Source organism: Nocardioides sp. L-11A (assembly GCA_029961745.1).
Classification (GTDB): domain Bacteria; phylum Actinomycetota; class Actinomycetes; order Propionibacteriales; family Nocardioidaceae; genus Nocardioides.
In genome coordinates this window covers 3,986,883-4,044,101 of record CP124680.1, presented here as the reverse complement: position 1 = coordinate 4,044,101, position 57,219 = coordinate 3,986,883, and the positions used below count along the sequence as shown (strand labels likewise).

At 70.2% G+C, this 57,219-nt stretch carries 53 protein-coding genes and 1 pseudogene (2 of these 54 running past the window's edge); 36 read left to right on the top strand and 18 right to left on the bottom strand.

All coding sequences use genetic code 11. The features are described 5' to 3' along the window. The 4 genes and pseudogenes from QJ852_19435 to QJ852_19420 form a co-directional block, all read left to right on the top strand. A protein-coding gene (locus QJ852_19435; protein ID WGX95321.1) for a branched-chain amino acid ABC transporter permease crosses the window boundary here: on the top strand, positions 1–211 show its end. The gene continues 680 nt to the left of window position 1, outside the view; the window shows 211 of its 891 coding nt (coding positions 681–891); the start codon falls outside the window, past its left edge; its stop codon occupies positions 209–211. A 20-nt stretch (positions 212–231) separates the two neighbouring features. Then, on the top strand, positions 232–1,971 hold the full coding sequence (locus tag QJ852_19430) for a branched-chain amino acid ABC transporter ATP-binding protein/permease (GenBank protein WGX95320.1): 1,740 nt from the start codon (positions 232–234) through the stop codon (positions 1,969–1,971). A gap of 43 nt (positions 1,972–2,014) precedes the next feature. Continuing rightward, positions 2,015–2,671 (top strand): ABC transporter ATP-binding protein, encoded by a 657-nt coding sequence (locus QJ852_19425; GenBank protein WGX95319.1) that lies wholly within the window; start codon positions 2,015–2,017, stop codon positions 2,669–2,671. Positions 2,672–2,844: 173 nt separating this feature from the next. Beyond that, positions 2,845–3,329: pseudogene (locus tag QJ852_19420) on the top strand (transposase). 95 nt (positions 3,330–3,424) lie between these two features. On the opposite strand, the gene QJ852_19415 reads toward QJ852_19420, so the two are convergent. Genes QJ852_19415 through QJ852_19405 form a run of 3 tightly spaced genes read right to left on the bottom strand, consistent with a single transcriptional unit; the run spans position 3,425 to position 7,225 of the window. Continuing rightward, positions 3,425–4,510: an aldo/keto reductase gene (locus tag QJ852_19415; protein ID WGX95318.1), complete on the bottom strand. Its 1,086-nt coding sequence runs from the start codon at positions 4,508–4,510 to the stop codon at positions 3,425–3,427. Continuing rightward, positions 4,507–5,433: an aldolase/citrate lyase family protein gene (locus tag QJ852_19410; protein WGX95317.1), complete on the bottom strand. Its 927-nt coding sequence runs from the start codon at positions 5,431–5,433 to the stop codon at positions 4,507–4,509. The genes QJ852_19415 and QJ852_19410 overlap by 4 nt, the downstream gene beginning before the upstream one ends. After that, positions 5,390–7,225 (bottom strand): helix-turn-helix domain-containing protein, encoded by a 1,836-nt coding sequence (locus QJ852_19405; GenBank protein ID WGX95316.1) that lies wholly within the window; start codon positions 7,223–7,225, stop codon positions 5,390–5,392. The genes QJ852_19410 and QJ852_19405 overlap by 44 nt, the downstream gene beginning before the upstream one ends. Before the next feature lie 68 nt (positions 7,226–7,293). On the opposite strand from QJ852_19405, the gene QJ852_19400 reads away from it, so the two are divergent. From QJ852_19400 to QJ852_19345, 12 genes are all read left to right on the top strand, one after another. Next, positions 7,294–8,499 (top strand): 2,6-dihydroxypyridine 3-hydroxylase, encoded by a 1,206-nt coding sequence (locus QJ852_19400; protein WGX95315.1) that lies wholly within the window; start codon positions 7,294–7,296, stop codon positions 8,497–8,499. Positions 8,500–8,572: 73 nt separating this feature from the next. Continuing rightward, a complete protein-coding gene (locus QJ852_19395; protein ID WGX95314.1) occupies positions 8,573–9,409 on the top strand; it encodes an SDR family NAD(P)-dependent oxidoreductase in 837 nt (278 codons plus the stop codon). 122 nt (positions 9,410–9,531) lie between these two features. Then, on the top strand, positions 9,532–10,713 hold the full coding sequence (locus QJ852_19390) for an MFS transporter (protein WGX95313.1): 1,182 nt from the start codon (positions 9,532–9,534) through the stop codon (positions 10,711–10,713). A gap of 118 nt (positions 10,714–10,831) precedes the next feature. Next, a complete protein-coding gene (locus QJ852_19385) occupies positions 10,832–12,046 on the top strand; it encodes a cytochrome P450 (protein WGX95312.1) in 1,215 nt (404 codons plus the stop codon). 72 nt (positions 12,047–12,118) lie between these two features. Beyond that, positions 12,119–12,310: a ferredoxin gene (locus tag QJ852_19380; protein ID WGX95311.1), complete on the top strand. Its 192-nt coding sequence runs from the start codon at positions 12,119–12,121 to the stop codon at positions 12,308–12,310. Further along, on the top strand, positions 12,310–13,518 hold the full coding sequence (locus tag QJ852_19375; protein ID WGX95310.1) for an FAD-dependent oxidoreductase: 1,209 nt from the start codon (positions 12,310–12,312) through the stop codon (positions 13,516–13,518). Before QJ852_19380 ends, QJ852_19375 begins: the two co-directional genes overlap by 1 nt. Continuing rightward, positions 13,511–13,666 carry a hypothetical protein gene (locus QJ852_19370; protein WGX95309.1) on the top strand — a complete coding sequence of 52 codons (156 nt, stop codon included), beginning with the start codon at positions 13,511–13,513 and terminating at the stop codon, positions 13,664–13,666. The genes QJ852_19375 and QJ852_19370 overlap by 8 nt, the downstream gene beginning before the upstream one ends. Positions 13,667–14,323: 657 nt before the next feature. Then, positions 14,324–15,457 carry an ABC transporter substrate-binding protein gene (locus QJ852_19365; protein WGX95308.1) on the top strand — a complete coding sequence of 378 codons (1,134 nt, stop codon included), beginning with the start codon at positions 14,324–14,326 and terminating at the stop codon, positions 15,455–15,457. A gap of 154 nt (positions 15,458–15,611) precedes the next feature. Next, positions 15,612–16,826, top strand: a complete 1,215-nt coding sequence (locus QJ852_19360; protein ID WGX95307.1) for a cytochrome P450 — start codon at positions 15,612–15,614, stop codon at positions 16,824–16,826. Positions 16,827–17,308: 482 nt separating this feature from the next. Next, entirely contained in the window at positions 17,309–18,079 is a 771-nt protein-coding gene (locus tag QJ852_19355; protein ID WGX95306.1) for an aldolase/citrate lyase family protein, read from the top strand. After that, positions 18,076–18,861: an aldolase/citrate lyase family protein gene (locus QJ852_19350; GenBank protein ID WGX95305.1), complete on the top strand. Its 786-nt coding sequence runs from the start codon at positions 18,076–18,078 to the stop codon at positions 18,859–18,861. Before QJ852_19355 ends, QJ852_19350 begins: the two co-directional genes overlap by 4 nt. After that, on the top strand, positions 18,858–20,009 hold the full coding sequence (locus QJ852_19345) for a Gfo/Idh/MocA family oxidoreductase (GenBank protein WGX95304.1): 1,152 nt from the start codon (positions 18,858–18,860) through the stop codon (positions 20,007–20,009). Before QJ852_19350 ends, QJ852_19345 begins: the two co-directional genes overlap by 4 nt. Before the next feature lie 310 nt (positions 20,010–20,319). Here QJ852_19345 and QJ852_19340 read toward each other — a convergent pair whose 3' ends face one another. Further along, the gene (locus QJ852_19340; protein WGX95303.1) at positions 20,320–21,534 is read right to left on the bottom strand and encodes an acetyl-CoA C-acetyltransferase; all 1,215 of its coding nucleotides are present in this window, start codon (positions 21,532–21,534) and stop codon (positions 20,320–20,322) included. 56 nt (positions 21,535–21,590) lie between these two features. Here QJ852_19340 and QJ852_19335 point away from each other — a divergent pair, with 56 nt between their 5' ends. Beyond that, positions 21,591–22,487 (top strand): thioesterase family protein, encoded by an 897-nt coding sequence (locus tag QJ852_19335; protein ID WGX95302.1) that lies wholly within the window; start codon positions 21,591–21,593, stop codon positions 22,485–22,487. Between the two features lie 17 nt (positions 22,488–22,504). Here the strand turns inward: QJ852_19335 and QJ852_19330 are convergent, their stop codons facing one another. The 5 genes from QJ852_19330 to QJ852_19310 form a co-directional block, all read right to left on the bottom strand. Further along, a complete protein-coding gene (locus QJ852_19330) occupies positions 22,505–23,290 on the bottom strand; it encodes an enoyl-CoA hydratase-related protein (GenBank protein ID WGX95301.1) in 786 nt (261 codons plus the stop codon). A 21-nt stretch (positions 23,291–23,311) separates the two neighbouring features. Then, entirely contained in the window at positions 23,312–23,884 is a 573-nt protein-coding gene (locus QJ852_19325; protein ID WGX95300.1) for a sigma-70 family RNA polymerase sigma factor, read from the bottom strand. 90 nt (positions 23,885–23,974) lie between these two features. Further along, entirely contained in the window at positions 23,975–24,697 is a 723-nt protein-coding gene (locus QJ852_19320) for a hypothetical protein (GenBank protein ID WGX95299.1), read from the bottom strand. 121 nt (positions 24,698–24,818) lie between these two features. Continuing rightward, positions 24,819–25,202 carry a globin gene (locus tag QJ852_19315; protein ID WGX99481.1) on the bottom strand — a complete coding sequence of 128 codons (384 nt, stop codon included), beginning with the start codon at positions 25,200–25,202 and terminating at the stop codon, positions 24,819–24,821. Positions 25,203–25,221: 19 nt separating this feature from the next. Continuing rightward, complete coding sequence (locus QJ852_19310) at positions 25,222–26,193, bottom strand: mechanosensitive ion channel family protein (protein ID WGX95298.1); 972 nt, start codon at positions 26,191–26,193, stop codon at positions 25,222–25,224. A gap of 83 nt (positions 26,194–26,276) precedes the next feature. Between QJ852_19310 and QJ852_19305 the strand changes: the two genes are divergently transcribed. Both QJ852_19305 and QJ852_19300 read left to right on the top strand, forming a co-directional pair. Continuing rightward, positions 26,277–26,657 carry a hypothetical protein gene (locus QJ852_19305; GenBank protein ID WGX95297.1) on the top strand — a complete coding sequence of 127 codons (381 nt, stop codon included), beginning with the start codon at positions 26,277–26,279 and terminating at the stop codon, positions 26,655–26,657. A gap of 9 nt (positions 26,658–26,666) precedes the next feature. Further along, positions 26,667–27,026, top strand: coding sequence for a DUF5130 family protein (locus tag QJ852_19300; GenBank protein ID WGX95296.1), 360 nt, complete (start codon positions 26,667–26,669; stop codon positions 27,024–27,026). Between the two features lie 125 nt (positions 27,027–27,151). Here QJ852_19300 and pepN read toward each other — a convergent pair whose 3' ends face one another. Continuing rightward, complete coding sequence (pepN, locus tag QJ852_19295; GenBank protein ID WGX95295.1) at positions 27,152–29,725, bottom strand: aminopeptidase N; 2,574 nt, start codon at positions 29,723–29,725, stop codon at positions 27,152–27,154. Positions 29,726–29,887: 162 nt separating this feature from the next. Here pepN and QJ852_19290 point away from each other — a divergent pair, with 162 nt between their 5' ends. The 7 genes from QJ852_19290 to QJ852_19260 all read left to right on the top strand — a co-directional run bounded on the left by QJ852_19290 (position 29,888) and on the right by QJ852_19260 (position 37,639). After that, entirely contained in the window at positions 29,888–31,303 is a 1,416-nt protein-coding gene (locus QJ852_19290; protein ID WGX95294.1) for a CHAP domain-containing protein, read from the top strand. 54 nt (positions 31,304–31,357) lie between these two features. Beyond that, entirely contained in the window at positions 31,358–32,005 is a 648-nt protein-coding gene (locus tag QJ852_19285) for a DsbA family protein (GenBank protein WGX95293.1), read from the top strand. Positions 32,006–32,193: 188 nt separating this feature from the next. Beyond that, positions 32,194–33,390 carry an N-acetylmuramoyl-L-alanine amidase gene (locus QJ852_19280; protein WGX95292.1) on the top strand — a complete coding sequence of 399 codons (1,197 nt, stop codon included), beginning with the start codon at positions 32,194–32,196 and terminating at the stop codon, positions 33,388–33,390. 35 nt (positions 33,391–33,425) lie between these two features. After that, positions 33,426–35,216 (top strand): methionine--tRNA ligase, encoded by a 1,791-nt coding sequence (gene metG / locus QJ852_19275; GenBank protein WGX95291.1) that lies wholly within the window; start codon positions 33,426–33,428, stop codon positions 35,214–35,216. Positions 35,217–35,236: 20 nt separating this feature from the next. Continuing rightward, positions 35,237–36,094, top strand: a complete 858-nt coding sequence (locus QJ852_19270) for a hypothetical protein (GenBank protein WGX95290.1) — start codon at positions 35,237–35,239, stop codon at positions 36,092–36,094. 35 nt (positions 36,095–36,129) lie between these two features. After that, positions 36,130–36,747, top strand: a complete 618-nt coding sequence (locus tag QJ852_19265) for a LysE family translocator (GenBank protein ID WGX95289.1) — start codon at positions 36,130–36,132, stop codon at positions 36,745–36,747. 1 nt (position 36,748) lies between these two features. Continuing rightward, positions 36,749–37,639, top strand: coding sequence for a GNAT family N-acetyltransferase (locus QJ852_19260; protein ID WGX95288.1), 891 nt, complete (start codon positions 36,749–36,751; stop codon positions 37,637–37,639). A 22-nt stretch (positions 37,640–37,661) separates the two neighbouring features. Here the strand turns inward: QJ852_19260 and QJ852_19255 are convergent, their stop codons facing one another. Then, positions 37,662–40,181, bottom strand: a complete 2,520-nt coding sequence (locus QJ852_19255; protein ID WGX95287.1) for a tetratricopeptide repeat protein — start codon at positions 40,179–40,181, stop codon at positions 37,662–37,664. 110 nt (positions 40,182–40,291) lie between these two features. Between QJ852_19255 and QJ852_19250 the strand changes: the two genes are divergently transcribed. Next, on the top strand, positions 40,292–41,644 hold the full coding sequence (locus tag QJ852_19250; GenBank protein WGX95286.1) for a hypothetical protein: 1,353 nt from the start codon (positions 40,292–40,294) through the stop codon (positions 41,642–41,644). Between the two features lie 22 nt (positions 41,645–41,666). On the opposite strand, the gene QJ852_19245 is transcribed toward QJ852_19250, so the two are convergent. Together QJ852_19245 and QJ852_19240 are read right to left on the bottom strand one after the other, a co-directional pair. Further along, complete coding sequence (locus tag QJ852_19245; GenBank protein WGX95285.1) at positions 41,667–42,239, bottom strand: nucleotidyl transferase AbiEii/AbiGii toxin family protein; 573 nt, start codon at positions 42,237–42,239, stop codon at positions 41,667–41,669. After that, positions 42,232–42,576 (bottom strand): helix-turn-helix transcriptional regulator, encoded by a 345-nt coding sequence (locus QJ852_19240; protein WGX95284.1) that lies wholly within the window; start codon positions 42,574–42,576, stop codon positions 42,232–42,234. The genes QJ852_19245 and QJ852_19240 overlap by 8 nt, the downstream gene beginning before the upstream one ends. A gap of 45 nt (positions 42,577–42,621) precedes the next feature. Here QJ852_19240 and QJ852_19235 point away from each other — a divergent pair, with 45 nt between their 5' ends. The 5 genes from QJ852_19235 to QJ852_19215 are packed head-to-tail and all read left to right on the top strand — an operon-like array spanning position 42,622 to position 47,096. Next, positions 42,622–43,524, top strand: coding sequence for an alpha/beta hydrolase (locus QJ852_19235; GenBank protein ID WGX95283.1), 903 nt, complete (start codon positions 42,622–42,624; stop codon positions 43,522–43,524). A gap of 51 nt (positions 43,525–43,575) precedes the next feature. Continuing rightward, on the top strand, positions 43,576–44,601 hold the full coding sequence (locus tag QJ852_19230; protein WGX95282.1) for an iron ABC transporter permease: 1,026 nt from the start codon (positions 43,576–43,578) through the stop codon (positions 44,599–44,601). A gap of 28 nt (positions 44,602–44,629) precedes the next feature. Continuing rightward, positions 44,630–45,607 (top strand): ABC transporter substrate-binding protein, encoded by a 978-nt coding sequence (locus QJ852_19225; protein WGX95281.1) that lies wholly within the window; start codon positions 44,630–44,632, stop codon positions 45,605–45,607. After that, positions 45,604–46,386: an ABC transporter ATP-binding protein gene (locus QJ852_19220; GenBank protein ID WGX95280.1), complete on the top strand. Its 783-nt coding sequence runs from the start codon at positions 45,604–45,606 to the stop codon at positions 46,384–46,386. Before QJ852_19225 ends, QJ852_19220 begins: the two co-directional genes overlap by 4 nt. After that, entirely contained in the window at positions 46,383–47,096 is a 714-nt protein-coding gene (locus QJ852_19215) for a class I SAM-dependent methyltransferase (protein WGX95279.1), read from the top strand. The genes QJ852_19220 and QJ852_19215 overlap by 4 nt, the downstream gene beginning before the upstream one ends. 222 nt (positions 47,097–47,318) lie before the next feature. On the opposite strand, the gene QJ852_19210 is transcribed toward QJ852_19215, so the two are convergent. Further along, positions 47,319–48,509 (bottom strand): glycoside hydrolase family 43 protein, encoded by a 1,191-nt coding sequence (locus QJ852_19210; GenBank protein WGX95278.1) that lies wholly within the window; start codon positions 48,507–48,509, stop codon positions 47,319–47,321. A gap of 42 nt (positions 48,510–48,551) precedes the next feature. Then, positions 48,552–50,258 (bottom strand): carboxypeptidase-like regulatory domain-containing protein, encoded by a 1,707-nt coding sequence (locus tag QJ852_19205; protein WGX95277.1) that lies wholly within the window; start codon positions 50,256–50,258, stop codon positions 48,552–48,554. A 94-nt stretch (positions 50,259–50,352) separates the two neighbouring features. On the opposite strand from QJ852_19205, the gene QJ852_19200 reads away from it, so the two are divergent. Genes QJ852_19200 through secA form a run of 3 tightly spaced genes read left to right on the top strand, consistent with a single transcriptional unit; the run spans position 50,353 to position 55,043 of the window. Then, complete coding sequence (locus QJ852_19200) at positions 50,353–51,705, top strand: folylpolyglutamate synthase/dihydrofolate synthase family protein (GenBank protein WGX95276.1); 1,353 nt, start codon at positions 50,353–50,355, stop codon at positions 51,703–51,705. Further along, positions 51,702–52,127 carry a DUF4233 domain-containing protein gene (locus tag QJ852_19195; GenBank protein WGX95275.1) on the top strand — a complete coding sequence of 142 codons (426 nt, stop codon included), beginning with the start codon at positions 51,702–51,704 and terminating at the stop codon, positions 52,125–52,127. The genes QJ852_19200 and QJ852_19195 overlap by 4 nt, the downstream gene beginning before the upstream one ends. Before the next feature lie 30 nt (positions 52,128–52,157). Continuing rightward, positions 52,158–55,043 carry a preprotein translocase subunit SecA gene (gene secA / locus QJ852_19190; protein ID WGX95274.1) on the top strand — a complete coding sequence of 962 codons (2,886 nt, stop codon included), beginning with the start codon at positions 52,158–52,160 and terminating at the stop codon, positions 55,041–55,043. 109 nt (positions 55,044–55,152) lie between these two features. Here the strand turns inward: secA and QJ852_19185 are convergent, their stop codons facing one another. Further along, positions 55,153–55,674, bottom strand: a complete 522-nt coding sequence (locus tag QJ852_19185) for an Rv3235 family protein (protein WGX95273.1) — start codon at positions 55,672–55,674, stop codon at positions 55,153–55,155. 50 nt (positions 55,675–55,724) lie between these two features. Continuing rightward, positions 55,725–56,354 (bottom strand): LysM peptidoglycan-binding domain-containing protein, encoded by a 630-nt coding sequence (locus QJ852_19180; GenBank protein ID WGX95272.1) that lies wholly within the window; start codon positions 56,352–56,354, stop codon positions 55,725–55,727. Between the two features lie 108 nt (positions 56,355–56,462). On the opposite strand from QJ852_19180, the gene QJ852_19175 reads away from it, so the two are divergent. Further along, on the top strand, positions 56,463–56,999 hold the full coding sequence (locus tag QJ852_19175) for a hypothetical protein (protein WGX95271.1): 537 nt from the start codon (positions 56,463–56,465) through the stop codon (positions 56,997–56,999). Positions 57,000–57,118: 119 nt separating this feature from the next. On the opposite strand, the gene QJ852_19170 is transcribed toward QJ852_19175, so the two are convergent. Then, positions 57,119–57,219 carry the end of a sec-independent translocase gene (locus tag QJ852_19170; GenBank protein WGX95270.1) on the bottom strand. The gene runs 247 nt beyond the window's last position, so the window shows 101 of its 348 coding nt (coding positions 248–348); its start codon lies beyond the right edge, outside the window — the gene reads right to left on this strand; it ends in the stop codon at positions 57,119–57,121.

Genomic DNA, 57,219 nt, shown 5'->3' with positions numbered 1-57,219 from the left:
CATCGCGATGGCGGTGCTCGTGATCGGCGGGATCGGCAGCGTGTCCGGCGGCTTCCTCGGCGGCGTCATGGTCGGCCTGGCGTCGGCCTACACGACCGGGTACCTCTCGTCGTCGTACCGCGACGTCGTGGTGTTCGGACTGTTGATGCTCTTCCTCGTCCTGCGCCCCGACGGGATCGTCAAGTCGGCCAACGTCACTAATCGGGCCTAGCAGATATCTAAGGAAATCCTGTGTACTTTCTGTCCGCCTTTGGCGCATACGACTTCCTGATCAGGGACTCGCTGATCCTCATCCTTGTCGGCGCCAGCATCTACTTGCTGTTCAACGCCGGCTTCTTCGCCGTTCCGCAGATCGGGTTCATGGCCATCGGCGCGTACACGGCGGCGCTCGCGTCACAGAAGTGGGAGCTTCCGCTCGCTCTCACGCTGACCTCGGCACTCGTCGTCGGCGCACTCTTCGGGCTTGTGCTCGGGTTGGCGCTCTTCCGATTGAACGGCGTCTATCTGGCGATCGCCACGGTCGGCTTCAGTGAGATGGTTCGGGTGACGATCCGCAATCTGGAGGTGACGGGCGGTCCGACCGGTCTCGTCGGCATCGACCTGTCGCTCAACGACCTGCACATCCTGCTGATCGTCCTCGTCGTCTTCGTCGGGCTGGCTCTCCTTCGGCGCACGCGCCACGGCAGCGCCATGGTGGCGATCCGCGAGGATCCACTGATGGCTGCGCATCAGGGGATCAGCGTTCGTCGGTACCGGGTGATGCTCTTCATCGGATCCGGTGCGCTGGCCGGGCTCGCTGGCGGGATGAGGGTTCACCTGACCGGCTTCGTCGAGCCCTCGGCCTTCTCCTTCGACCTGCTGAGTGACATCCTCGCCGCGACCGTCGTGGGGGGCATGACGGTTGTTGCGGGCCCCCTCGTCGGCGGTGCGTTGATCTTCGGGCTCGCCGAGGTCCTGCGGGAGTTCCAGGCCTATCGACACATGGTCAACGGAGCGTTGATCGTCCTCATCGTGGCGTTCGCGCCCGCCGGGGCGCTCCTCCTGGTCAAGGACTCGATCGTCAAGGTCCTACGACGGGTCAAGCTGCTTCCACCACCGGCCTCGACGTCGGTGTTCGACCACGACAGGGCGGTCTCGGATGTCGCGGTGGCACCAGTTGCTTCGAGGGAGCCGGCCCGGTATACGAGTCTGCCCATCCTGGCCGTCGAGGACCTGGCGAAGAACTTCGGCGGGGTCAAGGCGGTGCAGAACGTGGATCTGGAGGTGTACGAGGGCGAGGTTCTCGGCATCATCGGTCCGAACGGGTCGGGGAAGACGACGGTCCTCAATCTTCTGTCTGGCGTCTACGTGCCCGACTCAGGTCGCGGGAAGTTGGCCGGAACGGCCGTCGATCATCTATGGGGGCGTCCCGAGAAGCTGATGCGAAGGGGACTCTCCAGGACCTTCCAGAACATCCGGCTGCTGGACGGGTGCTCGGTGGCGGAGAACGTCCGCGTCGGCGCCTACTTGGATTCAGCGCACGATCCGTTGGCGCACCGGCTGGGGCTGACGAGCTGGTCGAGCGAGGGCCGCCATCTCGTCGGGTCCGACGAGGCGGTCAGCCTGGCCATGTCCAGAGTCGGCATCTCGCACATTGCCTCGCTCGACGTGGCGGCCCTCCCCTACGGCCTGAAGCGGAAGGTCGAGATTGCACGGGCGCTCGTCGCCCAGCCCAAGCTGCTGCTGCTCGATGAGCCCACAGCCGGCATGTCGCCCGCCGAGAGGGACGACATCTTCGCTGTCGTGGAGAGCCTGCGCGCGGAGGGAGTCAGCGTGGTCATCGTCGAGCACGATGTCAGCTCGATGGTCCGGCACTGCGATCGAATCGTGGTGCTCAACTTCGGCAAGGTCATCGCCGTCGGCGATCCCGAGGAAGTCACCAGCTCGAAGGAGGTCATCGATGCCTACATCGGCGACGTTGCTCACGCTTGAGAACTTGTCGGTCCGCTACGGGCAGGTATGTGCCGTCGAGGCTGTGAACCTGACCGTCAACCGTGGTGAGGTCGTGGCGATCCTCGGAGCCAACGGTGCCGGGAAGTCGTCGTTGCTGCGAGCGATCAGCGGTGAGGCCGGTCACGTCGAGGGGCAGGTCCGCTTCCGTGACATGGATCTGCGCAAGGGTCCGCGCTATCAAGTGGCCCGGCGGGGTGTCGCGCATGTCATGGAGGGCAGGCGGGTCATTCCGACGCTCTCGGTCCTGGACAACCTCGTGATGGCAGCGAAGGCTTCACATCGAGTCGATCGTGGCAGTACCCAGGGGATGCTCGACGAGATCTACACCTACTTTCCGCGACTTCGTGAGCGGGGCAAGCAGGCGGCCGGCCTGCTGAGCGGGGGCGAACAACAGATGCTTGCCATCGGTCGTGGACTGATGGCCAAGCCCGATCTCCTGCTCCTGGACGAGCCCTCCATGGGGCTCGCGCCGATCATGATCAAGGAGATCTACGACATTCTCCGCGCCCGGGACGGGATTCTCGGCGAGTGTGCCGTCTTGCTGGCCGAACAGAGTGCCGCGCTGGCCCTGTCGGTCTCCGACCGTGCCTATGTGCTGTCTCGCGGCGGGGTGGTGTATCACGGCGCGGCAGCTGAGCTCGACGGGGACAAGGTCGCAGTGGCCTACCTCCAGGGTTGATGTCGAGCAGACGCATGGGACGACCCAGGGATCAACCTGGGCATGCCGGGCTGACCGTGCGTCCCCAACCCCGGTGAGATGAAGAGGCGCCCGCCCAGCCCCGCTGGGACGGGCGCTTCTCACTTTCCCCTGGCCGGGGCAGATGCAGATCCTCCGTCTCGCGTGGTGGCGCCCACCTCGATGCGACCTACCTCCAGGTGCCCAACCAGCCCGGCAAAGGCGGCCAGGTCGTGTCCATGGCCGTCGTGGTCGCGACCGGCGTGACCACCCGCGGAGAACGGGAGATCCTTGGCCTGGCCGGCGTGCAACTGGCCATCAGCGACCAGCACGCCGGCCTGGTGAAGGCCCTGTCCCGGGCATTCCAGGGTGTTGCCCGCCAGAGATGTCGGGCCTACCCACGTTGGTTCGCACGCAGCCTGCTCGCCCACGTGCCCCAAGGGCCAGGCCGAGCTGGTGACGTCGACCTTCCGGATGATCTTCGCCCAGCCCGCTCGAGCGGGTCGACAAGGAGATCAAGCGCCGAGCCCGCATGATCGGGATCTTCCCCGACCCGCAAGCGTGATCGACTGGTAGGGCGGGGTGTTTGATCGACCTGCACGACGAATGGGTCGCCGGCGAGCGCCGCTACCTGACCGAAGGATCCATGGCCGAGCTCTACGTCACTGTGGGGACTGACTCGGTCGACGCCATCGAGAGCAGCGACGTGGAGGCACCGAGGATCACCTCAACGCCCACCGGCCCGCGGGGGCTCTGTCAGGAGCTCCTGCGCTGGGCGGCACGCCCAGGGCTGTCCGCCCCTCGAACGACGCGGCGGTTCTCGCCGACCTGCCTGTCAGCGCTGTGGATGCGGTTGTGCCAATACGGATAAGGGACCGGCGGACTGGTGACTTCGTCGAGTCTCGCTGCCTCGGAGGCGGTCATCTCCCACTGCGCTGCGCCCAGGTTGTCGATCAGCTGCTTCTCGGTGCGAGCGCCCAAAACCACGCTGCTCACGGAGGGGCGGGCGATCAGCCAGTTGATCGCCACCTGCGCTACCGAGCACCCTCGTTCCTCGGCGATGGCGGAAGCGACGTCGAGGACCGCGAAGTTGCGGTCATCGTCCACAGGGACGGTGTCGCCGAAGCCACGGGACCGCCTCGAGTCCTCGGGCACCGCCTTGCCGCGGCCGAACTTGCCGGACAGCAGGCCGCCCGACAACGGACTCCACACCACGTGCCCCACGCCGGCGTCGAGAGCGCTCGGCACCAGCTCGAACTCGATGTCACGGCACAGCAGTGAGTAGTGGACCTGGTTGCACACGAACCGTTCCCATCCGCGGGCGTCCGAGATGCTGGATGCCTTGGTCACCATCCAGGCCGGGAAGTTCGAGACTCCCAGGTAGCGAACCTTGCCGCTTCGCACGAGGTCGTCCAACGCCCTGATGGTCTCCTCCAGAGGGGTCGACAGGTCGATCTGATGCAGGTGGAGCAGGTCGATGTGCTCGACGTCCAACCTCTTCAGGCTTGCCTCGCAGGCACGCATGACGTGATGACGCGAGAGTCCGCCGTCATTGGGGCCGTCGCCCATCGGGTACCTCAGCTTGGTCGAGACGATGGCCTCGTCGCGGCGAGCTCCCAGCGCCTTGCCCAGGATCTCCTCCGACGCGCCTGACGAGTAGAAGTCCGCTGTGTCGAACAGGTTGACCCCGGCGTCGAGGGCAAGGCGAACCAGTCGTGTCGCCTCGTCGACCTGCAGCGTACCGAGCTTTCCGAAGTAGTCATCGGTCCCGCCGAACGTCATGGTCCCGAGGGCCAAGGAGGAGACCTGCAGTCCCGAAGCGCCCAGGTAGTTCATTCTCATGGGTGGCTACTCGTCTCTTGAGGAGTTGTCATGTCGAAGTCGGCCGATGCCGCGCCGGTTGATCCGGCGAGGCGGGCTCGGTGGGAAGCTGTCGCACTCCAGCACTGGGCGAGCTGCTCCGCAGCCGCGTTCTTGAGTGCATGGAAGTCGGTGTTGCAGCAGATGACACGGTGGCCGGACGCGAGGGCAGAACCCACCTCGGCGGCGCCTCCCGTGACGGGGATGACTGGAATCGAGCGCTTCCGGCCGGCGTCCTCGACGACGCGGAGGGCGTCGATGACATCCTGGGGGACCGCGTTGGAGACCGAGGGACCGTAGCTGAGGCGGTGACCCATGGAGCGTGCGAGGTCGATGTGGCCAGGCATGATCGCGTCGATCCCTTCCACGTCGAGGATCGCGTCGATGTTGGTGATCGCGTCGATGTGCTCGATCTGGACCACGCACGCCACATCGTCGTCGGCGCCGTCGGGATAGGCCTCACCGCGCACCAGGATGTTCCGGACCGCTCCCATGCTGCGACGCCCCGTGGGGGGATAGCGGCATGCCGACACCGCCTGCGCAGCCGCCTCCGGCGAGTTCACCAGGGGGACGACCACGCCGTCGACGCCGAGATCGAGAACCCAGCCGATCTGGTCGGGGCGGTCGGGTAGTACCCGAGCCAGGGGGCTGCACGGCGTGTCGACGCAGGCCGCGACAGTCGACTGGATCTGACGAAGGTCGAAGGGCGAGTGCTGGACGTCGAGAACCAGGAACTGGTAGCCCAGGCGCGCGAGCAGCATCGCGCTCATGGAGCTGTCCAGCATCCCGAAGGTTCCGAATCCGGTCTCGCCGGAGTTCAGCAACGACCTGAACGGATTGGCTGCGAGGCGACCAGATGGGTCAGGCAGGCCGCTTCCGGGACGGTCTGTCGATGCTTGTCTCATGCTGGTCCTTCTCGATGTGGGGCGTGGGGTTGGTGGACGCGCAGGTCAGGACCTCTTGGATGAGCAAGGCCAACCGGAGATCCAGGAGGTGGTCGGTGTCGTCCAAGGCCCCGTTGGTCAGCTGCGCGATGCGCTCCAACCTGTTGTTCACGGTGTTGGGGTGGACCTCGAGCACCTTCGCTGCTCGAGAGGTGCTTCGGCCGTTCGCCAGGTAGCAGCGCAAGGTCGGGATCAGTGCGTCGGATGCGCGATGGCCCTGCTCCTGCAGTGGCAGCAGCAAGCGCCGGCTGAACTCGATGGCTTCGTCCGAGACTCCTGGCAGCAGCACCTGCAGGGTCCCCAGATCGCCGAGATAGGCCATGGTTCCGTAGAGTTCCCGCGCTTGCCGGATCCTCAAGGCTGACTTGAGGGTGCGGAAGCTCGACGCCAGCTGTGCAGGGCCTTTGCATACCGGTCCCACCACCGCGGACACCGATGAGCTGCCGAACTTCCGTCTGAGCACCGAGTACAGGGTCTCCGGTAGACCAGCGTGGTCAGGTGACTCCGGGACGAGAACGACCGTGGTGTCGGTCCCGTAGGAAGCGATCATCTGGGGTCGTGCCTCGGGGGCTATGGATCGCGCGATCTGCGCGATCCGTCGAGATGAGGTCGGTGTGGGGTCGTCGGCTCGCAGCACGACCAGGCGGCTGGGGACGTCGAGCCGGTACCCGAATCGAAGCGCCCGATCGGCGAGCCCCTCAAGGTCTGTGACGCGATCGGTCGTGAGGATCTCGTTCAGGAGGTCCGACATGTGCCGGTCGTTCGCTTCCTCGAGGGACTGGGCACGTTGGATCTCCAGGGCGACCACCAGTCCGGCGGACTCGAGCGCCACCCGGGACTCTTCGTCCAAGGGGTGCTCCACATAGAGGGAGGAGACCTGCGTGCCGTCGAGGGGAAGCCTCACGGTGTTCGCGCTCGGCTCGGTCTCCTCGGAGAGGCTGATAGGAAACCCGAGCTCAGCTTGCACGGCCGCAACGATGTCGCTGACCGTCCCGCCCTGCAGCGCGAGCTCGATGAGTGTGGTGTGGAGCTCCTGTCGTCTGCTGAGCATGGCCAAGGTGCGGCTGAGCTCCTCGATGCTCTGTGCCTGGCCGCGACGCAGCTGGAACGACTGCAGTGCCAGGGCGGCGTGGTCGGCGATGAGCTCGCTCAGCTCGCGTTGAGGACTGGTGAGATGACCGACTGCGTCGTTGTAGAAGGCGATGGTGCCCAGCGCTTCGTTGCCTGTCACGAGTGGCACGGCGAACATCGCGTTGAAGCCCTCCGACTCGGCCCACTCTCGCCATGGCGCGAAACTGTTCGACGTCCGCACGTCTGGCAGCGAGATGGCGCGACGCTCGCGGAAGACCCTGCTCGACGGCGCTACGTCGAAACCAGAGTCTTCGGGAAAGATCTGGATCCCCGGGCCACCGTTGACCTGCTCGAGGAAGTCAGGTGACAGCCCCGCGCCGCCGACCGCTCGAAGGGTGTTGCGGTCGTGGTCCGCGACAAGGACCACGGCGCGGTCCACGCCGACCAGTTGTGTGCACGTCCTCGCGATGAGATCGCCCACGTCCCGCTCGCTGCGGTCGTCGTTGACGGCTCGGGTGATGTTCGCCAGTGCCTCGATCCACTGCCGGTAGGACGAACCCCCTGCCAGGTACGGCGAACCCGTCGGCAAACCGGTCGGATCCATGGCCTTCCTCTCTGGACAGACGCGAAACCGCTGATGTGGTTGCTCAGCATCTTCATCCATTGCGTTGCCGACCACCATGTGGGGGCACCCACTAAGAAGCATCGACTTTGTGTGGGCACACATCGGAATGGCGGCTCGACCGCTGGATGCTCCGGTATGTGATCGAGAAATCTCATCGAGACCCAGGCGCTGGCCGACGCGCCGTGGTCGTGGGTGGCTCACTGGCCGGTCTCCATGCCGCAGCCCTGCTGCGCAGCGACGGCTGGGACGTGCATGTGTACGAACGGTCCGCCGAGCTGCTCGACGGCGCGGGGGCGGGGATCATCGCTCACCCGGCGACCCTGCGGTTCCTGACCGATGTCGAGGGTGTCCCCGCGTCGTCGATCTGTTGTCGCGCGACCGCGATCCGCACTTACGGTCCCGACGGTGCGTCGGTCGCCGAACCGTCCCGCGGCTATCTGACGACGAGTTGGACGGCGCTCTACCGCTCACTCCTCGCCTCGGTCGGTCACGACCGATACCACCTTGGTCACGAGCTCGTCGGATTCGACCCCGGACCCGACTCGGTCAGTGTCAGCTTCGCGTCAGGCCACACGACTCGAGCGGACCTCGTCGTGGCCGCCGACGGCATCGCGTCGGCCGCACGGCGCCTCCTGAAGGCGGAGACCACTCGGGAGTACTCGGGATACGTCGGATGGCGAGGGATCGTGGATCCGTCCCTGCTCGACCCGAGGGTGGCCTCGAGGCTCAGCCAAGCGATCTCGTTCGGCAGCAGCAGCGACGGGCACATCGTGGCGTATCCGATTCCCAAGAGTGGCGACGCGCGTCAGGTGATGCTCAACTTCGTCTGGTACCGCAACGTGGAGGTCGGCAGCGAGCTCGATGAGCTGATGACCGACGCTGGCGGCGTACGCCGTGACGTGTCCCTTCGCGATCCGCAGCCAAGCGCACTCGCTGAGATGCGCGCTTCGGCCGTGGAACTCGGACCGGATCTCGCCAACCTGGTCGCCTCCACGCCGAAGCCGTTCCTGCAGACCGTCTTCGACCAGTTCACGGATCACATGGCTTTCGGCCGGATCGCGCTGATCGGCGACGCAGCGAGCGTCGCTCGCCCCCACGCCGCGGCCGGCACCGCCAAGGCGGCGGAGAACGGTCGGATGCTGGCCGTGGCGCTGCGCGAGAGCGATGACAACGTGCCTGCCGCCCTGAGCCGGTGGGAACCGGATCAACTCGAGCTCGGGCAGCAGCTGATCAAGCGTTCCAAGGCTCTTGGCGAGTCGGCTCAGGCAGCACGCACGTGGCCCACGCGCGACCCCGCATCGGAGTTCGGCCTGTATGGACCGGGGCGCTGAGCGCTCCCACCCCGACAACTCTCTGGGCACCGTCGGTGCCCGGAGCACCTCATCAAAGGAAGTTGAGCAAACCGTGCTGAAGAACAAAGTCGTTGTCGTGACCGGCGCTGCGCGTGGCCTCGGAGAGGGCGTCGCGAGGACCTGTCATTCGATGGGTGCCCGTGTCATTCTCACCGACCTCTCTCTGGACGATGCGGTGGCGACCGCCGGGTCCATCGGGCCCGACGTCACGCCGCGCCGCCTGGACGTCACTGATGCGGCATCGTGGCGGGAACTCGAGGAATGGTTGGGCTCTCACATCGGCAGCCCCGATGTGCTCGTCAACAACGCGGGCCTGCTGGTTCTGGGCGCCGTCGACTCCATCTCGGCTGATGCACTGCGACGGATGAACGAGGTGAACGTCATCGGTCCGTTGCTCGGCATCCAGATGTTCGTGCGGATGAATCAAGCCGAGCCGGAGCCCCGGCCGGGATCGATCATCAACATCTCATCGGTCCGAGGGCTTGCCGGCGGCCACTCCTTCGCCGGGTACTGCGCCTCGAAGTTCGGCGTCCGGGGCCTGACCAAGGCCGCGGCCGTCGAGTTGGGGACGCTCGGTATCCGCGTGAACTCGGTGTGTCCGGGACCGATCGAGACACCGATGAGCAAGGCGAACCCCGACTTCAAGGACCTTGACTGGAACGCATATCTGGCGAACCTTCCACTCGGTCACATCGGCCAGCCGCACGACATCGGCCACGCGGTGGCTTGGCTGGGATCGGACCGCAGCGCATTCGTCACTGGCATCGACCTGCCGGTCGACGGCGGGCTCACGTCGACGACCTTCAATGTCACCTCGAAGGACGCACCCGGCGCGATCCAGTCCGGCGACGAGGCCCACCGGGACCTGGATGCAGCCAGCGTGACGTGACGGAAAGCCCGGAGACCCGGCACGCCTCCGTGAGGACCTTGATGCGGTGCCAACGCCGTTGGGGGCCCGGCGAGGCGTGGGCGGCGCGGGCCCAAGCGGTACTCGTCGCGACTTCCTTCGCCATGCTTGTGGCCGCCTCCAATGCCGTGAACCCGCTGTTGCCGACCTATCGCGAGGCACTCGGTCTCACCCCCCTCGTCATCTCGATGACCTTCACGCTGTACGTCGCGGCGCTCGTCGTCACGCTGTTCGCCATGGCCCGCCCGCAAGCTGTCCGTCGTGCCGGTGCGGTGTTGCTGACCAGCTTGTTCCTGATCGTCGGGTCAGACCTTCTCCTGGCCGATGCCCAGGAGTGGTCGATCCTCGTCGGCCGGGTCATCGGCGGCGCTGCGGGAGGCCTCGGCACCGGGGCAGCATCCGCCCTCATGGTTGCCGCGGTCGGAGCCAAGGGTCGAGCCATCACAGCAACGGGCAACACCGCCGGTGCCATTGCCGGGGCCGCCGGCTCCCAGTTGCTCGTCAGTCTCCTGTCGGTCGGTGCAGCACCTCGCGCGGTGTTCTTCGGCCACAGCGGCGTCGCCGTACTGCTGATCGTGGGACTGACCGTCGTCCTCGGTCTTCGACGCGAGGACAACCGCTCCGCCTTGGCGGCGACCCCTGCTTCCGCACCGTCCGCGCGAGCCGGTTGTGCCACCCTGCGCTTGTTCGTCCCGGGCATCATCGTCTGGACCTGTGTCAGCCTCGCTGGTGTCTTCAGCGCCACGTTGTTCGACGAGCTCGACATGCAGGTTGCTCGGGCGATCGGCCCGGTGGTCCTGCCCTGCGCCACCGCCGCCGTCCAGCTCGGAGCCCCCGCGGTACTGCGACTCGCGCCGCGTTCGAGCGGGATGCTGGCCACGGCCGGCGGAATCGTGGTCATTCTCGTCGGCGCCTGGTTCCGGTCGGACGTTCTCTCGATTATCGGGTTCGTTGCTCTCGGGGCAGGGGTGGGCACCGGCTACCGGACCGCTCTCGTCGTCTTGACCAAGGGCTCGAGAGCCGCCCGACAGGGGGCACTCGCCTCGTTGTACGCGGCAGCCTGCTACTCGATCGCCGCGGCCGTGGTCACAGCTGTGGGCGTGGTGGGCAACCAGACCGGACTGGTCGCGGCCGTCTGCGGAACTCTCGCCCTTTTCGGGGCGCTGGCGCTCAGCGTCTCGGCATGGGTCCCCCGGGTGAGCGACGCACAGGACGCCCTGACGGTGTATCCGAGAGGTGTGCACGCACACAACGAAGACATGTCGAATTGGGGCCACAGGCAATGAAGTTCAGGCGCATCGTGCCTAGCCTCGACGCGTATGCCGAAGGTGTGCCAACGGCACGGTCCCTCTCCTTATCGGCTCAGCAGGGATGACATGCGAGAACGATGAAAGGTTGAACAAAGTGTCGAACACATTGATCGAGAGCCCCGTCCCAACTGTCGATCTCGACTTCTATGATCCGGACTTTGTGAACGACCCGTACCCGGCTCTCGAGGCTGTCCGGGCGGCTGGTCCCATCGTGCGGCACGCGAAGCTGGGCCACTACCTCATCACCAGCTACCGCGACTGCGCTCGGGCGATGGGGCAGGGGCGGCTGTTCACGTCGGACCACAAGCAGATCGGCACGCTGTTCGGCGGCCCGCCCTTCACCGCCCTGGAGGGCAAGCGTCACGCGGACGTGCGAGGCATCTGGGCCCGCGATTTCCGACGCAAGAACATCGACGAGATCTCGGGCATGATCGCCGGAATCGTCGCGGAGACGACCCGCGACGCCATCGACCGGATGCGCGACGGCGAGGTCGTCGACATCGTCCCGGCTGTGACGCGTCCGATCCCCACACTCGTGATTGCCACCCTGATGGGGATTCCGACGGAGAACTTCGCTGAGTTCATTCGATGGACCGACAACATGACCGGCATCATGGAGGGGCGCGACGACCCCACGCCTCGAGGAAGGCGGCTCGTCGAAGTGGGGATCGAGAGCACCGAGCTCATGAATGCCTTCGTCGCGACGATCATCGAGGAGCGGCGCAGGGAGCCCGGCCAGACCGACCTGGTGAGCAAGATGGTCGAGTCCGACGTGCCGATGACCGAGGCCGAGCTGATCTCCTGGAACACCCAGCTGATCTTCGCCGGCAACGAGACCACCTCGAAGCTCATGGGCAGCTGTCTCGCGGTCCTCGCCCAGCACCCTGAGCAGCGGGCCCAACTGCGCGAGGATCGCACGCTGATCGCCCAGGCCATCGAAGAAGTGCATCGCTACAACAGCGTCAAGATGTGGAACATGCGCTTCGTCCGGGACGAGGACGTCGAGCTGGCGGGCCATGTCGTGCCGGCGGGCGCGTCGGTCATGGCCCTGCAGGGGCTCGGAAATCGCGATCCCGAGCGCTGGGAGAACCCCGACGTATTCGACATTCACCGACCGGTCCAGGCCCACCTCGGATTCGGCATCGGCTCGCACGTCTGCCTGGGCAACAATCTTGCCCGATTCGAGATCGAGACGGTCCTCAATCGCTTCCTGGACGAGGTTCCCGACTGGGAGCTGAGCGAGGTCGACTACGGACTGAACGCGATGATTCGTGGCCCCGTGAAGATGGATGTCTTCGCCGGCCGCTGACTCTTCGCGGATGCAGTGAGCGAACTCGAACAGTCATTCTGTCAATCTTCCAAGTGTAAGTGGGTTTGAGTCATGTTGGTCTCCGTTGAGCTGGAGAAGTGCACCGCATGCGGTGTGTGCGTCCTTGAGTGCCCCGAGGTCTTCGACCAGGACGAAGAAGGCATCGTGGTGCTCCTCGACAGCACCCCGCCCGACGAGCGGGCGGCGGCGGTCGAGGATGCCGCTGAAGGCTGCCCATCGGCGGTCATCAAGGTCAGTGCGTAATGAGCTCGATGGGGACGGTCTCTGCTGAGCCGGAGGCCGTCGTCATCGTCGGTGCCTCGGCAGCCGGGACGGCGACGGCGTCGAAGCTGCGCAGGCTGGGCTACGCCGGCCGCCTGACCATCATCGGCGACGAGGTGGTCCCGTACGACCGTCCACCGCTGTCCAAGCAGTTCCTCGCAGGACAGTGGGCCGAGGACAAGCTCAGGTTGATGAGCCCCGATCAGCTCGAGAGCCTCGATGCTCGATTGCTCCTGGGGACCAGGGCCGTCGGCCTGGACTCCGGTCGCCGGACGATCACCGACGACGCGGGGCGCACCCATCCGTTCGACGCAGCTGTCATCGCCACCGGCGTGCGCCCGCGGATGCTGGACGCGCTGTCAGCCGGCCGGCCGCACGTGCTTCGGACAGTTTCGGATGCCACGGCGCTGCGCGCGCGGTTGCGGCCGGGGACGCGGTTGGCAGTGGTCGGAGGAGGGTTCCTGGGCTTGGAGACCGCGGCGACCGCGCTGGAGTTGGGCGTGGACGTCGTGGTCGTCGAGCCGAGTACCCTCCCCTTGTCCGACCGGCTGGGCCGGACGGCGTCCGCGCGACTGGTCGACCTGCACCGCTCTCGTGGAACCGATTTCCGTCTCGGAGTCTCGGTGGCCGGCTCGTCCAGGGACGAGCAGGGAGTCTGGACGCTGGAGCTGACGGACCATTCGACGGTCACCGCAGAGGACGTGCTCGTGGCGGCGGGTTCGGTTCCGCAGACCGACTGGCTGGCCGGTAGCGGCCTGGACATCAGTAGCGGCGTCAGGTGCGATGCGATGTGTCGAGCTGCGCCGCACGTGTGGGCTGTCGGCGACATTGCGCGCTGGTGGGACGACCGGCATCAAGCCCATATCCGACTGGAACATCGGACCAACGCCATCGAGCAGGCCGATGTCGTGGCGAAGGGGATCTTGGGGGTGCGTCGAGAGGCGTACCGGCCGGTGCCGTTCTTCTGGACTGATCACTTCGATGCCCGCATCCAGCTTGCAGGAACCTACTCCGCCGACCTGACCGAGACGCTGATCGAGATCGACAGTGCGAGGGAGTCCACCATCACGCTCTTCCAGCGTGACGATCGGTTGGCCGCCGTGCTCGGATGGAATGCGCCGAGGGAGATCCAGAAGTACCGACGTCAACTGCTGCTCGAGCAAGCGGACAGGAGCAAGGCAGGTGTATGAGGTGACCTGCCCCGCCTGCGGCGCAGTCTCAGCGGGCGAGGACCGCGACGAACTCTACCTCGAAGCGCGTGCGCACACCTTGGACGAGCATGCCTACGACGTACCGCGTGAGCACGTCGACAACGACGCACGGCTGACCGGCGACTGACGACGGCGCTGGCGTGCCGGACGTCAAATCGACCTGGCACCGACTATCACGCACCCCGACGACGGCGGCTGCAGGTGCTGGTGCTGCGATCGGGGCCGGTCACCGGGGAGCGGTGCCGCCGCTGACCTGGTCGAGACCGACGAGCGAGGCGGGCAGACAGCCTCAAGAGGAAGATCGTCGAGGCCTTCGCTGCGCAACGAGCTGATCGTCGTTGACGAGCTCGGACTCACCACGCTGACGACGCCGGCGCGCAGTGCGTTGCGGTTTCGTGGCCGCGGCCTACGAACGTCGACCCCTGGGGCCAGCTGCGGCCGAGGCACACCGCCGCGGCCAGCATGCTGGATCAGCTCATGCGCCACCGCCACACCGTCGTCTCCTACCGACGAAGCAGGTCTGAGCGATGGGGGAGCCCCGACTCAGGTCCAGCGTCAATCCCCGAGCGAGATCGGCCCCATTCTTCGGGCGTCGCTGACCGATGCTGGTCGGCCGCGAGCATCTCTGTGGCACCCCACAACAACGCTCCGACAGTTTGTAGGGACAGCCGTACCCTCTGGCCCCGCGCGCGCCCAGCATGGGCGCGTATGAAACGAATCACACCTTTGGAGTGTGATGCAGACCCGAGGGGATCCCGTGATGAATACAAGACGAACGCGTGCAATGTCCGGCGGCCTGCTGTGGGTGGCGGCGCTGGTGGTTGCGGGATGCAGTGGGGGAGCGGCGGGTGACGAGGGCGAGTTGAAGATCGGCCACCTCGCCCACCTCACCGGAACAGATGCCGGAGCCTACGGGCTGCCGTTCCAGAAGGGTCTCGACATGGGAGTCGCGGCGGTGAACGACAGTGGTGTACTGGGGGATGTCAAGCTTGTCGTCGACACCCAGGACGTCGGCTCGGAGGTTTCCTCCGCCGTTACCCAGTACAACCAGTTCGTCCAAGACGACATCACGCTACTTGTCAGCCCCAGTTCGACACCGATCCGCATGGCACTCGGACCTTTCCTGAAGAGGGACGGTGCCATGTTGATGAGCTCGACCGTTGGTAGCGAGAGCGCCGAGAAGGTCCCTGGTGTGTTCACGACCAACGACGGCAGCACACCGGACAAGAACTTCGGACGGCTCATCGGAACGAGTCCGGAAATGAGAAGGGCCGTCGTCGTCGTCGACGGCGACAATCCTGCCTTCGCATCCTTGGCAGCGTCCTTCAAGGACGGCTACACGGACGCCGGAGGTCAGGTCGTTGACGAAATCACCATCGCTGCTGGGGACTCCGACTTCGCTCCCGTCATCACGAAGATGAGGGCCCGCAATCCAGATGTTGTCATGTTCTCCACTCTGTCGGAAACCGCTGGCAACATGATGATCCAGATGGATCGGGCCGGTGGATTCGACGACACGCAGTATGCGGGCGCCACGTCTTGGCAGCGGCAAGTCTTCGAGACGGCCGGTCCGGCGGCCGTGGGTGCGCAGTACGCGGTCTATTGGGCGCCCAATCCTGATGGAGATTTCGAGAAGGCATTCACAAAGAAGTATGGTGAGACCCCCACGGCATTCGCCGCGAACGGATATCAGACCGCATGGGTGATCGCTGCAGCCGCTGACCTGGCCCAACAGAACGGCGATGATCTCACGGGCGCCTCGCTCGAGAAGTACATGCCCGAAGTGGCCGGCAGTGCGATTCTCGTCGACAACAGCATCTACCCGAACTGGAAGCTGCGTGACAACAACACCGTCAGTTTCGAGGGCGGCGCGGTCGAGTTCTCCGAGGACGGGTCTCCCGTCCCCGTCCATAGGTGAGATCGGACATGAGTCCTCGCTACGGCCACGACTGTTCGCGGCCCGCGTGTGCGGTCGCTGTGGTGGGCCATGCGCCACGAGGTGTCACGGCCTGGGCCACCTCAGGGCCTGGTGTCCGTGTGCAACTACGCAACCGAGACAGAAAGCCGTATCTGTGAGCAATCTTGTTTTGAATGACGTCCCTACTGTCGACTTCGACCTCTTCAGTCGCGACTTCGTGAACGACCCGTACCCGACCCTGGAGAAGATCCGATCGGCTGGCCGGATCGTCCGGCACGAGGGTATGGGGCACTACCTCCTGACCGGATACCGGGATTGCGCCCGTGCCATGGGTCAAGGCGATCTGTTCAGGGCCGATGTAGAGAATATCGGTATGCTCTTCGGTGGTCCGCCCTTTGCGGGCATGGAGGGTCAGAAGCACAACGAGTTCAAGAGCATCTGGGCGCGCGACCTCCGCCGCAAGAGCATCCTCGACCACGTCGAGGTCATCGCCGATATCGTGCGGAAGGCGACTGCGGAGACGATCGAACGTGCTCGTGCCGGCGAAGTCGTCGACGCAGTGGCCGGATTCACGCGCAATATCCCGACGATCGTCATCGCGCACATGATGGACCTCCCCTCGGAACGGGTCGCTGAGTTCATCGAGTGGACGGACACCATGGGTGGCATCATGGAAGGTCGCGACGACCCTTCTCCGCGAGGACGGGAACTCGTCGCCAACGGCGTCGCAGCGACCGGCCAGATGAACGACTTCGTCAGCACGATCATCGAGGACCGCAAGCTGCACCGTGGTGAGGACCTCGTCAGTCGCCTCGTTCACACCGACGTGCCCATCGCGGAGTCGGAGATGGTCTCTGCCAGTACGCAGCTCGTCTTCGCCGGCAACGAGACCACATCCAAGCTGATGGGCCTGAGCCTGATCGCTCTGGCCAAGCATCCGAAGCAGCGAGAGGAGCTTCGCCGGGACCGGAGCCTCATGCCCCAGGCGATCGAGGAGATCCACCGGTGGACGAGCGTCAAGAACTGGAGCGTTCGCTTCCTGAAGCAGGACGCCGAGATCGGAGGCGTGGAGCTCCCGGCCGGTACGTCCCTCATGGCGATGCAGGCAGCGGCCAACCGCGATCCGGAGCGGTGGGAGAATCCTCAGGTCCTCGACATTCATCGGCCGACTCGAGCACATCTCGGATTCGGCACCGGCCCCCACACCTGCATGGGCCTGAACCTTGCACGACTCGAAGTGGCAACTGTTCTGAACACGTTGCTCGACACGATCCCGGACTGGGAGGTCAGCAAGGTCGATTTCGGGTTGGGACCGATGATCCGCGGACCGATCGAGATCGGGCTCTCATCGCCTTCTGCGCGCAACTGAGACCCGGCCGCGGCGATCGAATAGAGGTGCTGGTGTACGAGATTGAATGTCCTGCGTGTGGAGGTATTGCAGCGGGCGAGGACCTGGAGTGCTTGTATGTGGCTGCGCGCCAGCACACTCTGTCTGATCATGGTTACGATGTGCCTCGTGACCACGTGTTAGCAGACGCTTATACGGTGAAGGACTGATGTCAGTGCCGTTGTGGCCACGATGAATGTCCGGTCCCAATATTGTTGTCGAGCACATAGAGCGCCGGTCCTCGTACGACGCATCATTGCGGTTGATCATGAGTCATCGTGTCGACCGAATGTTCGATCGGCACTTCGCGATGGCGTTGGCGCTGGGTCGGACCACCCTCGCGCACCTCGGGCCCGTGGTGCGCGATCACGCTGTCGGACTTGAGGAGCACCCGACGCCGCCGAGCGGTTCGCGCGGACGTGGAGCGAATGATTGCGAGTCATTGACCGACGAGGATTGAGGACATGACAGTTCGTCTCGAAGACATAACCGGCAAACAGATCACGTGTGCGTTGTCGATAACTTCTGGCAGCCCGATCTCGGTGGAGATCGCGGCGAGTCTCGGATTCCGGGCACTCGTCATCGATGCGGAACACGGACCGGTGAGCCCATACTCACACGAGATGGCCAGCATGGTTCGGGCCGCTGACATAACGGGGACACCGGTTTTCGCGCGTCTGCCCGAAGCGACTCCGGGATGCATCAACAGGACTCTCAATGACGGCGTGTCGGGTGTGATCGTCCCGCGCGTCACGACGGCGGCCGATGCGCAGGCGGCGGCGGACGCGTCGCGCTACCCGGCTGTCGGCAAGCGCGGTGCGGCACCGGTCGTCCGCGCCGCGGGGTACGGCGTGCGCGACTGGAATGCGTACAAGGCCGAATCCACGGATCGTCGTATGGTTCTGTGTCTGCTGGGCAGCGAAACCGCCACGACCAATGCCGAGGAAATTCTCTCGGTGTCTGGCATCGATGGTGTCGTCTTGGACATCGCCACACTCGCTCGGGAGAAGGGCAAGGCGTCGGGAGCGGTGGGCGAATTGATCCATGCGGGCCGAGTTGCGAGCCTGGCGGGCTCTTCGGGCATGACATGCGGTGCGATCGTCCAGTGCGAGGCCGATGCCCGCGAATGGAAATCTGCGGGCTGCAATCTCATCATCGTGGAGAGCGACACCAGTGTTGCGCTTCGTGCGATGACGGATGCCCTGGCGACGTTGAAAGGAGGAGTGGGCGCATGAATCGCCTGCGTGAGAAGTTGGCAGCCGGAGAGGTCGTCTATTCCTGCTACGGCATGCTCGTCGAGCCGGTCTGGGCCGACCTCGTGGGTGCCGCTGGTTTCGACATGCTCGTGCTGGATTGTGAGGAGGTGGCCGGCGACAACTATGGAGCGGGAATCGACCATCTCGTCAGGGCGACCCAGGCGGCCGGAATCTCGAGTTGCGTTCGTGTGGTGGAGAACATCCCGGGAGCGATCAACCGGGCGCTCAACACAGGAACCAATGGCATCTTCGTACCCCACGTTCGGTCAGCGGCCGAAGCGCGCTCGGTGGTCGAGGCGGCGCGCTACGCACCGGTCGGACTCCGGGGCGCGGCGCCGGTCGTCAGGGGAGCGGGCTACGGAACCCGAGACTGGCCGGACTACTACGCCGATGCGGAGGACTCCCTCGTCTTCATCATGGTGGAGGACACGGAGGGCGTCGACAACATCGAAGAGATCGTCAAAGTTCCAGGGATCGACGGTGTCATGGTGGGCACGTGGGATCTGGCGGTCGAGCTCGGCCGCGCGCAGATCGGACCGACGCACCCTGAGGTGAGCGCGCATGTCGATCGCGTCATCGACGCCACGGTGGGAGCCGGGTTGGCGATGGCGGCGCAGGCATGGTCGCCCGAAGCCACGGCGACGTATGCGTCCCGCGGTTGTCAGCTGTTGTTCGTCAGCCTGGACTCGCTGTTCCTGATCAACGGGATGAAATCTGTGCGGAGCCTTGCCGACGACCTGGAAGGTCACCTGGAGCCATGAGTACGGCCAGCGGCCCTGATGCGCCTGCGGGACAGGGGAACGTGTGCGGCGCGCTCATCGGATGCGGCTATATCTCCCCGCGGCACATCCGCGCGTGGGCAAGTGCCACCAACGCGCAACTCGTCGCGGTGTGCGACACCGACGTCGACAAGGCTGCCAAGGCTGCGGAATCCGCCGGCGTCCGCCACGTATTCACCTCCGTCGACGATATGCTCAGTACGCTGGGCGACGATCTGGACTTCGTGGATGTGTGTGTGCCGCCCGAGTACCACCTCGAGGTGGTTGAGAAAGCCGGCGCGCGGGGAGTGCATGTTCTCTGCCAGAAACCCTTGGCCACCACGACAGCGGACTCGCTGAGGATCGCAGAGATCGTTGCCGCCACGGGAATCGTCTTCGCCATCAACGAGATGTGGAAGTGGATCCCCGCGTACGAGCATGTGTGGAAGATGCTGCGGAACGACGTGCTCGGAGACATCGAGTTCGTCAAGTTCACCGGACATTCCAATCTGCTTCTGCCCCGACGTGCCGAGGATCGCTTCGACGCGGTTCCTGACAGACCGAGCGCCGCGAATCGTGATGCGCTGATGCCCAGGTTCTCGCAGATGGAGCGCCTTATCGTTCTCGAGTACGGCGTTCACGTCTTGGACATGCTGCGGGAGTGGTTCGGCGAGCCTGCGGGACTCAGGGCTTCCCTAGGACGGTCGAACCCCGCTCTCATCGGCGACGACTCGGCGTTCATCGAGCTGAAGTACGACTTCGACGCCGAAGTGCTCCTGGACTGGAGTGTGCCCGGGCCCGAGACCCCGGACAACATCGACGGCGAATCGCTCATCATCCGCGCGAGTAATGGGTTGCTGACGGTGTACGCGGGCAAATGGGTCGAATGGCATCCGGCTGATGGTCAGGTGGAGCGCTTCTCCTTTCCGGCGGACACTCGCGACAGTGCGTTTGCGCGAAGCCACCAAGACTTCGCAGATGCAGTCATCGGGCGCACCGAGCCGGCTTCGTCGGTGACCGGCAACCTCGCGACCCAAGGTCTCGTGATGTCCAGTTACGCAAGCGGCGGAACGGGCGACTGGATCGAGAACCCAGCTGCCGCTCTGTTCCGCGCCGACGCCGCCGTGGTCGGGCGGCCGTCACCTGCGTGACCTCACGACTGACCAGGGATCTGTGGGTGTCGCTCGCGCTGGAAGGACCTCGGGAAGCGCTTCGGCGGGGTCGCCGCCGTCGCCGCCCCAGCATCGGGGTCGGCTGGGACGGGGCCGTCTCGGACCAGGTCGGCAGGTACTGGGTGATGGTCCGATCCGGGTACCGGCCCCCGCGGCCGCTCCCACGCAACCGCCCCCGGCGGCCGACCCGGCGCGTTCAAACGCGCCGGGTCGGTGGTCCAGGCGCGTTCAGATGCGCCGGGTCGGCGGTCCAGGCGCGTTCAGATGCGCCGGGTCGATGGGGACCAGATCAGCTGAGGCGCTCCACGATCATCGCCATGCCCTGGCCGCCACCCACGCACATGGTGATCAGGCCCGTGGACTTGTCGTGCCACTGCAGGGAGTTGAGCATCGTGTTCTGCAGGCGGGCGCCGGTCATGCCGAACGGGTGCCCGACGGCGATGGCGCCGCCGTTGACGTTCAGCTTCTCGATCGGGATGCCGAGGTCCTCGGCGGACGGCAGCACCTGGGCGGCGAAGGCCTCGTTGATCTCGGCGAGATCGATGTCGTCGATGGTCATGCCGGCGTACTTCAGCGCGTTCCGGGTCGCTTCGACCGGGCCCAGACCCATGATCTCGGGGGAGAGGCCGGAGACGCCGGTGGACACGATCCGGGCGAGGGGAGTCAGGCCCAGCTCGGCGGCCTTGGTGTCGGACATGATGACGACGGCGGCGGCGCCGTCGTTGAGCGGGCAGCAGTTGCCGGCGGTGACGACGCCGTCGGGGCGGAAGACCGGCTGCAGCTGCGAGATCGCGTCATAGGTGACGCCGGCGCGCGGGCCGTCGTCCTGCGTCACGACGGTGCCGTCGGCGAGGGTGACGGGAGTGATCTCGCGCTCCCAGAAGCCGTCGGCGATGGCCTTCTCGGCGAGGTTCTGCGAGCGGACCGCGAAGTGGTCGAGGTCCTCGCGCTTGAGGCCGCGCAGGCGCGCGACGTTCTCGGCGGTCTGGCCCATCGCGATGTAGATGTCGGGGAGGGCGCCGTCCTCGCGCGGATCGTGCCAGTCCTTGCCGCCCTGGGCGTACTCCTCGGTGCGCTGCTGGGCGTCGACGAAGAGGGGGTTCTTGGTGTTGGGGATGTGGTCGGAGGTCCCGAACTGGAAGCGCGAGACGGTCTCGACGCCGGCCGAGATGAACACGTCGCCCTCGCCGGCCTTGATCGCGTGGAAGGCCATCCGCGAGGTCTGCACCGAGGAGGAGCAGTAGCGGGTGATGGTGGCTCCGGGGATCTCGTAGCCCATCAGCGTGGTGACGACGCGAGCCATGTTGTTGCCGGCCTCGCCGCCGGGCAGGCCGCAGCCGAGGAGGAGGTCGTCGACGTCGTTGGGGTCGAGCGCGGGGATCTTGTCCAGCGCGGCCTGGGCGATGAGCGCCGTCAGGTCGTCGGGACGGAAGTCCTTGAGCGATCCCTTGTTGGCCCGTCCGATCGGCGTACGAGCGGCGGAAACGATCACGGCCTCGGGCATGGAGACTCCTTGATGCGGGATGAGGTGCGGAACGCGCACAGCGTAGTCTGCGCCGCGTGCGGCATCGCTACGACTGCCCCCTGCGCTGGGGTGACATCGACCAGCTGAACCACGTCAACAACGTGAAGTACGTCGACTACCTCCAAGAGGCGCGGGGCGCGCTCCTTCACGCCTGCCGGACGGCCGCGGGGGTCGAACACCACCACAACGTCGCCTACGTCGTACGCCGCCACGAGGTCACCTTCCGGGCGCCGCTGCGCTTCCATTTCCAGTCGGTGTCCATCGAGTCCTGGGTGAGCGAGATCCGCGCCGCCAGCTTCACCCTCGACCACGAGGTGTTCGAGGAGCAGCCCGACGGCACCCGCACGGTCTACCTGCGCGCGCGCACCGTGCTGGCGCCCTTCGTCCTGGAGACCGGGCTGCCGCGCCGCCTCGACGACCAGGAGCGCAACGCCCTCGCGCCGTACGCCGAGCTCGGGGACCGGCGCTCGCGCCCGGTGCTGGTGACCGTGCCGCGCGACCGGGCGGCGCACTATCCGGTGCAGGTCCGCTTCTCCGACCTCGACGTCTACCGCCACGTCAACAACGTCAAGTACTTCGAGTACTTCCAGGAAGCCCGGATCGCCTCCCTCGGCCGACTGCGGCAGGGGCTGCGCGACTTCCCCCGGATCGCGAGCGTGATCGCCCAGGCCGATGTCGAGTACGTCGCCCCGATCACCCTGCGGCCCCAGTCGTACGACGCCTGGTCGGTGATCCCGCGGATCGGCACCCGGTCGATGGTCATCGACTCGGAGATCACCGACGGCACCGGCGCCGCCGCCGAGGGCACGGTGCTGGCCCGCTCGACGGTGACCCTCGTCTTCTTCGACGTCGAGACCCAGCGCTCGGTGACGCCCCCGCCGGGCTTCCGGGAGGCGCTCGTCGACGCCCTCGGCGACATGGTCGTGGGCTGAGCCTGGCCCAGGCGGCGTCACCAGCCCGGCGGCAGCCGGGTGAAGTCGGGCTCGCGCCCCTCGGCGAACGCGGCCAGCGCCTCGAGGTTGGCCGGTCCGCCCATCAGCTCGGCGAAGGCGGCGTTCTCGCGGTCGCGGGCGGCCCGGATCGCGGCGCGGTGCGGCTCGGTCATGGTCCGCTTGACCGCGACGAGCGACGAGATCGGCTTGGCGGCGAGCACCTCGGCGTGCCGGCGCGCCGTCGGCATCAGGTCCGCGGGTGCGCACACCTGTTTGACCAGTCCCATCTCCCGGGCCTCGGTCGCACTGATCCAGGACGAGGACAGCAGCGTCCAGGCCGCGTTCTGGCGGCCGACCAGCGCTGGGAACAGGTACGACGACGCGGCCTCGGGCGCGACCCCGAGTGAGGTGAACGGGCACTTGAGCCGGGAGTCGTCCGCCATGAAGCCGAGGTCGGCGAACCCGAGGATCGTCGCCCCGATGCCCAGGCCGAGCCCGTTGACGGCCACGACGAGCGGCTTCGGGAAGTCCACCAGCGCATCGACGAGGCCGATGAAGCCGTGTGCGCCCCGGGGGAAGTCGGGGTTCGTCGCCAGCTGGTGCATCTCCAGCAGGTCGGTGCCGGCGCTGAAGGCGCGGCCGGCTCCGGTCAGGAGTACGACGGCGACCTCGGGATCGGCGGCCGCGGCGAGAAGTGCCTCCGCCGTGGCGTCGTACAGCTCCTCGTTGAAGGCGTTCAGCGCCTCGGGGCGGTCGAGGGTCAGGGTGCGGACCCGGTGCTCGTCGGACACCTGCAACGTCATGCGCCCAGGATAGAACCTGTTCTATTCGGTGCCCGGGGAGGCCGGAGGCGGGTCGCCGAGCCGGGCCCGCAGCCGTTTGAGGCCGCGGTGGCGGGCGACCCGGACGGCGACCGCCGTCATGCCGAGGGCCGCGGCCGTCTGGCCGACGTCGAGGTCGAGCACCTCGGTGCAGGCCACGACGTCGCGCTCCCGCGGCGGCAGCGCCGCCAGGGCGTGCCGGATCCACTCGTCGGACAGCAGGCCGGTCTCGGGATCCGCGACCGTCCGCTCGGCGTCGGCGGCCAGGGTGTCGAGCCCCTTGATCCGGGTGGCCGTGCGCCGGGACGCGTTCGCGGCATGCTTGCGGGCGATGCCGAACAGCCACCCGCCGAAGTCCGACGAGCTCCCGGTGAAGTCGGCGATCCGTTCGGCGGCGACCAGCCAGGCCGCGGCCGCGAGGTCGTCCGGGGCCTCCCCGCCGGGGGTGGCGCGTGCCTCCAGCCACAGCAGCAGCCGGCCGGCGTGGGCGCGATAGAGCTCGCGCCACGCGGTGGCGTCACCGCGCTTCGCGGCAGTGACGAGCTCGTCGTCGGCCCGCACCGGACGTGTCCCCACCTCTGTTGTCCTGGCGTGGTCCGGACCTCTGCCCGGGCCACGCGTCCCATTGTCCCGCCTGCGAGCCGGAAGCGGGACATTTGCCGTCGGTCAGTGCGTCGGACGCTGCTGGTCGCCCTGGTCCTGGTCGCCCGACGGCCCGGTGCCGTCGTCGCCGTCCTGGTCTCCCGAGCCGTTCGACCCGGGCGGACCGTCCTGCCGGACACCTTCCCCGGGGTCGCGGTCGTGGCCCTTCGCCTTGCCGCGCGACTTGTCCTTGTCGTGGCCCTTGGCCTTGCCCTTGCCCGGGGCGCCGTCGGAGGAGCGCGGCCCGTTGCCCTGCCCCTTGCCCTGGCCGCCGCCCTGGCCCTGACCCTGGCCGTCCTGGCCGTTCGAGCCGCCGGGGCCGCCCTGGCTGCCCGGGCCCTTCTCCCCGCCGGCGCCGTCCGGATCGGTGGCGTGCTCGGGCGGGGAGGACGTGGAGGTGCCCGACAGCCCCGGGGACAAGGGGCTGCCGGGCGTGGCTACGTCGGAGTGTGGGGTTCCGACGTCGCCGGGACCCGGCGTACCGGCCGGTCCGATCCGGGACGGGCTGTCGGCGGGGGAGTGTGGGCTCCCGCCGCCGGTGGGAATGCCCGCTGCCCAGGTGGCGGTCGCGATGACGGCGACGAAGCCGGTCGCGACGACCACACGGAGTCCGGCCGACCGGGTCGATCGGGGACTGGCCGCCTGCGAGCCCGCACTGAGATGAGTGAGCATGCCGAGGAACGCCGGGTCCGGCTCCAGCGTCGGTACGTCGACGCGGAGGCGCTCGGTCGGGCGCTGCTGGGTCATGGCCTGCTCTGCTGGTGCGGGGGGATGCGGCGGCGAGGACGGTCCGCTCCCGGACAGGGGACCGCTCTCAACCGGAACATGTCGCCGCGACGGCGGGGTGTTACATCCGCGCGGGAAAATCTCAGCCGGGGGTGTTCACCATGAAGGTGGCGGCGTGGGTGACGTACTCCCAGAAGCGGGCGTCCTGCTCCGGGGTGAGGTCGACGCTGTCGAGTCCGGCGCGGAAGTGCGTCAGCCAGCGGTCCCGCGCGTCGGCGTTCACCGCGAAGGGGGCGTGGCGCATCCGCAGCCGCGGGTGCCCGCGGGTCGCGGAGTAGGTGGTCGGGCCGCCCCAGTACTGCACGAGGAAGAGCAGGAACCGCTCCTTGGCCGGGCCGAGGTCCTCCTCGGGGTACATCGGGCGGAGCACCTCGTCGGCGGCCACGCCCTCGTAGAACCTCGCCACGATCCGCCGGAAGGTCTCGAACCCGCCGATCTCCTCGTAGAAGCTCGTCTCCTCGCTCATGGGGGTGCTCACCCGGCCATCATCCCTCGCGCTCCGCGGCGGTGGCAGCGGGGTCCTGCTCGCCGAGGTGCCGGCGGTCCTCGCGGTGCCACACGACCCGCTGCGCGAAGGGGATCTCGATGCCCTCGTGGTCGAAGCGCGCCTTGATCCGCTGCCGCAGGGCCCGGGCCACGGCCCACTGCTCGAGCGGAGCGGTCTTGACCATCACCCGCAGGGTCACCGAGTCGGGGGCGAGCATCTCGACACCGGTCACCTCCGGCTCCTCGATGATCACCTGACGGAACTCGTCGTCCTCCCACAGGTCGTGGGCGACCTCCCGCAGCACACGCTGCACCCGGGCCAGGTCCTCGGCGTACCCGACGCCGACGTCGACGACCGCGCGCGACCAGTTCTGGCTCTTGTTGCCGACCCGGACGATCTCGCCGTTGGGGACGTACCAGACCGTGCCGTTGATGTCGCGCAGCCGGGTCATCCGCAGCGTGACCAGCTCGACGGTGCCGTTGGCGTCGCCCACGTCGACCACGTCGCCGACGCCGTACTGGTCCTCGATGAAGATGAAGATGCCCGCCAGGAAGTCCTTGACCAGCGACTGCGCGCCGAAGCCGAGCGCGATGCCGATGATGCCCGCGCTGGCGATGATCGGGGCGATGTCGACCCCGACCTCGCTGAGCACCATGGTGCCGACGATCGCGACGATGACGAACGTGATGATGCTCTTCAGGACACCGCTCATGGTCGCCGCCCGCTGCTTGCGCCGGGCGGCGACCGCGCTCTCCACCCGCTCGGGCAGCACACCCCGCTCGGCCCGCCGGGCGACCCGGTCGACGACCCGGTGCAGCAGCCAGCGGATGACCAGGCCGAGCAGGATCAGGCCGACGATGGCGAGCGGTGTCCCGATCAGGACGTCGGACCACTCGGACAGGCGGCGGTTCCCGGTCACGTCCCAGGTCAGGTCGCAGACGGTCTCTCCATCGGCGCAGGGGCTCTCCATCCGCCCAGTGTCCCAAAGCCGCCTGACGAGCGCCGGGGACACCACCGGGCCACGCGGGATCGGGAGCCGATAGCATCCTCCTCGTGACCAGCACTGCCGTACGCCGCCTGATCGCCGTGTGCTCCCTCGTCGGGGTGAGCGCCCTGCTCGTCGTCGCCGGAGCGGGCTCCGCCGTCGCCGACACCCCCGAGCCGCGCCCGGGCAACGGTGCGGCCAGCTGGGAGCCCAAGCCGGACATCGACGTCCTGAACGCCTGGCTCTACCTCGGTGGTGTCCCGCTGCTGGTGTTCATCGTCATCACCCTGCTCTACGTCGCCCCGGCGCTGGCCCGCGGCGAGAACCTCGGCATCACGGCGCTCGAGCCCGAGAGCCAGTGGCTCGGCGGTCCGCGCAAGGCGGCCGGTGAGCTGGCCGCCCCCGACTCCGAGGACTCCAAGGCCGGCGGCGCCGGCGGCAGCTGGTAGTCGGCGGTCATGAGCACCCCGACCCTGAGCGCCACCGAGCGCGCCGCCCTCGACGTCACCATCCGCACCGCCGAACAGGCCTGCCGCGCCGAGATCTCGGTGTTCGTGGGCTCGGCGAGCGGCGACCCCCGGGACTTCGCGACCAGCCTGCACAACACGCTGGTCCTGCCCGCGCGCAGCATCCTGATCATGGTCGACCCGGAGCGCCGGGTCGTCGAGATCGTCACGGGCGGCCACACCCGCGAGCGGCTCACCGACGACGAGTCGCGGCAGGCGGTCGCCGCGATGACCGAGGCGTTCGCGTCCGGCGACCTCGCGGGTGGTCTGACTCGTGGCATCGAGTTGCTGGGCGAGCTCGCCAAGGACTGACCCGGCGCATCTGAACGCCTGAAAAACACCGACCCGGCGCGTTTGAACGCGCCGGGTCGGCGTCACTGGGGCGTTCAGATGCGCCGGGTCGGTGCGTTTCCGGCCTGGATCTGCGCCGGGTCGCGCTATCGCTGGGCGTCGGTCGCCTGGGCGGCGAGCGCCCGGGCGACGTCGGCGCGACCCTCGCGGACGTAGCGGATCGCGCCCGGGTTGACCGACGCGGCGTTCGCGTCGAGCCAGGCGTCGACGGCGTCGAGCGTGGCCTGCGTGGCGATCAGGCGCGGGAAGATGTGCTCCAGCGCGACCGAGGCCTTGTGGCTGCCGAGTCGCTCCCAGGTGCCGGCGACCTCGGCGAGGTAGCGCTCGACGTACGGCGTGAGCACGTCCTCCTGCCCGGTCTGCCAGAACGCGAAGACAACGCTGCGCTGCGTCTCGTTGGGCACCGACGGGTCGAGCAGGGCCTGGGTCCAGGCGCGTTCCTTGGCGGCGGCACTGCCCTGGGCGGCGCGGGCGGCGGCGGACTTCTCCTGGCCGGAGATGGTGTTGTCCTGCGCGAGCTCGCCGTCGATGCGGGCGTCGTCGGCCCGGCCCACGCGCGCCAGGTGGGTGAGCAGCGCCCACCGCAGGTCCTGGTCGACCGCGAGGCCCTCGAAGACCAGCGATCCGTCGAGGATCGCCTCGACGTCGGCCACAGCCGCCTCGCTCGTGGCCGCCGCGGCGTAGGCCCGCGCGAAGGTGAGCTGGTGGTCGGTGCCGGGCTCGGCGGCGGCCAGCAGGGCGCGCAGGCCCTGCTCCCAGCGCACCGCGAGCTCGGTACGCCGCGCCGGGTCGCTGTAGAGCGCGACCGCCTGCGCGGCGTAGACGGGGATCCGGCTGACGCCCCAGGCGTCGGTCTCCTGGCCGATATTGCCGAGCACCAGCTCGACGAAGTCGGTGGCGGCCAGCTCGGCGTCGCGGGTCATGTCCCAGGCGGCGCTCCAGACCAGCGCCCGGGCCAGCGAGTCGTCGAGGTCGGAGAGCCGCGCGACGGCGGTCGCGCGCGAGCGCTCGTCGAGGCGGATCTTGGCGAAGGCCAGGTCCTGGTCGTTGAGCAGCAGCAGCTCCGGCTGGGCCTTGCCGACCAGCTCGGCCAGCTCGGTGCGGGCGCCCTCCACATCGACCTCGACATAGTCGGTGCGGACCAGGCGGCCCTGGTCGGAGCTGTTGTAGAAGCCGATGCCGACCCGGTGCCGGCGCAGCGTCGGGTGGTCCTGGGGTGCGCTCTGGTTGACCGCGAACGAGGCGAAGGTGCCGTCGGCGGCCAGCTCGAAGGCGGGGGAGAGGGTGTTGGTGCCCGCGGTCTGCAGCCACTCCTGGGCCCAGCCGGTGAGCTCGCGGCCCGAGGCCTTCTCGAGCGCGGTCAGCAGGTCGGTGAACTCGGTGTTGCCGAACGCGTGGTCGCGGAAGTACTGCTTGAGCCCGGCCAGGAACGGGTCGAGGCCCACCCAGGCGACGAGCTGCTTGAGGACCGCCGCGCCCTTGGCGTAGGTGATCATGTCGAAGTTGACCTCGACGGCGTGCAGGTCGACGTTGTCGGCCGCGATCGGGTGCGTCGAGGGCAGCGAGTCGGCGCGGTAGCCGGTCTGCTTGCGGGCGTTGGTGAAACCGGTCCACGCGTCGTCGTACGACGTGGCGAGGGCCTCGGCGTGGTAGCAGGCCCACTCGGCGAAGGACTCGTTGAGCCACAGGTCGTCCCACCACTTCATGGTCACGAGGTCGCCGAACCACATGTGCGCCATCTCGTGCAGGATCACCGACGCGCGGAACTCGTAGAAGGAGCGCGGCTGGCGCGAGCGGGGGAGGTACTCGTCGCGCAGGGTCACCGCGCCGGCGTTCTCCATCGCGCCCATGTTGTACTCCGGCACGTAGAGCTGGTCGTACTTGCCGAAGGGGTACGGGTAGCCGAAGGCCTCCTCGAAGAAGGCGAAGCCCTGCTTGGTGAGGGTGACGATCTCTTCGCGGTCGCGCTCGAGGTACTCCTTGAGCGACTGCCGGCTGTAGTGGCCCAGCGGGATGGTGCCGTGGGCGCCCTCGTAGACGTCCTGGACCTCGTAGTAGTCGCCGGCGACGATCGCGGTGATGTACGTCGACATCGGCTTGGTCGCCGGGAACGCCCAGAGCGCGGTGCCCTCGCCGGCCGAGGTGGGCTCGGGAGTGGCCGCGTTGGAGACGACCTTCCAGTGCTCCGGAGCGGTCACGTTGAATGTGAACGGCGCCTTGAGGTCGGGCTGCTCGAAGGTGGTGAACACCCGGCGCGCGTCGGGGACCTCGAACTGGGAGTAGAGGTAGACCTTGCCGTCGGCGGGGTCGACGAAGTGGTGCAGGCCCTCGCCGGAGTTGGAGTAGGTGCAGTCGGCCCTGACGACCAGCACGTTCTCGGCCTGGAGGTCGGGCAGCGCGATCCGGCTGTCGGCGTACGCCGCGGCGGGGTCCAGCGGCGTGCCGTTGAGGGTGATCTCGTGGACCGTCGCGTCGACCAGGTCGGCGAAGGTCGCCGAGCCGGGCTGGCGGCAGGTGAAGGTCAGGGTCGTGGTGGACCCGAAGGTCTGCACGCCCTCCTGCGTCGCGCCGGAGAGGTCGAGGTCGATCACGTAGGACGTCACGTCGACGAGGGCGGCGCGGGTAGCCGCCTCGTCGCGGGTGAGGTTGGTGCCGGGCATGGGAGCCATCCTTGCACCCGCTCCGAGTTGTCCGACAATCGCGACTTCGGGCGCGAGCTACAACGGTGTAGTTCATCTCTGTCAATGCGACACGCCAGTGACGGGTGAGATTTTCGGGGTTTTTGTTGCGTTCTGGGGCGGTTGTGCCCGATGGTGTTCGGCATGCGCACTCCAGGACGGACCGCGCGTTGGGGGACCACGACCGCAGCCAGCACCCTGCTGGCGTCGTACCTCGTCCTCGCCGGTCCCTCGACCCCCACGACCTCGGACCCGGTGCTCCCATCGGCCGGGACCACCTACCTGTGCAGTGGTTATGCCGCCTGCAACGCCGCGGGCTACTCCGACGCCGGGTACGGCGCCGCGAACGGCACCATGTACTGGCAGATGTACGCCGGTCACAACTGCACCAACTACGCCGCCTACCGGATGATCCGGGCGGGGATGCCCAACAAGCGGCCGTGGACCGGCAGCGGCAACGCCAGCGAGTGGGGCAAGTTCATGAGCTCCATCACCGACCAGACGCCGAACGTCGGTGCCATCGCGTGGTGGGGCAAGTACGCGAACGGCTCCGGCTCCGCCGGCCACCTCGCCTACATCGAGCGGGTCGTGTCGCCGGACGAGATCATCGTCTCCGAGGACTCGTGGGGCGGCACCTTCCACTGGCGCTCGATCACCCGGGCCAGCGGGCGGTGGCCGAGCGGGTTCATCCACTTCGTGGACCGCCCGACCACGCCGACGCCGACTCCGACGCCGGAGCAGCCGGTCGAGCCCGTCTTCACCCAGACCGGCGCCCCCGTCGTGAACGGCCCCCTCGTCGTGGACACGACCATCAGCGCCACCGCCGGCTCCTGGTCCCCGGTGCCCGCGGAGAACCGGTGGCGCTGGTTCGCCGACGGCGTCCGGCTCGCCGACAACATCACGCCGAACCTGCCGCTCACCGCCGACCTCCTGGGCAAGCAGATCAGCCTCCGGGTGGTCGCGAAGCAGGAGGGCTACACCACCTACGTCTCGCCGTTCTACGACATCGGCCCCGTCGTCGCCGGCGTGGTGCACCCGACGGCGCCGGCCTCCCTGACCGGTACGCCGGAGCTGGGCCAGGTGCTCACCGTGACGCCTGGCGGCTACGACCAGCCGGACGCGACGCCGAGCTACCAGTGGCTGCGCGACGGCGCGCCGATCGCGGGCGCCACCGGGGCGACGTACCAGCTGGCCGCCGAGGACGTCGGCACGTCGGTCGCGGTCCAGGTGACCGGCGCGAAGCCGCAGTTCCTGTCCCACACCGAGACCCTTCCCGCGACGCCGCGGGTGACCAGTCCGGCCGTCGTCACCTTGAAGACCAAGTCGAAGAACGGACGGGCCATCGCCAAGGTGCGCGTGACCGCAGCGGGGAAGCTGCCGGTCAAGGGCAAGGTGCTGGTCCGGATCGGCTCATGGAAGGGCGAGGTCCGGCTCCGCGACGGCAAGGTGAAGGTCAAGGTGCCGATGGCCCGAGGCGCGAAGGCGGTGCGGGTGCGCTATCTCGGCTCGGCGGTCGTGCCGCGGTCCCCGAAGGTGACCGGGACCGTCGAGGTGTCGTGAGCGAGCGGGACGGCGAGCGGGAATGCGGACGTGGGCCGTCGGGTTCGGGTGTTCATGGCTGAGAACTCCGCGCCCGCGTCGGCGCCCCACCGCGCCGACTTCTGGTTCGACCCGCTGTGCCCCTTCGCCTGGATCACGTCGCGCTGGATCATCGAGGTCGAGCAGGTGCGCGACATCGAGGTCCACTGGCACGTCATGAGCCTGGGGTACCTCAACAAGGACAAGGACATCCCGGAGGAGTACCGCACCATCCTCGCTCCGGCCTGGGGGCCGGTGCGGGTGCTGATCGCGGCCCAGGAGCGCTACGGCGACAAGGTGCTGCGCCCGCTGTACGACGCGTTCGGCCAGCGGATCCACCTCGACGGCCGGTCGCTCCACGAGCAGCCGGACGGCGGGCTCGCGCTGATCGCCGAGGTCCTGGCCGAGGTCGGTCTCGACGCCGACCTGGTCGAGGCGGCCACCGATGCGTCGTACGACGACGCGGTCGCGCGCTCGCACCACGAGGGCATGGACGCGGTCGGCGACGACGTCGGGACGCCGACCATCCACATCGACGGCTCCGCCTTCTTCGGTCCGGTGCTCTCGAAGATCCCGCGCGGCGAGGAGGCCGGACGGCTGTGGGACGGCTGTGTGGCCGTCGCGTCCTTCCCCTACTTCTACGAGCTCAAGCGGACGCGGACCGGGGGCCTCGACTTCTCGTAGGCGGCGGGTGCAGGAATCGCCGGTCGACCGGCGATTCCTGCGCTTGTCGGCCGTTGCAACGCCCGACAAGCGCAGGAAATGCCCGTCCAGTGGTGCACCTGGGGCGGATGTGACGCCACGGCGGGGATGCGCGACACGCGGGTGAGCCGCCTTCCTCTCCCCGCCGCGATGGCGCATGCTCGATGGTCATGACCGTCTCGGACCCGTCCCTGCGCCGCCGCGACCTCACCACGCTCGGTGCCGCGGCGGTGGCGCTCCCGCTGGTGGCGCTCGCCGCCGGCCCCGCCGGACCGGCGGGCGCCGCTCCCGCCGGACCGCCGGTCCCCGCCCGGCCGCGCGCCCGGCTGCGGCTGCGTCCCGACCGCAGCGGACTCGGCGGGGCGCTCGACGTACCGCTGACCGCCGCCCCGCAGGTCGCCGCGCGCGGGGCCGTGCTGCGCACGGCCGAACAGCGCACCGACCGGTTCGCGCTGCTCGGCGTCACCTGGGCCGCGGGCACCGGCCGGGTCCGGGTGCGGGTCCGCGGCGTGGGCGGTGCCTGGGGTCCGTGGCGCGAGGTCGCCGCGCTGCGCGACCTGCCGGACCGCGACACCGCCGAGGGCGGGCGGGCCCGGGCGGGCACCGAGCCGCTCTGGGCCGGCGACAGCGACGGCGTCCAGGTCGAGCTGACCGGTGCCGTCGAGCGCCCGGTGCTGACCCTGGTCGACCCCGGCCGCGACCCGCGGGACGTCCGGGAGGCCCCGGACAACGGGGCCCGACCGAAGCGCCGCCGCTCGCTGCGCCCGAAGATCCGCAGCCGGCGCGCGTGGGGTGCCAAGGAGAGGTGGGCGAGCGGAAAGCCGAAGCGGGTCAGGACGGTCGAGCAGGTCCACGTGCACCACACCGCGACCGGCAACGACTACCGCAGGCGCGACGTGCCCCGGATCCTGCGGGCGATCTACCGCTACCACACCAAGACGCTCGGCTGGTCCGACGTCGGCTACAACTACTTCGTCGACCGCTTCGGCCGGATCTGGGCCGGCCGGCGGGGTGCGGACGGCGACCGCGACACGCGCGGCGCGCACACCCTCGGCTTCAACCACACCTCGGTCGGCATCGCCGTGCTCGGGTCCTACCAGGAGGCGATCCCCACACCGAAGGTGCTCGCGGGGGTGGCGAAGGTCGCCGCCTGGAAGCTCAAGAAGTACCGCCGCGACCCGTTGGCGGCCACGCCCGTGCGCTCCCACGGCAGCGACCGCTACCCGGCGGGCGCCGTCGTCACCCTGCCGGTGATCGACGGCCACCGCGACACCAACGACACCGAGTGCCCGGGCCAGCTCCTCTACGACGCCCTGCCCGAGATCCGCCTGCGCACTGCCGCCCGGATCAAGAGGTCCCGCCGCTGACGGCCGGGGCGGGCGACGACCCTAGGATTCAACCCATGACGCACGTCCTCTCCGCTGTCGCCTGGCCCTACGCGAACGGTCCCCGCCACATCGGCCACGTGGCCGGCTTCGGCGTACCGTCCGACGTCTTCAGCCGGTACCAGCGGATGGCGGGCAACGACGTCCTCATGGTGTCGGGCTCCGACGAGCACGGCACGCCGATCCTCATCGCCGCCGACGAGGCCGGGATGACGCCGCAGGAGCTGGCCGACAAGAACCACCGCCTCATCGTCGAGGACCTCGTCGGCCTCGGCGTCAGCTACGACCTCTACACCCGCACCACCACGCGCAACCACCACGCGGTGGTCCAGGAGCTCTTCCTCGGCGTCTACGAGAACGGCTACTTCGTCGAGCAGACGACCTACGGCGCCATCTCGCCCTCCACCGGACGCACCCTGCCCGACCGCTACATCGAGGGCACCTGCCCGATCTGCGGGTACGACGGCGCGCGTGGCGACCAGTGCGACAACTGCGGCAATCAGCTCGACCCGCACGACCTGATCGACCCGCGCTCGAAGATCAACGGCGAGACGCCGGAGTTCATCGAGACCCAGCACTTCTTCCTCGACCTGCCGGCGCTGGCCGACGCGCTGCAGGCGTGGCTCGACGAGCGCGAGGCGACCGGCCTGTGGCGGCCCAACGTAATCCGGTTCTCCAAGAACATCCTCGAGGAGATCCGCCCGCGCGCGATGACCCGCGACATCGACTGGGGCATCGCCGTCCCGCTCGACGGCTGGCGGGAGAACCCGACCAAGAAGCTCTACGTCTGGTTCGACGCGGTCATCGGCTATCTGTCGGCGTCGATCGAGTGGGCCCGACGCAGCGGGGACCCGGACGCCTGGCGGGCCTGGTGGAACGACCCGGCGGCACTGTCCTACTACTTCATGGGCAAGGACAACATCACCTTCCACTCCCAGATCTGGCCGGCCGAGCTGCTGGCCTATGCCGGCAAGGGCGCGAAGGGCGGCGAGCCGCGGGAGTACGGCGAGCTCAACCTGCCCACCGAGGTCGTCTCCAGCGAGTTCCTCACCATGGAGGGCAGGAAGTTCTCCTCGTCGAAGAAAGTCGTGATCTACGTCCGCGACCTGCTCGCCCGCTATCAGCCCGACGCCTTCCGCTACTTCGTCGCCGCCGCGGGCCCGGAGAGCCAGGACTCCGACTTCACCTGGGCCGAGTTCGTCCGTCGTACCAACGACGAGCTGGTGGCCGGCTGGGGCAACCTCGTCAACCGGACCGCGACCCTGATCGCCAAGAACTTCGGCGAGATCCCCGCCGCCGGCCCGCTGAGCGCCGAGGACGAGGCCGTGCTGGCCATCACCGAGGCGGCGTTCGGCACGGTCGGCGACCTGATCGGCCGGCACCGCCAGAAGCAGGCGATCGGTGAGGCGATGCGTGCGGTCGCCGACGTCAACAAGTACGTCTCCGACTCCGAGCCGTGGAAGATCAAGGAGGACCCGGAGCGCCTGGGCACCGTGCTGCATGTCATGGCGCAGTGCGTCGCCGACCTCAACCTGCTGCTCAGCCCGTTCCTGCCGTTCTCGGCCAACGAGGTCGACAAGGCGCTCGGCGGGTCCGGGGCGATCGCGCCGATGCCCGGCATCGAGGACGTCGCCGACCTCGATGACGCGGAGCGTAGCTACCCGATCATCACCGGCGACTACTCCGGCTTCCCGACGTGGCAGCGGCACCCGGTGGAGGTAGGTCGTCCGGTCGCGAAGCCGACGCCGGTCTTCGTGAAGCTCGACCCGAGTCTGGTCGAGGAGGAGCTGGCTCGCCTCGACGGCTGAGCCGGGAGGACGCGACCACCGTGACGCCGCTGCTCGACCTGGGGAGCCGCAAGCTGTGGCGTGCCCTCGGCCGGCCGGTCGACCTCGTCGACGAGCACCGATGGCTGCGCGCGCCGACGAGCGCGGCCGCCGTCGTCCGCGACGGGTGGCTGGATGCCGAGGCGGCCCTCCACGACGGGTACGTCGACGAGGCGGCGCCCGGCGCCGGGCTGCTGGCGTCCATGGCGCTGCTCGACGGTCCCGGGTTCGTGGTGGACGACCTGGCACCGGAGGTCCGGGACTTCTACGAGCACACTGCCGACTGGCGGGTCGAGGTGTGGAGCTCGTGGGCGCCCTGGGCCTGGCCCGGTGGCGAGCTGGTGTCGCGCCTCTTCGGCAGGCGGGTCGAGCAGCTCGCGCTCCCGATGCGGCCGCTCGACGTCGCCCACGGCATGGACTCGCGGGTGTCGGTGATCCGCGACCCCGCCGGACAGCAGGTCGCCGCCGGCTGGCTGCGCACCCTGCGGGCGACGGGAGGGTTCGTCTTCAGCGGCTGCTACTCCGCGCGCACCCTCCCCGGCGCCGACCGGCCGTCGGTGCACGTCGCCTTCCCGCTGGAGTCCGGCAACGTCCAGGTCTTCCTGCGACCGCGCGTCCTGCCCGACGGCTCCTTCCGACTGGACTCCCCGCCCGGTCCGTTCGGGGCCGACGGTGCCTATGTCGTCGTCGAGGACGGTGGCCGCACCCACGCCTCCCGCGCGCCCGTGCACGAGAGCTTCCACGTCTACCTCGACGAGCGAGGAGTGCTGCGCACCGACCACGAGCTGCGGATGTGGGGCGCGACCGCGATGCGGCTGCACTACAAGCTGGAGCGCGACGGGGGCCACGAAAAGGCGTAGGAGGGATCCCCGCCGTTCCCCTAGTCTCCTCGTGCATGAGCACCGCGTTCCTGCTGACCTCGCTGGTGATCGTCGCGACCCCGGGCACCGGTGCCCTCTACGCGATCGCCGCCGGCCTCACCCGCGGCGCCCGGGCCGGCGTCCTCGCCGCCTTCGCCGGGACCCTCGGCACGGTGCCGCACATGCTCGCGGCGATCACGGGGCTGGCCGCCCTGCTCCACGCCAGCGGGGTCGCCTTCGCCGCCATCAAGTACGCCGGCGTCGCCTACCTGCTCTTCATGGCCTGGTCGACCTGGCGCGACCGCGGCGTCCTGACCGTCGACGAGGAGGCCGCCGGCGCCCGCACCGGGTCGACCCGGGCGGTCCTGGTCTCCGGCGTGACGCTCAACCTGCTCAACCCCAAGCTCACCATCTTCTTCTTCGCGTTCCTGCCGCAGTTCGTGCCCACCGGCTCCGGCGCCGTCCCGGCGATGCTCGGGCTCAGCGCGGTGTTCATGGCGATGACGTTCGTGGTCTTCGCGGTCTACGGCATGTGCGCGGCCGCCGTGCGCGACCAGGTCCTGGCCCGGCCGAGGGTGGTCGACCGGATGCGCAAGCTGTTCGCATCGTGCTTCGCGGTGCTCGCCGGCCGCCTCGCGTTCGAGTCCCGCTGACATGGGCGGCGGGTACGACGTCTGGTTCACCGAGGACGCGGCGGAGTTCCTGGCCCGAGCGGGGGAGCACCTCGCCGCGGATCCAGTGACGGGCACGGTCGTCAGCACCATCTCCCACCGGGTCCGCGACCACGGCCGGGGCGAGCTCCCGCACTGCTGGTTCGCCGTCGTGACCGGCCCGGACGCGACGATCACCGGGATCGCGATGCGCACGGCGCCCTTCGCGCCGTACCCGGTCTACCTGCTCGCCATGCCCGACGACGCCGCGGTGGCCCTGGCCGACGCCGTCCGGGCGCGCGGGGAGGACGTCGGCGGCGCGACCGGGCTGCGGCCCGCCGCCGACCGCTTCCTCGCCGCGATCGCCGCGGCCGGGGGCGGCCGGGTCGAGCAGCACCTGCACCACCGGCTCTTCGAGCTCGGCACGCTCGTCGACCCGCGTCCGGTGCCGGGTCGGCTGCGTGCGGTGCACCCCGGCGAGGCGGACCTCGCGCTCGCCTGGATCCACCGGTTCTTCGCCGACGCCGACGAGCAGGCCGGCCGCGCTGCCGGTCACCTGGCGGAGGCGAGCGCCTTCGGGCCGGAGGAGGTCGCGCGCAAGCTGGCCGAGGGGGTGCTGTGGTTCTGGGTCGACGCCGACGACCGGCCGGTCCATCTGACCGGCGCCAACCCGCCGTCGTACGGCGTGGTGCGGATCGGCCCCGTCTACACGCCGGCCGAGGAGCGGGGCCGGGGCTGGGCCGGGGCCGCGGTCGCCGAGGTCGCGCGGCTGCTGCGAGCGCACGGCCACCGGGTGACCCTGTTCACCGACCAGGCGAACCCCACCTCGAACGCGCTCTACCAGGCGCTGGGCTTCCGGGCGGTCGCCGACACGGTGCAGCTCGTCCTGCGGTGAGTCCCGGCGCGGGGTGCGGGGCTCAGCCCGGTCCGGTGAGCCAGGCGCGCAGATAGGCCCGCTCGGTCTCCGGCGCGCCGTCGACCAGCTCGGTCGCCGCACGCAGGTGCGCCGCGGCCGCCGTGTCGTCACCGGCCGCGGCGGCGGTGTCGGCGAGGCCGCGGCGGGCCCGGACCCGCTCGGGCAGCAGGCCGGCGGCGACGGCGACCTCCTCGGCCCGGGTGAACCCGTCGTGCGCGGCGGCGTACTCGGTGAGCACCAACCGGCCGACGGCGAGCCCGCACAGCGCCGACGCCTCGAGCACCCGGTCCCCGGACCGGCGGGCGATCTCCAGCGCGGTGTCGTGGTGGGCGAGCCCCTCGAGCGGGTGGCCGAGACCGACCAGTGCCCGGCCCCAGGCCGTGAGGCCGTAGCCGCGGACCGGGTCGTGGCCGACCGTCTCCGCCAGCCGCACCCCCTCCTCGGCGGCGGCCAGCGCCGCCTCCGGGTCGCCGAGCGTGAGCTGGAGGGTCGCGACGTTGACCAGGCTCAGTGCCCGCGGCGCGTCGGCGCCCGCCCGGGCGGCGACCTCCTGCGCGAGCTGGTGGTGCCGCACCGCCTCGGTGAGGTTGCCGAGCCGGTGCTCCACGATCGCGACGTTGTCGAGCGAGAGTGCCCGCCCGACCAGGTCGCCGGTCTCGGCGGCGAGCTCGGCGCAACGCCGGAACAGCGTGGCGGCTTCGGCGGGCCGCCCTTGCTGGGCGGCGATGATGGCGAGGGAGTTGAGCGCTTCGCGGGCCTCGACCCGGAGCCCGGCCTCCTCGAGCCGTGGATGCACGGCATCGAGATGTTCGCCGCCGGAGTCGAGGTCGCCGAGCCGGACCAGCGTGCTGCCGAGGTCGAGCCGGGCCCGCAGGACGGCGTCCGGTCGGCCGGCGGCCCGGGCGACCGCCCAGGCGCGCTCGTGGAGGACCTGCGCGTCGGCGTACCGGCCCCACAGGTCGAGCCGGGAGGCGATGGCCCGGGCGAGGTCCGGCAGCACATGGGTCAGCGGTCCGTCGGCAAGGCCCGCCAGGAGCAGCAGCGTGTCGGACTCGCGATCGATGCGGCGGCGGGCCTCCTCGGCGTCGAGCTCCGGAAGCTCCAGACCGGCCGGCGGCGGCCGCCCGCCGCCCGCGCGCAGATGGACGTGGTCGGCCCAGGCGAGGGCGAGCAGGTGGTGGGCGAGCCGGTGCTGGGCATCGGTCCGCTCGCGCGGGCGGTCCTCGTCGTGGGAGCGGTCGAGGGCGAAGGTGCGCACCAGCGGGTGGATCCGGAGCCGGTACGGCGCCGCGCGCTGCAGGAGATGGTGTCGCCACAGCTCGGCGAGCGCTGCGTCGGTGTCCTCGGCCGGCGTGCCGGCGACGGCCGCGACCGCGGTCTCGTCGAGCTGCTCGACCGGCGGTGCGCAGAGCAGCCGCAACAGCCGCTGGGCAGCCGGGCTCAGCGCGCCGTAGGTCGCGGCGAGCGTCGCCGCGACGGCGTCGTCGACCCGCAGCCCGCGCCGGCGGGCATCGGCCACGGCGACGAGGTCGGCCAGCGGCCAGTCGTCGCGTGCGGCGACCCGGGTCGCGACCAGCGACACCGCGAGGGGCAGGTGGCCGGAGGCCTCGGCGAGCGCGGCCGCCGCCTCCGGCTCGGCGGCGACGCGTTCGGTGCCGGCGATCGCGCCGAGCAGTTGCAGCGACTCGTCGGGGCTGAACGAGCCGAGCGTGATCGCGGCGGCGCCCTCGGGCCGCAGCGCGCGCCGGCTGGTGACCAGGTGCACGGTCGGGCCGGCCCGGACCAGCAGCGGGCGCACCTGCTCCTCGTCGGCGGCGTCGTCGAGGACGACGACGTGGGGTCGCCGGCGGAGCAGCGCGGCGTACTGCTGGCGGCGTACCCGCTGGGCGGCCGGCGCCGTAGCACCGCCGAGGGTGCGGACCGCGGCGGTCAGTGCGGCCTCCGCGGCCACCGGCGGCAGGTCGTCGTGGAAGCCACGCAGGTCGACCTGGAGACCGCCGGTGGCCCGCCCGGAGGCGACGAGCGCCTGGGCCGCCCGCCGCGCCAGCTGGGACTTGCCGCTTCCGGCCAGCCCGTCGACGACCACCACCCGGGCACCGGCCTCGACCGCGGCGAGGACCGCGGCCAGCTCGGGCCGTTCGACGGACGGCTCCTCCGGCGCGGGCACGGGCGCGATCGCGGTGCCGACCATGGCCGCGTCGCGGCGGTGCTGTGCGGCGGTGCTGCGCTGCCGCCAGTGCCCGGCGCTCGCGCCGTCACCACCGAGCGCGGTCACGATCTCCGCCACCAGGTCGGCATCGAGCCGGCGCCGGCCGTCGCGGAAGCAGTCGTAGACCGTGATCCGGCCGACGTGGCACTCCGCCTCCGGCAGGCCGCGGGCCCGGCGGGCCTCGACGACCCGCTCGGCGATGCGTGCGTACGACGGGCTGCCGGTCGCGGCCCGGAGCTCGCGCAGGCCGGCGGCGACGTCGTCGAGGGTCCAGGTCACGCCCTCGTCCGAGGCCGGGCGGGTGGCGGTCACGCGGGTGAAGGTACCCGGTGTGTGTTCGGGATCGTTCGGGATCCGGGACCGTCCCGGCCCGGGCCGGGAATGCTGGAGCCTCGCCGTCGATGTCGTGAGGAGCGTGGAGCGTGCGGGTCAGGAAGAGTGCGGTAGCGGTCGCGGGAGCACTGCTGATGGCGTCCTCGGCGCTCGCCCCCGGCTCGGCCCACGCCGAGCAGGCAGCACCGAGCGTGCCGGTCGCCGCCCCCACCATCGCCACCTACCCGGTGCCGACTCCCGACGCGGGGATCGAGTCCCTGGTCCGGGGAGCCGACGGCAACCTGTGGTTCACCGAGAGCAAGGGCTGGAAGCTGGGCCGGATCACGACCGGCGGCGCCATCACCGAGTTCGCCGTCGCGCCGCAGGGCGGCTCGACGGGGCCGACGAACATGGTGGCCGCCCACGACGGCCACCTCTACTTCCTCACCGACACCTCGGCGCGCCTGCGGCGCGCGACCACAGCGGGCGCCGTCGAGCCGATGGCGAACTACGGGTTCGGACAGGGCGGCTACCTGGCCGCCGCCAGGGACCGCGGCGTCTGGTCGACGAAGCTCGGCCCCAGCGACGCCGTCCTCCGCATGTGGGTCGACCCGGTCACGAACGAGACGACCGGGTGGCAGCTGCCCACGTCGTACGGCATGCCGACGCCGATGGCGGTCGCCGCCGACGGCGCGCTGTGGTACGGCGACGCGTTCGGTCACCTGCGCCGCGTCGATGACGTCCACCCCGATCAGGGCGGCACCGAGCGCTCCTATCCCGTGCAGTGGACCAACGCCAACTACGACGCGACCTCCCTTGCCTTCGGTGCCGACGGTGCGCTGTGGGCGACCGGGTACTCGCCGGGGCAGATCCTCACGTCCTCGGAGGGTGGCGCGATCGGCCGCTTCGACGGCACCCGGCTCACGTCCTGGGAACTGCCGAAGCTCGCCCCGGGCGTCGAGCCCGTGCCGCACTCGATGGTCCTCGGCCCCGACGGAGCGCTGTGGTGGGCCGAGCGGGAGGGCATCGGCCGGATCGCACCCGACGGGGCGATCTCCCGGGCCCGGATCGCGCCCTGGGACCCCGCCCAGATCGCGTTCGGCGGCGACGGCCGCCTCTGGTTCGTCGACCGGGCCGCCAACCGGGTCGGCGCGATCACGATCGACGCGAACCTGTTCCCGACCCGCCAGGTGGCCCGCAAGGTCAAGCTCCGCGGCGTCGTCGGTGGCAAGGTGAAGGGCCGGATCGTGGCGGAGCCGGGCTGCCGGGCCGGCAAGGTCGTCGCCTACGCCAAGCCCGGCAAGGGCAAGGCCCGCAAGGTCGGCGCGGGCAAGGCCAACGCCAAGGGCAGGTTCGCCGTGAAGCTGCGCAAGCGCGCCGCCGGCAAGGTGTTCGTCAAGGTCAAGACGTCGGCGCCGGCGCCCGGTGTGCAGTGCCTGGCCGCGAAGTCCCGCGCCCGCTGAACGCCCTGGCTCGGTGACACCACTAGCGTTGCTGGATCTCCCACGCGAGTGCGCCCAGCCTCGCGATGCGTGGATCGGTGCCGAGGAACTCGGTCAGCCAGCCGATCGCCTCGGTGACGTCACCCGCGCCGTTCTCCAGGAGCGCCTCGATGTCGACCCAGTCCTTCGAGCGGTCGAAGAGGACCTTGAACACCACGAGGTCGGTCGCGGTCATCACCTTGATGTCCGTGCCGAGGAAGTCGACGGGCTCGGCGCGCTCGGTCACGAGTGCGTGATAGGTCGGATGCTGGGGCAGGAAGAGATCGACGGGGGTGTCGGGGGAGGGCCAGATCAGTCGGATCTGGCCGTCCCGGGCGATGGTCCGCGACGCATCGTCGGGGATCCGGATCTCCTCGGGCAGGCAGGCGAGCATGGCGTCTGGATGCTCGGGGTCTGCCATCACGTTGAGATCGATGTCCGCGGTGAAGCGCGGCTCCAGGACGTGCACGGCCAGCGCGATGGCGCCGCCGACCGCGTGGTCGAAGCCGGCGTCGCGCAGGGCCTCATGGACCGCACGCAGTCGGCGCAGGAGGAGGGGCTGGGGGCCGTCAGGCATCGGCGAGCCGCGGACCAGCGGCGCGGCGGGCGACATCGCGCCAGATCGGCCCCAGGTTCGGCAGCTCGCGCGGCGGTTTGCGCGGGAAGAGGTCGCCGAACTCGAGTACGGCCAGGAACTGCTCGGGGACGGTGCGCCGCCTGCGTCGGACGGTGACCTCGAGCTCCAGGCCGGCGGCCTCGGCCAGGCGCGTCGCCTGGGCGAGACTGGGCTGGGTCGTCCCCTTGAGGTAGTTGTCGATCATCGAGCGACTCACACCGGACCGTGCCGCGAGCGCGCTCTTGGAGAGACCGGACTGCTCGAGGATCCGGGCGACGGTGCTGCTGGCGGTGGCCATACCTCCATGATGTACGAAAAAGCGTACACATGGAAGGCTGGGCGCATGGCCCTCCATCCCCAGGCGCGTGCGGCCGCCGCCGAGGCCGCGGCGCAGCCCCCGGTGAACGGTCCCGGCTACGACATCGCCGCCGAGCGGGAGCGGGCCCGCGCGGCCGCCCTGGCGCAGGAGCGCCCTTCGGTCGCGGAGGTGCGCGACGTCGTCGCGGGCGGCGTACCCGCCCGCCTCTACCTCCCCGAGGGGTACGACGCCGTGGTGGTGCACGCCCACGGCGGCGGGTTCGTGTTCAACGACATCGACGTGCACGACGCCGCCGTGCGACGGTTCGCGAACCTCAGCGGCACGGCCGTGCTGAGCGTCGACTACCGCCGCCCGCCGGAGCACCGGTTCCCGGCGGCGCCCGACGACCTGTCCGCGGCGGTGCGCTGGCTCGACGACCAACCGGAGCTGGCCGCCCTGCCGACGTTCGTCCACGGCGACAGTGCCGGCGGCAACCTGGCCCTGGTCACGGCGCTGCGCCGGCCCGACCGGTTCACCGGGGTCGCGCTGATCTATCCCTTCCTCGACCCGGCGGCGGGCTTCGAGTCCTACGCGACAGGTCCCGAGGGCTTCGCCCCCGAGGAGGCGGCCTGGTACTGGCAGCAGTACGCCGCCGGCCCGGCCGACCTCGAGCACCCGGACCTCGCCCCGCTGCGCTCCGACGCGCTCGGGACGCTGCCGCCGACGCTGGTGGTCACGGCCGAGCACGATCCGCTGCGCGACGAGGGGGAGCACCTGGTCCTGCTGCTCGCGGAGGCCGGCGTCGAGGTCGTCGGCACCCGCTACCTCGGTCAGGTGCACGGCTTCTGGCGGCACACCGACGTCTTCGACGCGGCCGAGCCGCTGATGTGGCAGGTCGCGGGCTGGATGCGGATGCACGTCGGCAGGGCCGGCCGCACCCCTCGCTGACTGCTGCGCTAGGTTCCTTGTTGCAAAGTTCTTGCAACAAGGAGGTGAGAGGTGGCGCGTCGCTGGACCGCCGGCCTGCTCGCCGTCCTCCTCCTCTCGGTGGTCGCCGGCACCGCCCTCGGCGCCATCCACGTCCCGTTCGGGAGCGTCGTGCAGGTCGTGGGGCACCACCTCTTCCTGCTGCCCGGCGAGCAGACCTGGAGCGCGCCGCGGGACTCGATCGTCTGGGAGGTGCGGCTCCCGCGGGTGATCCTTGCGGCGGTGGTCGGCGCCGGCCTCGCGGTGTCCGGCATGGCCCTGCAGGCGATGGTGCGCAACCTGCTGGCCGACCCCTACCTGCTCGGCGTCAGCTCCGGCGCCTCCACCGGAGCGGCCGCGGCGATCCTGTTCGGCGTCACCCTCGGCCTCGGCGAGCACGTCCTCTCGGCGAGCGCGTTCGTGGGCGCGATCGCCGCCTCCGCCCTCGTGTACGTCGTCGCCCGCTCCGCCGGGCGGGTGACCTCCACCCGCCTCCTGCTGGCGGGGGTCGCGGTCGGCTACGCCCTCCAGGCGGTCACCAGCTTCCTGATCTTCGCCTCGGACTCCGCCGAGGGTGCCCGCTCGGTCATGTTCTGGCTGCTCGGCTCGCTGGCCCTCGCCGCATGGGGCCAGCCGCTCGCCGTCGCGGTGGTCGTCGTGCTCCTCGCCGTCGCCGTGCTCACGGTGCTCGGCCGCCAGCTCGACGCGCTCGCGGTCGGCGACGAGACGGCGCTCGCCCTCGGCGTACCCCCGGAGCGGTTCCGCACCGGTCTGCTCGTCCTGGTCGCGCTCTGTGTCGCGGTCGTCGTCTCGGCCGCCGGTGCCGTCGGCTTCGTCGGCCTCGTGGTGCCGCACCTGGCCCGCCGGGCGGTCGGCGCCGCGCACACCCGCGCGGTCCCGGTGGCCGCCCTCATGGGCGCGATTCTCCTCATCTGGGCCGACGTCCTGGCCCGGGTGCTGCTCGCGCCGCAGGAGATCCCGATCGGGATCATCACCGCGGTCGTCGGCGCCCCCTTCCTGCTCATCCTCGTCCGCCGTCTCCAGGCCACCGCGGCCTGAGCCCCCACCCGATCTCCCAGGAGAAGCCATGCGCCGCCCCCTCGCCGCCCTCACCGCGACCGCCTCGGTGCTCGCGCTGTCCGCCTGCGGCCTGAACGCGACCGAGAAGTCCGCCGAGGGCGGCTCCGGCCCCTACCCGCTGACCGTCGAGAACTGCGGCGCCGAGGTCACCTTCGACGCCGCACCCGAGCAGGTGGTGCTGCTCAAGAGCGCCGCGGTGCCGTACCTGGCCCCGCTTGGCGTCCTCGACCGGGTCACCGCCCGGGCGGGGGAGTACCCGCGCGACTACTACGACGACGCCACCTGGTCCGCGCTGGAGGACATCCCCGCGCTCACCGGCAAGACCGACACCTCCGGCCACCTGCTGGTCTCCAAGGAGGTGGTGATCGACCAGGAGCCCGACCTCGTGCTCGGCGAGATCGACAACCTGAGCCGGGACACCCTGGGGGCCGTCGGGATCCCGTTGATCGAGGAGCCCGCGATGTGCGCGGCGGGGATCGACGAGCCCGGCTTCGACGACATCGTCGACCAGATGACGACCTACGGGAAGATCTTCGACCGCCCCGACGAGGCGGCGGCCGCCGCCGCGTCGATCGAGGAGCGGGTGGCCGCGCTGACGGCCGCGCCGGACAGCGAGCGGCGCACCGCCGCCGTGCTCTACCCGACCGTCGGCGGCGGGGTCACCTACGCCTACGGCACCCGCAGCATGGCGCACCCGATCCTCGAGGCCGCGGGCTTCGAGAACGTCTTCGCCGACACCGACGAGCGGGTCTTCGAGGTCACGCCCGAGGAGCTGATCGGGCGCGACCCCGACGTGTTGATCCTGCTGTACAGCGCCGGCGACCCCGCGAAGGTCGCGGAGGCGGTCACCTCGCTGCCCGGCGCGCAGAGCATCGCCGCGGTCCGCGACGACCACCTGATGCCGCTGCTCTTCAACTACGTCGAGCCGCCGACCCCGCTCGCGCTCGACGGGCTCGAGCAGATCCGGACGAGGTTCGGCTCATGATCGTCGCCGAGGACCTGCACTTCGGGTACGACGCCCGCCCGGTGCTGCACGGTGTGGGGCTCGAGGCCCGGCCGGGCCGGGTGCTCGGCCTGCTCGGGCCCAACGGCAGCGGCAAGACGACCGCCCTGCGGATGCTCTACGGGTCGCTGCGCCCGGCCCGTGGCCGAGTCACCCTCGGCGGACGTCCGCTGACGACGCTGCGGCCGCGGGAGGTGGCGCAGCGCATCGCCGTCGTGGTGCAGGAGTCCGACGCCGACACCATGCTCACGGTGCGCGAGATGGTCACCCTGGGCCGCCTGCCGCGGCTGGGCACCTTCCAGCGCGCCGGCGCCGCCGACCGGGAGGCGATCGAGGCCGCGCTCGCCCGGGTCGGTGCCGCGCACCTCGCCGCCCGGGCCTACGCCGACCTGTCCGGCGGCGAGCGGCAGCGGGTCCTGGTCGCCCGGGCCCTGGCCCAGGAGGCGGAGTTCCTGCTCCTCGACGAGCCGACCAACCACCTCGACATCCGCTACCAGCACGAGGTGCTCGGCCTGGTCCGCGAGGTCGCGACCAGCGCGGTCGTCGTCCTGCACGACCTCAATCTCGCGGCCCGCTACTGCGACGACCTGGTGCTCCTGGACCGTGGCCGGGTCGCGGCCGCCGGCCCTCCGGACCTGGTCCTCGACCCGGACCTCCTCGAACGCGTCTACGGCATCGGTGTGACCCGCACCGACGCCGCCGGCTACCCCCAGCTGCTCTTCCACCCGCTCGCCGCCACCTCCGAGAGGCTCACCGCATGACGACCCGGCCCCTGCCCCAGGACAGCATCAACGCCTACTGGACCGGCCGTGCGCCGGAGTACGACGACTACCAGCAGCGTCCCGAGCGCCGCGACCACGACCGCGCGGCCTGGGCGGAGATCTTCGGCGCGGTCCTGCCGCCGGCGCCGGCGGAGGTCCTCGACCTCGGCACCGGCAGCGGGTACGTCGCCCTGCTGCTCGCCGGACTCGGTCACCACGTCACCGCCACCGACCTGTCCGACGGGATGCTGGCGCGCGCCCGCGAGCACGCCGCCCGGGCCGAGCGGGCCCCGCGCTTCCAGCAGGGCGACGCCGTCGCCCCGGACTTCGCCGACGCGTCCTTCGACGCGATCACCAACCGGTACCTGATGTGGACCCTGCGCGAGCCGGAGCGCGCCCTCGCCAACTGGCGCCGCGTGCTGCGACCCGGGGGAGTGCTGGCGCTCGTCGACTCGACGTGGTTCCCGACCGGGCTCGACCGCGACACCGCCACCGACTTCGTCGAGCTCTACGACGACGGGGTCCGGGCGCTGCTGCCCCTCGCCGCCGCGACGTCGATCGACGCCACCCGCGACGTCGTCGCGTCAGCCGGGTTCGACGACGTGCGCGTCACCCCGCTGCAGACCATCCTCGAGCTGGACCGGCGCTTCGGCGTCGCCCCGGACCACGAGGTGCAGCTGCAGTTCCTCATCACCGCCCGCCGCACCTGAGCGCGAGCGACGCGTTCGCGCCCTCTCTCCGCCGCACGGCTACGACACGAACGCCGGACGAGGAGGCGTAGGGAGCGACGAAGGAGCGACCGGAGCCGCCGAGGCCGGGGCTTCGGGTCGTGCCGGAGTCTTGCCGCCAGGTCAACCTGACCATCTGGTCAAGTCAACCGCGTGCGCGGCAGCGCGGCGCGAGGCACGAGCGACGCGTTCGCGCCCTACAACTCAGCCTGGGTCGACGATCTCGAGGGTGCCGTCGTCGCGCTGCCACAGGCCGGCGATGTGCAGCTGGCGCTGGCGGCCGACCTGGTCCCAGGCGTGGTAGACGAGCCGCAGCGACCCCCGGTGCACGAACGCGCTCGCCCCGCCGGGCCCGAGGCGTCCGGTCGACCCGGTGGAGAGCAGCGGCTCGCCGCCGTTCTGGCGCACGCAGGGTCCCTCGGGACCGGCGCAGATCGCGTAGCCGGTCGCGTAGTCGGCGCGCTCCCAGGAGTTGCCGGAGTAGAAGAGATAGGTGACGCCGCGGAACTGCACCATGCTCGGGTTCTCGATCGTGTCGCCCTCCCACGCCCGGTCGAGGGTGAGCAGCTCCCGGGTCTGCGATCCGTCGGCGAAGCCGGTGCCGTCGGGGTTGAGCTGCCGGACGAACAGCCCCGCCGGACGCCGGTTGACGATCCCCGAGAACTTCCACAACAGCCACGGGACGCCGTCCTCGTCGACGAACACGTCGGGATCGATGACACCCAGCTGTGCCTCGCCGTAGCAGAGCGGCTCGCCCACCGGACGGAACGGACCCGCGGGTGACGGCCCGCGGGTGAGGCCGATGCAGTTGTGCCGCTGTCCGCCCTGGGTGCCGGCGGGTGCGGAGTAGGCCGCCGTCCAGCCGTCGCCGACCTTGCCGACGCCGGGTGCCCACAGGTCGCGCCCGCCGTCGCGGCTGCGCACCCAGCCGGCGACCTCGATCGGGTCGACCCGGCCGCCGCCGCTGGTGGCGAGCGGGGTCCAGGTGACCAGGTCGCGCGAGGTGAGCGTCGGCAGCCGCAGGTGCGAGGTGTTGGTGGCATAGGCGTACCAGCGGCCCCGGTGCCGCACGATGTCCGGATCCGCGAACACCCCGCGGTACGCCTCGCCGGGCTGCCACCGCGAGCTGCCACCCGCGATCCGGACCGGCTCCGGCCGGCGCTGCGCCGGGAGCTCCTGGGCGAGCCGCTCGGCGAGCTGCGCGAGGTCCTGCATCTCGCCGGCCAGCACGTCGCTCGGCAGCGCCGTGGGGAGCGCGCTCGGCTCCGGGATGAGCGGCGCCTCTGCGGCGGTGCCGTCAGGTTCGGGCGGGGACGCCTCGCCGGAGCCGCAGGCGGCCGCGACCAGCGCGACGACCACCAGCGCGGCCGTGACCGCGACGCCCCTGCTGCGCATGCCGCCTCCTCCCGGGCGGCCACGATAGAGGACCGGACAGGCTCAGGCTCGCCCGAAGCGGATCGTCCGGGTCTGCGGCAGGTAGCCCGGCGCGGTCACGGTCGCGGTCACCGTGACCACCTTCCCGCGGAAGGCCCGGCGCACCTTCAGCGTGCGACCGGTCGCCCCGGGCAGCAGCCGCTTGCCGGCGTACCACTGCAGCCCGACCCGCGCGCCGAGGGCGAGCGCCTCGGCGGACAGGGCCGGCGGCGACACCCGGACCCGCTTGCCGACCCGGGCCCTCGCCCCGGCCTTCCGCGCCGGCCACGCAGCGACGGCGCCGGCCGGCAGCGCGCCCGCCGCCACGGACGCGGTCTCGACGGAGCGGGCCACGCCGGGGCCGGTGAACCAGGGCGTGCCCGGGCCGCTGTCGGCCGGCCGGGTCGTGGTCACCTCGACGCCGATCCGGGCACCGACGTCCGCCGGCGTCACCCGGTACGTCGGCCCGATGGCCCCCGCGATCGTGGTGCCGCCGCGCAGCCACCGGTAGTCGTGGGCGTAGGTCGCCACGGAGGGGCGCCAGAGGCCGGGTGACGCGGCCAGCACGCTGCCGGTGGCTGCCGTCCCCGTGACGCGCGGTGCCCCGGCGGCGAACGGCGTGGTGTTGCGGACCACCACCGGGGCCGACGCGATCGGCGGGCCCGGATAGGCACGGAAGCCGTCGGGCACCGCCCGCACCGACAGCTCGACCTCCCAGCCGTCGTCGAGTCCGTCAAGGACCAGCTCGGGCCCGGTCAGGCCGTCGACCACCACCCCGTTGCGCAGCCACTGGAGGACCGTGCCGGTCCCGGCGTCGCCCCACACGACGTCGGAGCGGGCGGTCAGGGTGCGCCCCCACTCGGGCGTGCCGCTGATCGTGACCCCGCCGCTGACGTGGGTCGTGGCCGTCTTGAGGGTGCGGGTCCCGAGGTCGGTGTCGGCGGCCGCGGCCAGCGGGAGTGCCGTGAGCCCGACCGACCCGGCGCCGAACGCCACGCCGCCCGCGCCGGTCGTGGCGCCGGTCAGCCCGGAGTCGGCGAAGGAGAAGACGTAGTCGCTGCCGCCCGGCGCGACGAACCGCAGCGTGAGCCGGAGCCCGTTGGGCACGGTCGGCAGGTCGAAGGAGAAGGCGCCGTCCGCGCCCAGGGTCCGGACCGGCACGCTGTCCAGGCGGTACCAGTCGGCCGGCAGGTTCCAGGCACCGTCGCTGGCCGCCCACAGCTCGACCTGCACGCCCGCGACACTGCGCCCCGGGGCGGCGACCACCCGACCGCCGTACCGGTGGGGAGTGAAGTCGGTGAGCAGCGGCGTCGTGCCCAACGCCGTCGCCGCGCCGTCGGTGATCGTGACGGTGCCTGCCCCCGACAGGGTCGTCCCGTTGCACGAGCCCGCCGCGACCCCGGGGGAGGACCACCAGCGGTCCCGGCCGTAGCTGCAGGGGTTCATGTCCGACCAGAACGTGCCGAACGCGACGTGATAGGTCCCCGGAGCCAGGCCGGTGAGCGCGAACGTGCCGTCTGGGCCGACCCAGGAGCCCGCGCCCGCCGCGAAGCCGGTCGGGTGGGCGGTCGTGCTGACGAAGACCTGGACCCCGCGGACGTCGTACCCGGCCGGGACGGTGACGGTCCCGGTGATGGATCCGGTCCCCGCCGCCCGGGCCGGGCGGGCCAGGGCCGGCCCCGTCGCGGACATCAGGACCAGGGCGAGCAGGACCAGCAGCGCACGTCGCATCCGGCCATCGTCGGTGTCCGCGACGCCCGCGGCGTCAGGGTGCACCCCCAACATTCCGGGCTCCGAGGCGACCGCCCCTAGACTCGGCCCCGCCATGAACGATCCCGACGCGCGCCCAGCCGAGACCTTCGCCGAGGCCGAGGACGCCCTCCTGTCCCGGTGGCCCGAGACCCGGCTGGAGCCCTCGCTCGACCGGATCCGCGCCTTCACCGAGCTGCTCGGCGACCCGCAGCGCGCCTACCGGTCGGTGCACCTCACCGGCACCAACGGCAAGACGTCGACCTCGCGGATGATCGATGCACTGCTGCGCGCCCTCGACCTGCGCACCGGCCGGTTCACCAGCCCGCACGTCGAGCGGATGAGCGAGCGGATCAGCATCGACGGCGAGCCGCTGGACGACGAGGCCTTCGTCCGGGCGTTCAACGACATCGCGCCGTACACCCATCTGGTCGACCGGGCCGAGGACCACCCGCTCAGCTTCTTCGAGACCGTCGTCGGGATGGCCTACGCCGCCTTCGCCGACGCGCCGGTCGACGTCGCCGTCGTCGAGGTCGGGATGGGCGGCTCCTGGGACGCCACCAACGTCATCGACGCCGATGTGGCGGTCGTGACCCCGATCTCCGTCGACCACGCCGACTACCTCGGCGGCACCGCGGTCGAGATCGCCCGGGAGAAGGCGGGCATCATCAAGCCCGGCTCGATCGCGGTGCTCGCCCAGCAGAGCGCGGAGGTCGCCGCCGTCCTGCTCGAGCGGATCGCGGAGGTCGGCGCCACGGTCGCCCGCGAGGGCCTGGAGTTCGGCGTCGTCTCCCGCGCGCCCGCCGTCGGCGGCCAGGTCGTCACGCTCCAGGGCCTCCGCGGCCGGTACGACGACCTCTTCCTGCCGCTCTACGGTGCTCACCAGGCGCAGAACGCCGCGACCGCCCTCGCCGCGGTCGAGGCGCTCGTCGGTGGCGAGGAGCCGCTCGGCGACGACATCGTCCGCGGGGCCCTCGCCGAGATCACCTCGCCCGGCCGGCTGGAGGTGATCCGCCGCAGTCCCACGATCGTGCTCGACGCGGCCCACAACCCGCACGGTGCGCAGGCCACGGCGGCGGCGCTGGAGGACTCCTTCCAGTTCGACCCGCTCATCGGCGTCATCGGTGTGATGGGGGACAAGGACGCCGAGGGCCTGTTGGCCGCCTTCGAGCCGCACCTCGCGCACGTCGTCGTGACCCAGAACGCCACTGCGCGGGCGCTACCCGCCGACCAGCTCGCCGTCGTCGCGCGCGAGGTGTTCGGCGACGACCGGGTGAGCGTGGTCCCCCTGCTCGCCGACGCCATCGACGCCGCGGCCGCCCGGGCCGAGGCGGCCGGCAGCGACGCGCTCAGCTCGGGCGCCGTCCTCGTCACCGGCTCCGTCGTGACCGTCGGTGAGGCCCGCCTGCTGCTGGGAGGCCGCAAGTGAACGACGAGATCCCTCACCCGACACCGGACGCGCCGGTCGACCCCGAGCGGGAGAAGTCGCCCCGCCGCGGGATGTGCGCCGCCGTCCTTACCCTCGAGGCGATCGCGGTCGGCCTGTCCACCCCGGTGATGATCGGCATCTCCGACATCCGGCCCGCCGTCGCGCTGCCGCTCGGCCTGGGGCTGGCCGTCCTGTGCGTCCTGGTCGCCGGGATGCTGCGCCGCGAGTCGGCGTACGCCCTCGGGCACGTGCTGCAGGTCGGCGCCGTCGCCCTCGGCTTCCTCGCCCCGCTCATGTTCGTGATCGGCGGCATCTTCGCCCTGCTCTGGGGGAGCGCCTACGGCTTGGGGCGCAAGATCGAGAACGAGCGGGCCGCCGCGTTCGCGGCCTACGACGAGGGCCGGGATTCAGATGGTGCGTGACCGTCTCCGGGCACTGGGTAGAGTGACCGCGTGCCAGTGATCATCGACAAGCTCCTCCGCATCGGAGAGGGCAAGATCCTCCGCCAGCTCGAGGGCATCGCGAAGGCCGTCAACGCCATCGAGGACGACTTCAAGGCGATGTCCGACGACGAGCTGCGGGGCATGACCGACGAGTTCCGCAAGCGCCTCTCCGAGGGCGAGGATCTCGACGACATCATGCCCGAGGCGTTCGCGACGGTCCGCGAGGCCGCGCGCCGGGTCCTCGGGCAGCGCCACTTCGACGTACAGATCATGGGCGGCGCCGCGCTGCACATGGGCAATATCGCCGAGATGAAGACCGGTGAGGGCAAGACCCTGGTCTCGACGCTGCCGGCGTACCTCAACGCGCTCGAGGGCAAGGGCGTCCACGTCGTCACGGTCAACGACTACCTGGCCAAGTTCCAGTCCGAGATGATGGGCCGGATCCACCACTTCCTGGGCCTCACGGTGGGCGTGATCCTGCCGAGCATGCGTCCTGACGAGCGGCGCAAGGCCTACGCCTGCGACATCACCTACGGCACCAACAACGAGCTCGGCTTCGACTACCTCCGCGACAACATGGCCTCCTCGCTCGAGGAGTGCGTGCAGCGCAGCCACAACTTCGCCGTCGTCGACGAGGTCGACTCGATCCTCATCGACGAGGCGCGGACCCCGCTGATCATCAGCGGTCCGACCCAGGACGAGGTCAAGTGGTACGCCGAGTTCGCCAAGATCGCACAGAAGCTCACCAAGGACGTCGACTACGAGGTCGACGAGAAGAAGCGCACGATCTCGGTCCTCGAGGACGGCATCACCAAGGTCGAGGACCACCTCGGCATCGAGAACCTCTACGAGTCGGCCAACACGCCGCTGATCTCGTTCCTGCACAACTCCATCAAGGCCAAGGAGCTGTTCCGCAACGACAAGGAGTACGTCGTCATGGAGGGCGAGGTGCTCATCGTCGACGAGCACACCGGCCGCATGCTCGCGGGACGCCGCTACAACGACGGCCTCCACCAGGCCATCGAGGCCAAGGAGGGGGTGAAGGTCCGCGAGGAGTACCAGACCCTCGCCACCGTCACCCTGCAGAACTACTTCCGCCTCTACGACAAGCTCTCCGGCATGACCGGTACGGCCATGACCGAGGCCTCCGAGTTCGACAAGATCTACAAGCTCGGCGTGGTCCCGATCCCGACCAACAAGCCGATGCAGCGCAAGGACCAGCCCGACCTCGTCTACCGCACCGAGGAGGCGAAGTACGACGCGGTGGTCGACGACATCGTCGAGCGCCACGAGAAGGGCCAGCCGGTCCTCGTCGGCACCGTGTCCGTCGAGAAGTCGGAGTATCTCCACCAGCAGCTGACCAAGCGCGGTGTCGCCCACTCGGTCCTCAACGCGAAGGTCCACGCCGAGGAGGCGAAGATCGTCGCCCTGGCCGGGCACAAGGCCGCCGTCACCGTCGCGACCAACATGGCCGGTCGTGGCACCGACATCATGCTCGGCGGCTCCGTCGAGTTCCTCGCCGACGCCGAGCTGCGCAAGCAGGGCCTCGAGCCGACCGGCGAGACCGCGGAGGAGTACGACGCCGCCTGGCCCGCCATGATCGAGAAGATCAAGGAGCAGGTCGAGAAGGAGCACGACGAGGTCAAGGAGCTCGGCGGCCTCTACGTCATCGGCACCGAGCGCCACGAGTCGCGCCGCATCGACAACCAGCTCCGCGGTCGTTCCGGCCGTCAGGGCGACCCCGGCGAGAGCCGGTTCTACCTGTCCCTGCAGGACGAGCTCATGCGGCTCTTCAAGTCCGACTGGGTCGACCGGGTCCTGCTCATGCTCAAGATCCCCGACGACGTCCCGATCGAGAACAAGCGGGTCACCAACGCGATCGCCAACGCCCAGGGCCAGGTCGAGTCACAGAACTTCGAGTCCCGCAAGAACGTCCTCAAGTACGACGACGTCATGGACCGCCAGCGCAAGGTGATCTACGGCGAGCGCCGCGAGGTCCTCGAGGGCGTCGACCTCGAGGAGCAGGTCCGCACCTTCATCGACGACGTCGTCACGGGCTTCGTCAACGGCTCGCTCGACGAGTTCGCCGAGCAGTGGGACCTCGAGCAGCTGTGGACCGACCTCAAGCAGTTCTGGCCGGTCTCGATCTCCTGGAAGGACCTGGTCGAGGAGGCCGGCACCCAGGCCGCGCTCGAGAAGGCGCACCTCATAGACGCGCTCAAGGCCGACGCGCACGCGGCGTACGACCGGCGTGAGGAGGAGGTCGGCGAGGAGGTCGCCCGCGAGCTCGAGCGCCGTGTCCTCCTCTCCGTGCTCGACCGCAAGTGGCGTGAGCATCTCTACGAGATGGACTACCTGCGCGAGGGCATCTATCTGCGCGCCTACTCCCAGCGCGACCCGCTGGTCGAGTACCAGCGCGAGGGCTTCGACATGTTCGCCGCCATGATGGACGGCATCAAGGAGGAGACGGTCGGCTTCCTCTTCAACCTGGAGGTCCAGGTCGAGGACGACGAGGAAGAGGTCCACTACCACGCCGACGGCACCCGGCACGCCGGCCCGATGCACGAGGGCGCGTTCGCCGAGCCCCCGGTCGGCATCGGCGTGGGCGCCGGCGGCGAGGTCGACCTGGCCTCGATCTCCTCCGAGCTCAAGGCCCCGAAGGTCACCGCCAAGGGCCTCGACGCTCCGAAGCAGCCGCAGAACCTCACCTACTCCGCGCCCGACGAGACCGGGCACGAGGAGGTCCGCGGCAGCGGCGCCGTGTCGAACGCCGACGACGAGTTCGGCGACGTGGGCCGCAACGCCCTGTGCCCCTGTGGCTCCGGCAAGAAGTACAAGCGCTGCCACGGCGCTCCCGGCGGGGCGACCGGCTACACCACCCGGGTCAGCGGCTGACCCGGCGCATCTGAACGTCTGAGACACACCGACCCGGCGCATCTGAACGTCTGAGACACACCGACCCGGCGCGTTTGAACGCGCCGGGTCGATGTCGGTCCGGCTCGGGCTAGGAGAAGTCCAGCGCGGTGCACACCCAGCGCTGGTCGCGCCGCTCGAACCGCGCCGCGACGGCGCGCGACCGCTCACCGTGCCGCACATGCACGCCGCACTCGACGATGACCTCGCTGAGGAAGCAGGCGTGCACGCTTCGCACCCGCGGCCGGACGGGCTGCACGCGGGCCAGGCCGGGCTGGTGACCGCCGGCGCGGGCGACCAGGAGGGCGCGGCGGTGGAGGTCGGCGTACACGTCGCGGGTGGTCCAACGCACCAGCTGGGAGACCGGGCGGTCGCCGCCGACGATCTCGACGGCCGCCTGCACGAACCGGTGGGTCCACTCCTCGATCGCGTGCCGCAGCCGCTGGTCGATGGGGACGACGACCGCGCCCGGTCTCGTCGCCGGCGGCGCCGCGCGTCCTGGGATCCGGGGCGGGGACTGTCGGGGGAGCAGAGCCAGGGCGAGGGTGCCCTGAGTGGGGCTGACCGGGACGGCCAGCCGGAGGCCGACCAGCTCGTGCGGGGCTGCGGACATGGTTCCTCCTGGGTGGCGGGTCGGCGGGTCGGCGGGATCGGGTCAGCGGGTCAGGTCGGGGGTAGCCGGAGCGACTGCCCGGGGTGGATGAGGTCCGGGTCGGGCCCGAGAGCGGCCGCATTGAGTGCCTGCACCCGCTGCCAGTACGACGCCAGGTCACTCGGCGACGCCCCGGGGCCCAGGTGGTGAGCGGCGATCGACCACAGGGAGTCGCCGGGTCGGACGACGACGACAGCCGGGTCCGGACCGCCGTCTCGGGCCGGACGGTCGAGGGGCCGGTCGGGCAGCGGTAGCCCGTCGAGCACCGCGGCGCCGGTGGGGGCGTCGGGACCGGTGGGCACCTCGGCGGAGGCGGGGGCGGTGCCGGCGAGGACGGCCACGCCGTACGCGGCCAGCAGCAGGCGGCGGACCGGCCCGACGGCCCGGCCGGGCGGTACGCCGCCGGAGCGCAGCACGCCGCTCGCGACGTCGGTCGCCAGCACCCAGAGGGCGACACCGGCCACCAGGGCCACCGCGGCGCACGCCTGGACGAGGAGATCGGCGAAGGACGGCCCCGGCGTGGTGGCCAGCCGCCGCACGGCGGGCGCGGCGAGCGCGCCGAGCCCGCCCAGCGCGGCGGTGGTGGTGAGCCAGAGCAGGGCGGCGCGCATCCGCACCCGGCCGGCAGCGACGAGATTCATCCCGAGAACCTTTGTGTTTGCTTCCGTTTGATTCAGAATGAGTTCATTCAAATCGGTTGTCAACCGTTCGCCGCGGGTCTGTGGACGACGCCGTGCGAGGGTGGCTCCATGGGCTGGGAGGACGAGCTGTTCGCGCTCTTCGACGACCTCGAGGACCAGGCCGGGGCCCTCTTCGCCGCCGAGCGCGACCTCGAGGTGGCCGACCGCAGCCGGGCGGAGTACCGGCAGGTCGGCCTGGCCGGCCGGCTGATGGCGAGCATGGGTGCGGAGGCGACCCTGGGCGTCGTCGGCGTCGGTGCCCTGACCGGCACCATCGAGCGCGTCGCCGACGGCTGGCTGCTCCTCGCGTCCGGCGACCACGACTGGGTGGTCGTCCTCGCGGCGCTCGCCACCGTCGAAGGCGCCTCCGCCCGCTCGGTGCCACCCGTCGCCTGGTCACCGGTCACCCGTCTCGGTCTCGGCTCCGCCCTGCGCCGCATCGCCGAGGCGCGGGAGCCCTGCCTGCTCCACCTGCGCGACGGGACGCGCCACGACGGCGTACTGGCGCGGGTCGGCGCGGACTTCTGCGAGCTGGTCGTCGGCGAGGGCCGGCGTACCGTGTTGGTCGCGTTCAGCGCTCTCGCCGCGGCCAGATCCCGCCGCTGAGATCGCTCCTCGGCCGCGCCGAATCAGCCGACGATTGGGCAGAGACTGCATGCCGTGGGGCCGAAATCGCGCGGATTGGTCCCAAACCGCGCGACCTACTGACGAGTCATTCCGCCAGATCAGGTCGCGTCGAGGTCGTACGGCGGCCGCTCGCCGGGCTCCAGCGGACGCACCGGCGCGGCGTCGTCGTCGCTGCGGATGGTGTCCTCGAGCTCCTCGA

Excerpts from the sequence above, each read along its gene's own strand:
- QJ852_19415 (WGX95318.1), bottom strand. The coding sequence starts at position 4,510 with ATGAGAATGAACTACCTGGGCGCTTCGGGACTGCAGGTCTCCTCCTTG.
- QJ852_19410 (WGX95317.1), bottom strand. The coding sequence starts at position 5,433 with ATGAGACAAGCATCGACAGACCGTCCCGGAAGCGGCCTGCCTGACCCA.
- QJ852_19405 (WGX95316.1), bottom strand. The coding sequence starts at position 7,225 with ATGGTGGTCGGCAACGCAATGGATGAAGATGCTGAGCAACCACATCAG.
- QJ852_19400 (WGX95315.1), top strand. The coding sequence starts at position 7,294 with ATGCTCCGGTATGTGATCGAGAAATCTCATCGAGACCCAGGCGCTGGC.
- QJ852_19390 (WGX95313.1), top strand. The coding sequence starts at position 9,532 with ATGCTTGTGGCCGCCTCCAATGCCGTGAACCCGCTGTTGCCGACCTAT.
- QJ852_19380 (WGX95311.1), top strand. The coding sequence starts at position 12,119 with ATGTTGGTCTCCGTTGAGCTGGAGAAGTGCACCGCATGCGGTGTGTGC.
- QJ852_19375 (WGX95310.1), top strand. The coding sequence starts at position 12,310 with ATGAGCTCGATGGGGACGGTCTCTGCTGAGCCGGAGGCCGTCGTCATC.
- QJ852_19365 (WGX95308.1), top strand. The coding sequence starts at position 14,324 with ATGTCCGGCGGCCTGCTGTGGGTGGCGGCGCTGGTGGTTGCGGGATGC.
- QJ852_19355 (WGX95306.1), top strand. The coding sequence starts at position 17,309 with ATGACAGTTCGTCTCGAAGACATAACCGGCAAACAGATCACGTGTGCG.
- QJ852_19350 (WGX95305.1), top strand. The coding sequence starts at position 18,076 with ATGAATCGCCTGCGTGAGAAGTTGGCAGCCGGAGAGGTCGTCTATTCC.
- QJ852_19345 (WGX95304.1), top strand. The coding sequence starts at position 18,858 with ATGAGTACGGCCAGCGGCCCTGATGCGCCTGCGGGACAGGGGAACGTG.
- QJ852_19340 (WGX95303.1), bottom strand. The coding sequence starts at position 21,534 with ATGCCCGAGGCCGTGATCGTTTCCGCCGCTCGTACGCCGATCGGACGG.
- QJ852_19330 (WGX95301.1), bottom strand. The coding sequence starts at position 23,290 with ATGACGTTGCAGGTGTCCGACGAGCACCGGGTCCGCACCCTGACCCTC.
- QJ852_19320 (WGX95299.1), bottom strand. The coding sequence starts at position 24,697 with ATGACCCAGCAGCGCCCGACCGAGCGCCTCCGCGTCGACGTACCGACG.
- QJ852_19315 (WGX99481.1), bottom strand. The coding sequence starts at position 25,202 with ATGAGCGAGGAGACGAGCTTCTACGAGGAGATCGGCGGGTTCGAGACC.
- QJ852_19310 (WGX95298.1), bottom strand. The coding sequence starts at position 26,193 with ATGGAGAGCCCCTGCGCCGATGGAGAGACCGTCTGCGACCTGACCTGG.
- QJ852_19300 (WGX95296.1), top strand. The coding sequence starts at position 26,667 with ATGAGCACCCCGACCCTGAGCGCCACCGAGCGCGCCGCCCTCGACGTC.
- pepN (WGX95295.1), bottom strand. The coding sequence starts at position 29,725 with ATGCCCGGCACCAACCTCACCCGCGACGAGGCGGCTACCCGCGCCGCC.
- QJ852_19290 (WGX95294.1), top strand. The coding sequence starts at position 29,888 with ATGCGCACTCCAGGACGGACCGCGCGTTGGGGGACCACGACCGCAGCC.
- QJ852_19285 (WGX95293.1), top strand. The coding sequence starts at position 31,358 with ATGGCTGAGAACTCCGCGCCCGCGTCGGCGCCCCACCGCGCCGACTTC.
- QJ852_19280 (WGX95292.1), top strand. The coding sequence starts at position 32,194 with ATGACCGTCTCGGACCCGTCCCTGCGCCGCCGCGACCTCACCACGCTC.
- metG (WGX95291.1), top strand. The coding sequence starts at position 33,426 with ATGACGCACGTCCTCTCCGCTGTCGCCTGGCCCTACGCGAACGGTCCC.
- QJ852_19265 (WGX95289.1), top strand. The coding sequence starts at position 36,130 with ATGAGCACCGCGTTCCTGCTGACCTCGCTGGTGATCGTCGCGACCCCG.
- QJ852_19260 (WGX95288.1), top strand. The coding sequence starts at position 36,749 with ATGGGCGGCGGGTACGACGTCTGGTTCACCGAGGACGCGGCGGAGTTC.
- QJ852_19245 (WGX95285.1), bottom strand. The coding sequence starts at position 42,239 with ATGCCTGACGGCCCCCAGCCCCTCCTCCTGCGCCGACTGCGTGCGGTC.
- QJ852_19240 (WGX95284.1), bottom strand. The coding sequence starts at position 42,576 with ATGGCCACCGCCAGCAGCACCGTCGCCCGGATCCTCGAGCAGTCCGGT.
- QJ852_19235 (WGX95283.1), top strand. The coding sequence starts at position 42,622 with ATGGCCCTCCATCCCCAGGCGCGTGCGGCCGCCGCCGAGGCCGCGGCG.
- QJ852_19225 (WGX95281.1), top strand. The coding sequence starts at position 44,630 with ATGCGCCGCCCCCTCGCCGCCCTCACCGCGACCGCCTCGGTGCTCGCG.
- QJ852_19220 (WGX95280.1), top strand. The coding sequence starts at position 45,604 with ATGATCGTCGCCGAGGACCTGCACTTCGGGTACGACGCCCGCCCGGTG.
- QJ852_19215 (WGX95279.1), top strand. The coding sequence starts at position 46,383 with ATGACGACCCGGCCCCTGCCCCAGGACAGCATCAACGCCTACTGGACC.
- QJ852_19210 (WGX95278.1), bottom strand. The coding sequence starts at position 48,509 with ATGCGCAGCAGGGGCGTCGCGGTCACGGCCGCGCTGGTGGTCGTCGCG.
- QJ852_19205 (WGX95277.1), bottom strand. The coding sequence starts at position 50,258 with ATGCGACGTGCGCTGCTGGTCCTGCTCGCCCTGGTCCTGATGTCCGCG.
- QJ852_19200 (WGX95276.1), top strand. The coding sequence starts at position 50,353 with ATGAACGATCCCGACGCGCGCCCAGCCGAGACCTTCGCCGAGGCCGAG.
- QJ852_19185 (WGX95273.1), bottom strand. The coding sequence starts at position 55,674 with ATGTCCGCAGCCCCGCACGAGCTGGTCGGCCTCCGGCTGGCCGTCCCG.
- QJ852_19180 (WGX95272.1), bottom strand. The coding sequence starts at position 56,354 with ATGAATCTCGTCGCTGCCGGCCGGGTGCGGATGCGCGCCGCCCTGCTC.
- QJ852_19175 (WGX95271.1), top strand. The coding sequence starts at position 56,463 with ATGGGCTGGGAGGACGAGCTGTTCGCGCTCTTCGACGACCTCGAGGAC.